The organism is Rhodanobacter sp. B05, assembly GCF_002001085.1.
Lineage (GTDB): Bacteria > Pseudomonadota > Gammaproteobacteria > Xanthomonadales > Rhodanobacteraceae > Rhodanobacter.
Map to the genome: position 1 here is coordinate 171,542 of NZ_MUNU01000017.1, position 56,440 is coordinate 227,981.

The 56,440-nt window shown below is 66.7% G+C and carries 52 protein-coding genes (2 of these 52 cut by a window edge); 38 read left to right on the forward strand and 14 right to left on the reverse strand.

The window, feature by feature from the left end; genetic code table 11:
- Positions 1 to 47, reverse strand: partial view of a TIGR02449 family protein gene (locus B0E47_RS12125; RefSeq protein WP_077514518.1) — the 5' portion only. 187 nt of this gene lie to the left of the window's left edge; the window shows 47 of its 234 coding nt (coding positions 1-47); its start codon is at positions 45 to 47; its stop codon lies off the left edge, out of view.
- Positions 48 to 152: 105 nt separating this feature from the next.
- Here B0E47_RS12125 and B0E47_RS12130 point away from each other — a divergent pair, with 105 nt between their 5' ends.
- From B0E47_RS12130 to cydB, 4 genes are all read left to right on the forward strand, one after another.
- On the forward strand, positions 153 to 716 hold the full coding sequence (locus B0E47_RS12130) for a UPF0149 family protein (RefSeq protein ID WP_077514519.1): 564 nt from the start codon (positions 153 to 155) through the stop codon (positions 714 to 716).
- Positions 713 to 2,053 (forward strand): aminopeptidase P N-terminal domain-containing protein, encoded by a 1,341-nt coding sequence (locus tag B0E47_RS12135; RefSeq protein WP_077514520.1) that lies wholly within the window; start codon positions 713 to 715, stop codon positions 2,051 to 2,053. Before B0E47_RS12130 ends, B0E47_RS12135 begins: the two co-directional genes overlap by 4 nt.
- Positions 2,054 to 2,155: 102 nt before the next feature.
- On the forward strand, positions 2,156 to 3,532 hold the full coding sequence (locus B0E47_RS12140) for a cytochrome ubiquinol oxidase subunit I (protein ID WP_077514521.1): 1,377 nt from the start codon (positions 2,156 to 2,158) through the stop codon (positions 3,530 to 3,532).
- A gap of 2 nt (positions 3,533 to 3,534) precedes the next feature.
- Positions 3,535 to 4,545, forward strand: a complete 1,011-nt coding sequence (gene cydB / locus B0E47_RS12145) for a cytochrome d ubiquinol oxidase subunit II (protein ID WP_077514522.1) — start codon at positions 3,535 to 3,537, stop codon at positions 4,543 to 4,545.
- A gap of 110 nt (positions 4,546 to 4,655) precedes the next feature.
- Here the strand turns inward: cydB and pepQ are convergent, their stop codons facing one another.
- The 6 genes from pepQ to rph all read right to left on the reverse strand — a co-directional run bounded on the left by pepQ (position 4,656) and on the right by rph (position 11,452).
- Positions 4,656 to 5,975, reverse strand: a complete 1,320-nt coding sequence (gene pepQ, locus B0E47_RS12150; protein ID WP_077514523.1) for a Xaa-Pro dipeptidase — start codon at positions 5,973 to 5,975, stop codon at positions 4,656 to 4,658.
- A 171-nt stretch (positions 5,976 to 6,146) separates the two neighbouring features.
- Positions 6,147 to 6,506: a pilus assembly protein PilZ gene (locus B0E47_RS12155; protein WP_077514524.1), complete on the reverse strand. Its 360-nt coding sequence runs from the start codon at positions 6,504 to 6,506 to the stop codon at positions 6,147 to 6,149.
- Positions 6,503 to 8,860, reverse strand: coding sequence for a DUF1631 family protein (locus B0E47_RS12160; RefSeq protein WP_077514525.1), 2,358 nt, complete (start codon positions 8,858 to 8,860; stop codon positions 6,503 to 6,505). The genes B0E47_RS12155 and B0E47_RS12160 overlap by 4 nt, the downstream gene beginning before the upstream one ends.
- Positions 8,861 to 8,942: 82 nt before the next feature.
- Entirely contained in the window at positions 8,943 to 10,109 is a 1,167-nt protein-coding gene (gene hemW, locus B0E47_RS12165) for a radical SAM family heme chaperone HemW (protein ID WP_077514526.1), read from the reverse strand.
- Entirely contained in the window at positions 10,106 to 10,708 is a 603-nt protein-coding gene (gene rdgB / locus B0E47_RS12170) for an RdgB/HAM1 family non-canonical purine NTP pyrophosphatase (RefSeq protein ID WP_077514527.1), read from the reverse strand. The genes hemW and rdgB overlap by 4 nt, the downstream gene beginning before the upstream one ends.
- 15 nt (positions 10,709 to 10,723) lie before the next feature.
- Complete coding sequence (gene rph, locus B0E47_RS12175) at positions 10,724 to 11,452, reverse strand: ribonuclease PH (RefSeq protein ID WP_077514528.1); 729 nt, start codon at positions 11,450 to 11,452, stop codon at positions 10,724 to 10,726.
- Between the two features lie 93 nt (positions 11,453 to 11,545).
- Between rph and B0E47_RS12180 the strand changes: the two genes are divergently transcribed.
- The 8 genes from B0E47_RS12180 to B0E47_RS12215 all read left to right on the forward strand — a co-directional run bounded on the left by B0E47_RS12180 (position 11,546) and on the right by B0E47_RS12215 (position 17,762).
- Positions 11,546 to 12,403: a YicC/YloC family endoribonuclease gene (locus B0E47_RS12180; RefSeq protein ID WP_077514529.1), complete on the forward strand. Its 858-nt coding sequence runs from the start codon at positions 11,546 to 11,548 to the stop codon at positions 12,401 to 12,403.
- Positions 12,404 to 12,749: 346 nt separating this feature from the next.
- Positions 12,750 to 12,986: a hypothetical protein gene (locus B0E47_RS12185; RefSeq protein ID WP_139351450.1), complete on the forward strand. Its 237-nt coding sequence runs from the start codon at positions 12,750 to 12,752 to the stop codon at positions 12,984 to 12,986.
- A gap of 528 nt (positions 12,987 to 13,514) precedes the next feature.
- Positions 13,515 to 14,147, forward strand: coding sequence for a guanylate kinase (gene gmk, locus B0E47_RS12190; RefSeq protein ID WP_077514531.1), 633 nt, complete (start codon positions 13,515 to 13,517; stop codon positions 14,145 to 14,147).
- Positions 14,148 to 14,227: 80 nt separating this feature from the next.
- Positions 14,228 to 15,064 (forward strand): ATP-binding cassette domain-containing protein, encoded by an 837-nt coding sequence (locus B0E47_RS12195; RefSeq protein ID WP_077514532.1) that lies wholly within the window; start codon positions 14,228 to 14,230, stop codon positions 15,062 to 15,064.
- On the forward strand, positions 15,061 to 15,837 hold the full coding sequence (gene mlaE / locus B0E47_RS12200; RefSeq protein ID WP_077514533.1) for a lipid asymmetry maintenance ABC transporter permease subunit MlaE: 777 nt from the start codon (positions 15,061 to 15,063) through the stop codon (positions 15,835 to 15,837). The genes B0E47_RS12195 and mlaE overlap by 4 nt, the downstream gene beginning before the upstream one ends.
- Positions 15,838 to 15,871: 34 nt before the next feature.
- Positions 15,872 to 16,723: an outer membrane lipid asymmetry maintenance protein MlaD gene (gene mlaD / locus B0E47_RS12205; RefSeq protein WP_077514777.1), complete on the forward strand. Its 852-nt coding sequence runs from the start codon at positions 15,872 to 15,874 to the stop codon at positions 16,721 to 16,723.
- Between the two features lie 62 nt (positions 16,724 to 16,785).
- Positions 16,786 to 17,463, forward strand: coding sequence for an ABC transporter substrate-binding protein (locus B0E47_RS12210; protein ID WP_077514534.1), 678 nt, complete (start codon positions 16,786 to 16,788; stop codon positions 17,461 to 17,463).
- The gene (locus tag B0E47_RS12215; RefSeq protein WP_077514535.1) at positions 17,460 to 17,762 is read left to right on the forward strand and encodes an STAS domain-containing protein; all 303 of its coding nucleotides are present in this window, start codon (positions 17,460 to 17,462) and stop codon (positions 17,760 to 17,762) included. The genes B0E47_RS12210 and B0E47_RS12215 overlap by 4 nt, the downstream gene beginning before the upstream one ends.
- Before the next feature lie 50 nt (positions 17,763 to 17,812).
- On the opposite strand, the gene B0E47_RS12220 is transcribed toward B0E47_RS12215, so the two are convergent.
- Positions 17,813 to 18,652 carry a VacJ family lipoprotein gene (locus B0E47_RS12220; RefSeq protein ID WP_077514536.1) on the reverse strand — a complete coding sequence of 280 codons (840 nt, stop codon included), beginning with the start codon at positions 18,650 to 18,652 and terminating at the stop codon, positions 17,813 to 17,815.
- Between the two features lie 203 nt (positions 18,653 to 18,855).
- On the opposite strand from B0E47_RS12220, the gene rpoZ reads away from it, so the two are divergent.
- The 7 genes from rpoZ (at position 18,856) to B0E47_RS12255 (ending at position 27,130) form a co-directional block, all read left to right on the forward strand.
- Positions 18,856 to 19,146, forward strand: coding sequence for a DNA-directed RNA polymerase subunit omega (gene rpoZ, locus B0E47_RS12225; RefSeq protein WP_007509529.1), 291 nt, complete (start codon positions 18,856 to 18,858; stop codon positions 19,144 to 19,146).
- A 130-nt stretch (positions 19,147 to 19,276) separates the two neighbouring features.
- Positions 19,277 to 21,445, forward strand: a complete 2,169-nt coding sequence (locus tag B0E47_RS12230) for a bifunctional (p)ppGpp synthetase/guanosine-3',5'-bis(diphosphate) 3'-pyrophosphohydrolase (RefSeq protein WP_077514537.1) — start codon at positions 19,277 to 19,279, stop codon at positions 21,443 to 21,445.
- Between the two features lie 177 nt (positions 21,446 to 21,622).
- Positions 21,623 to 22,006 carry a RidA family protein gene (locus B0E47_RS12235; protein ID WP_077514538.1) on the forward strand — a complete coding sequence of 128 codons (384 nt, stop codon included), beginning with the start codon at positions 21,623 to 21,625 and terminating at the stop codon, positions 22,004 to 22,006.
- Between the two features lie 81 nt (positions 22,007 to 22,087).
- Entirely contained in the window at positions 22,088 to 24,202 is a 2,115-nt protein-coding gene (gene recG, locus B0E47_RS12240) for an ATP-dependent DNA helicase RecG (RefSeq protein ID WP_077514539.1), read from the forward strand.
- A gap of 78 nt (positions 24,203 to 24,280) precedes the next feature.
- A complete protein-coding gene (locus B0E47_RS12245; RefSeq protein ID WP_077514540.1) occupies positions 24,281 to 25,216 on the forward strand; it encodes a nucleoside hydrolase in 936 nt (311 codons plus the stop codon).
- Between the two features lie 89 nt (positions 25,217 to 25,305).
- Positions 25,306 to 25,560: a type B 50S ribosomal protein L31 gene (locus B0E47_RS12250; protein WP_077514541.1), complete on the forward strand. Its 255-nt coding sequence runs from the start codon at positions 25,306 to 25,308 to the stop codon at positions 25,558 to 25,560.
- Positions 25,561 to 25,834: 274 nt separating this feature from the next.
- On the forward strand, positions 25,835 to 27,130 hold the full coding sequence (locus B0E47_RS12255) for a citrate synthase (RefSeq protein WP_077514542.1): 1,296 nt from the start codon (positions 25,835 to 25,837) through the stop codon (positions 27,128 to 27,130).
- A 105-nt stretch (positions 27,131 to 27,235) separates the two neighbouring features.
- Here B0E47_RS12255 and B0E47_RS12260 read toward each other — a convergent pair whose 3' ends face one another.
- Positions 27,236 to 27,907 carry a hypothetical protein gene (locus tag B0E47_RS12260; protein WP_077514543.1) on the reverse strand — a complete coding sequence of 224 codons (672 nt, stop codon included), beginning with the start codon at positions 27,905 to 27,907 and terminating at the stop codon, positions 27,236 to 27,238.
- A gap of 88 nt (positions 27,908 to 27,995) precedes the next feature.
- Positions 27,996 to 30,527: a penicillin-binding protein 1A gene (locus B0E47_RS12265; RefSeq protein ID WP_077514544.1), complete on the reverse strand. Its 2,532-nt coding sequence runs from the start codon at positions 30,525 to 30,527 to the stop codon at positions 27,996 to 27,998.
- 248 nt (positions 30,528 to 30,775) lie between these two features.
- Between B0E47_RS12265 and B0E47_RS12270 the strand changes: the two genes are divergently transcribed.
- From B0E47_RS12270 to B0E47_RS12320, 11 genes are all read left to right on the forward strand, one after another.
- Positions 30,776 to 31,834 (forward strand): pilus assembly protein PilM, encoded by a 1,059-nt coding sequence (locus B0E47_RS12270; RefSeq protein ID WP_077514545.1) that lies wholly within the window; start codon positions 30,776 to 30,778, stop codon positions 31,832 to 31,834.
- Positions 31,834 to 32,580, forward strand: coding sequence for a PilN domain-containing protein (locus B0E47_RS12275; protein ID WP_077514546.1), 747 nt, complete (start codon positions 31,834 to 31,836; stop codon positions 32,578 to 32,580). Before B0E47_RS12270 ends, B0E47_RS12275 begins: the two co-directional genes overlap by 1 nt.
- On the forward strand, positions 32,577 to 33,230 hold the full coding sequence (gene pilO, locus B0E47_RS12280; RefSeq protein ID WP_077514547.1) for a type 4a pilus biogenesis protein PilO: 654 nt from the start codon (positions 32,577 to 32,579) through the stop codon (positions 33,228 to 33,230). Before B0E47_RS12275 ends, pilO begins: the two co-directional genes overlap by 4 nt.
- Positions 33,227 to 33,772 (forward strand): pilus assembly protein PilP, encoded by a 546-nt coding sequence (locus B0E47_RS12285; protein ID WP_077514548.1) that lies wholly within the window; start codon positions 33,227 to 33,229, stop codon positions 33,770 to 33,772. Before pilO ends, B0E47_RS12285 begins: the two co-directional genes overlap by 4 nt.
- A 55-nt stretch (positions 33,773 to 33,827) precedes the next feature.
- The gene (locus B0E47_RS12290; RefSeq protein WP_077514549.1) at positions 33,828 to 36,050 is read left to right on the forward strand and encodes a type IV pilus secretin PilQ; all 2,223 of its coding nucleotides are present in this window, start codon (positions 33,828 to 33,830) and stop codon (positions 36,048 to 36,050) included.
- A gap of 169 nt (positions 36,051 to 36,219) precedes the next feature.
- A complete protein-coding gene (locus B0E47_RS12295) occupies positions 36,220 to 37,215 on the forward strand; it encodes a MoxR family ATPase (protein ID WP_077514550.1) in 996 nt (331 codons plus the stop codon).
- A complete protein-coding gene (locus B0E47_RS12300) occupies positions 37,212 to 38,147 on the forward strand; it encodes a DUF58 domain-containing protein (protein ID WP_077514551.1) in 936 nt (311 codons plus the stop codon). The genes B0E47_RS12295 and B0E47_RS12300 overlap by 4 nt, the downstream gene beginning before the upstream one ends.
- Positions 38,144 to 38,686, forward strand: coding sequence for a DUF4381 domain-containing protein (locus B0E47_RS12305; RefSeq protein WP_077514552.1), 543 nt, complete (start codon positions 38,144 to 38,146; stop codon positions 38,684 to 38,686). The genes B0E47_RS12300 and B0E47_RS12305 overlap by 4 nt, the downstream gene beginning before the upstream one ends.
- Positions 38,679 to 39,665, forward strand: a complete 987-nt coding sequence (locus B0E47_RS12310; RefSeq protein ID WP_077514553.1) for a VWA domain-containing protein — start codon at positions 38,679 to 38,681, stop codon at positions 39,663 to 39,665. Before B0E47_RS12305 ends, B0E47_RS12310 begins: the two co-directional genes overlap by 8 nt.
- Complete coding sequence (locus B0E47_RS12315) at positions 39,662 to 41,554, forward strand: VWA domain-containing protein (protein WP_077514554.1); 1,893 nt, start codon at positions 39,662 to 39,664, stop codon at positions 41,552 to 41,554. Before B0E47_RS12310 ends, B0E47_RS12315 begins: the two co-directional genes overlap by 4 nt.
- Positions 41,551 to 43,248: a BatD family protein gene (locus B0E47_RS12320; RefSeq protein WP_077514555.1), complete on the forward strand. Its 1,698-nt coding sequence runs from the start codon at positions 41,551 to 41,553 to the stop codon at positions 43,246 to 43,248. Before B0E47_RS12315 ends, B0E47_RS12320 begins: the two co-directional genes overlap by 4 nt.
- Here B0E47_RS12320 and B0E47_RS12325 read toward each other — a convergent pair.
- On the reverse strand, positions 43,235 to 43,786 hold the full coding sequence (locus tag B0E47_RS12325; RefSeq protein WP_077514556.1) for an O-acetyl-ADP-ribose deacetylase: 552 nt from the start codon (positions 43,784 to 43,786) through the stop codon (positions 43,235 to 43,237). The two genes, B0E47_RS12320 and B0E47_RS12325, sit on opposite strands and share 14 nt — an antisense overlap.
- A gap of 66 nt (positions 43,787 to 43,852) precedes the next feature.
- Here B0E47_RS12325 and B0E47_RS12330 point away from each other — a divergent pair, with 66 nt between their 5' ends.
- From B0E47_RS12330 to B0E47_RS12340, 3 genes are all read left to right on the forward strand, one after another.
- On the forward strand, positions 43,853 to 44,317 hold the full coding sequence (locus B0E47_RS12330) for a MarR family winged helix-turn-helix transcriptional regulator (RefSeq protein ID WP_077514778.1): 465 nt from the start codon (positions 43,853 to 43,855) through the stop codon (positions 44,315 to 44,317).
- Positions 44,318 to 44,532: 215 nt separating this feature from the next.
- Positions 44,533 to 45,660 (forward strand): efflux RND transporter periplasmic adaptor subunit, encoded by a 1,128-nt coding sequence (locus tag B0E47_RS12335; RefSeq protein WP_077514779.1) that lies wholly within the window; start codon positions 44,533 to 44,535, stop codon positions 45,658 to 45,660.
- A gap of 8 nt (positions 45,661 to 45,668) precedes the next feature.
- Positions 45,669 to 48,767 (forward strand): efflux RND transporter permease subunit, encoded by a 3,099-nt coding sequence (locus B0E47_RS12340; protein WP_077514557.1) that lies wholly within the window; start codon positions 45,669 to 45,671, stop codon positions 48,765 to 48,767.
- Positions 48,768 to 48,803: 36 nt separating this feature from the next.
- Here B0E47_RS12340 and B0E47_RS12345 read toward each other — a convergent pair whose 3' ends face one another.
- The 3 genes from B0E47_RS12345 to B0E47_RS12355 form a co-directional block, all read right to left on the reverse strand.
- A complete protein-coding gene (locus B0E47_RS12345; protein ID WP_077514558.1) occupies positions 48,804 to 50,237 on the reverse strand; it encodes a M20/M25/M40 family metallo-hydrolase in 1,434 nt (477 codons plus the stop codon).
- Between the two features lie 114 nt (positions 50,238 to 50,351).
- Positions 50,352 to 50,762, reverse strand: a complete 411-nt coding sequence (gene mscL, locus B0E47_RS12350) for a large-conductance mechanosensitive channel protein MscL (RefSeq protein ID WP_077514559.1) — start codon at positions 50,760 to 50,762, stop codon at positions 50,352 to 50,354.
- Between the two features lie 85 nt (positions 50,763 to 50,847).
- The gene (locus B0E47_RS12355; protein ID WP_174566984.1) at positions 50,848 to 51,534 is read right to left on the reverse strand and encodes a fumarylacetoacetate hydrolase family protein; all 687 of its coding nucleotides are present in this window, start codon (positions 51,532 to 51,534) and stop codon (positions 50,848 to 50,850) included.
- A 166-nt stretch (positions 51,535 to 51,700) separates the two neighbouring features.
- On the opposite strand from B0E47_RS12355, the gene B0E47_RS12360 reads away from it, so the two are divergent.
- The 5 genes from B0E47_RS12360 to B0E47_RS12380 form a co-directional block, all read left to right on the forward strand.
- Positions 51,701 to 52,948, forward strand: coding sequence for an efflux RND transporter periplasmic adaptor subunit (locus tag B0E47_RS12360; protein ID WP_077514560.1), 1,248 nt, complete (start codon positions 51,701 to 51,703; stop codon positions 52,946 to 52,948).
- A 77-nt stretch (positions 52,949 to 53,025) separates the two neighbouring features.
- Entirely contained in the window at positions 53,026 to 53,712 is a 687-nt protein-coding gene (locus tag B0E47_RS12365; RefSeq protein WP_077514561.1) for an ABC transporter ATP-binding protein, read from the forward strand.
- 10 nt (positions 53,713 to 53,722) lie between these two features.
- Positions 53,723 to 54,886 carry an ABC transporter permease gene (locus tag B0E47_RS12370; RefSeq protein WP_077514562.1) on the forward strand — a complete coding sequence of 388 codons (1,164 nt, stop codon included), beginning with the start codon at positions 53,723 to 53,725 and terminating at the stop codon, positions 54,884 to 54,886.
- A 10-nt stretch (positions 54,887 to 54,896) separates the two neighbouring features.
- The gene (locus B0E47_RS12375) at positions 54,897 to 56,210 is read left to right on the forward strand and encodes an ABC transporter permease (protein WP_077514563.1); all 1,314 of its coding nucleotides are present in this window, start codon (positions 54,897 to 54,899) and stop codon (positions 56,208 to 56,210) included.
- A gap of 184 nt (positions 56,211 to 56,394) precedes the next feature.
- On the forward strand, positions 56,395 to 56,440 hold the 5' portion of the coding sequence (locus B0E47_RS12380; RefSeq protein ID WP_168171065.1) for an alpha/beta fold hydrolase. It continues 890 nt past the right edge of the window; only the first 46 of its 936 coding nucleotides appear in the window; the start codon lies at positions 56,395 to 56,397; its stop codon lies beyond the right edge, outside the window.

Below are 56,440 nucleotides of genomic sequence, written 5' to 3' on the forward strand. Positions count from 1 at the left end.
GCCGCCAACTCTTGCTGGACAGGGTCAACATGGTCTGGCGTACTCATGCGCGAAACTATAGCAGGACGCCAGCGGAAATCCGCGCGGTGGTCGGCAGTGCGAAGGAAGCCTCGCCACTGCATTAAACTGGGGCATTTGAGCAGGAGCCGCACGTGACGGATATCGATGGGGTCAGCCATGACGAGCTCGCGGCACTGGGCGTGCGCCTGCGCCTGGGCAGCGGGGCCAGCGAGCTGCATGGCTCGCTGACCGGTTACCTGGCCGGCGGCGGTTCCCTGCGCGGAAGACCGGTGCTGGCTGCCCTCGAGCTCGATGGCGAGGCGGTCGATGCCAGCGCGCCGGACCAGGCGCAGCTGGACCGGCTGGCGCAGCAGACCCGGGCCGGGTTGGCCGACACGGAGCTCGGCTTCGAGCCGTTGCTGCCGGACGACGACCGGCCGCTGGCCGAGCGCGCCGAAGCGATGGTCGACTGGTGCCGCGGCTTCCTCGGCGGCTTCGGCCTGGGCGGTGCCGCCGCGCATGCGCCGCTGTCGGACGAGGCGCAGGAGATCCTGCGCGACCTGGGCACGGTAGCCGGCTCGTCGTTCGATTTCGGCAACGAGAGCGAGGACGAGGACGCCTTGATCGAGGTGCACGAGTTCGTGCGCATGGCCGCCATGCTGTTGTTCACCGAGTGCAACACAGGCGACCCGTCGCGCGGCGGAACCCTGCATTGATTCCCGCCGCGGCAGACCTGGCGGGCCTGGCGATCACGACCGACGAATTTGCGCGTCGTCGCCGCCAGCTGATGCGGATGGCGGGCACCGATGCGGTGGTGCTGGTGGCGGCCGCGCCCGAGCGCATGCGCAACGCGGATGCGGCGTGGCCGTACCGACAGGATTCGGATTTCCACTACCTGGCGGGCTTTCCCGAATCCGATGCGGTGCTGGCGCTGTTGCCGGGGCGACAGCACGGCGAGGCGGTGCTGTTTTGCCGCGAGCGCGATCCCGAACACGAGCGCTGGCACGGCCGCGGCATCGGCACCGAGCAGGCCGTATCGGCCTACGGCATGGACGACGCGTTCCCGATCGAGGACATCGACGACATCCTGCCCGGCATGATCGAGGGTCGTGCCCGGATGTATTGCCATTTCGGCCACGAGCCGGGGTTCGACGCGCAACTGTTGGGCTGGATGCGCCGCCTGCGCCAGCTGCGCGGTGGCGGCGTGGTGCCGAAGGAATTCGTGGCGCTGGGCCACCTGCTGCACGATCTGCGGCTGTTCAAGTCGCGCGCCGAACTGAAGCTGATGCGCGCCTCGGCGGCGATTGCGGTGGAGGCGCAGCTGGCCGCGCTGCGACTGGCGCGGCCAGGCCGGCACGAATACGAGATTGAGGCCGAACTGCTCGGTGTGATCCGCCGCCACGGCGCGGTGCCCGCGTTCGCGCCCACCGTCGCCGGTGGTGCGAATGCCTGCGTGATGCACTACCAGAGCAATCGCGCATCGTTGCGCGAGGGCGAGTTGCTGCTGATCGATGCCGGCGCGGAACTGGATTGCTACGCCTCCGACATCAGCCGCACGTTTCCGCTCAGTGGTCGCTACAGCCGCGAGCAGCGGGCGCTGTACGAGGTGGTGCTGGCCGCGCAGCTGGCGGCGATCGACGAGGTACGGCCCGGCCGGCCGTTCGACGCTTCGCACAACGCGGCGGTGCGCGTGCTGGCCGAAGGCCTGTGCGAACTGGGCCTGCTCGGTGGCGACGCCGATGCGGCGATTGCCGCGGGCAGCTACCGGCGCTTCTTCGCCGCCAAGACCGGCCACTGGCTGGGCCTGGACGTGCACGACGTGGGCGACTACCGCATCGACGGCGAATCGCGCCTGCTCGAACCGGGCATGGTGCTGACGGTGGAACCGGGCCTGTATATCGCGGCGGACGATCGGTCGGTGCAGGAGCGCTGGCGCGGCATCGGCATCCGCATCGAGGACGATGTGGTGGTGACCCGCGAGGGCCATGAGGTGCTTACCGCAGCGATGCCGAAGGAAGCCGGCCAGATCGAGGCGTTGCTGGCCGCGCGTTGATTGCCGATGAGGCGAAACGCCGCATGACGCGATGTCGCGCACCACACCTCGTGCACGTTTGCACGCCTATAGTCGAACGATCACTCTCGGGAGGCGCTGGCGATGACGGCCGAGTTCCTGTCGCGAATCCAGTTCGGCTTCGTGATGTCGTTCCACATCCTATTTCCGGCCTTCACCATCGGCCTGGCCAGCTGGCTGGTGTTTCTGGAGGCGCTGTGGCTGCGCCGACGCAGCGAGATGCTGCGTGACCTCTATTTCTTCTGGCTGAAGGTGTTCGCCGGTTCGTTCGGGCTGGGCGTGGTCTCGGGCATCGTGATGAGCTTCCAGTTCGGCACCAACTGGGCCGGCCTGTCGACGGTGGCGGGCAACGTGCTGGGGCCGCTGCTCAACTACGAGGTGATGACGGCGTTCTTCCTCGAGGCCACCTTCCTTGGCGTGATGCTGTTCGGCTGGAACCGGGTGAGTCACCGCACGCATTTCATCGCCACCTGCATGGTGGCCTTGGGTACCTTGATCTCCAGCTTCTGGATTCTCTCGGCCAACAGCTGGATGCAGACGCCACAGGGCTACACGGTCGTCAACGGCGTGATCCAGGCCAGCGACTGGTGGGCGGCGATCTTCAATCCGTCCTTCCCGACCCGGCTGGTGCACATGGTGCTGGCCTGCTTCCTGAGCACCGCCCTGGTGATCGGTGGCGTGTCGGCGTGGTACCTGCTGCGCGGCGTCTGGCAGGACAAGGCGCGGCTGATGTTGCGTTGTGCGCTGGTGTTCGTGGCGATCGTGATCCCGCTGCAGATCATCGTGGGCGACATCTCCGGCCAGGTGGTGCGCGAGTACCAGCCGGCCAAACTGGCGGCGATCGAAGCGCGCTGGACCACCGAGCGCAATGTGCCCCTGACCTTGTTTGCGTGGCCGGACGACAAGGCCGAAAAAAACGATTACGCCGTCGATGTGCCGCACCTGGGCAGCCTGATCCTCACCCACAGCTGGAGCGGCGAGGTGAAGGGGCTGAAGGATTTTCCGGCGCAGGACCGACCGCCGGTGGCGGCACCGTTTTTCAGCTTTCGCATCATGGTCGGGCTGGGCCTGTTGATGCTCGCCCTGTCGGCGCTCGGCCTCCTGCTGTGGTGGCGCCGACGCCTGTTCGACAGCCGCTGGTATCTGCGTTGCTGGATGGCGATGATGCCGGCCGGCTTCATCGCCCTGTTGACCGGCTGGTACACCGCCGAGATCGGGCGCCAGCCCTGGGTGGTTTATGGCGTGCTGCACACCGTCGATGCGGCCAGCGCGGTGTCGGCCTCCAGCGTGCTGACCTCGCTGATCGTGTACTTCGTGACTTACATGACCCTGTTCGGCTTCGGCAGCTGGTATCTGCTCAAGGTGCTGCGCGCCGGGCCGGACACGGCACCCGTGCGGGTCGGCTTCGGCGCCACCGCGGCGCGGCCGCTGGCGGTGGTCGATGACGGCGGGGAGGAGTGAGCATGGAACTCTCCACGATGCTGCCGGTGGTCTGGTTCTTCATCATCGGCTTCGCGATCATGATGTACGTGCTGCTGGACGGCTTCGTGCTCGGCATCGGCATCCTCACGCCGTTCGCCGACGACGAGGCGCAGCAGGAACTGATGATGAACACCGCCGCGCCGATCTGGGACGGCAACGAGACGTGGCTGGTGATGGGCGGCGCCGGGTTGATGGCGGCGTTTCCCAGGGCCTACGCCACCATCCTGTCGAGCCTGTACCTGCCGATCCTGGCCATGCTGATCGCGCTGATCTTCCGCGGCGTGGCGTTCGAGTTCCGCTTTCGTGCGCATACGTCGCGGCGGATCTGGGGCGTCGCGTTCCACCTGGGTTCGGTCGTTGCCGCGTTTGCACAGGGATTGATGCTGGGCGCCATCGTCGAGGGCATGCCGCTGGAAGGCGGCAAGTACCTGCATGGCACGTTCGCCTGGTTCAGTCCGTTCTCGGTGCTTACCGGCATGGCGCTGGTGTTCGGTTACGGCCTGCTCGGCGCGACCTGGCTGGTGCTGAAGACCGAAGGCCGCCCGCAGCGCATCGCACGCGACCTGACCCGCCCGCTGATGCTGGCGGTGATCGCGTTCATGCTGATGGTCAGCGCGTGGCTGCCGTTCCTGGATTCACGACTGATGGATCGCTGGCTTGCATGGCCGAACTTCCTTTACCTGTCGCCGCTGCCGATCCTGACCATCGTGGTCGCCGCATGGCTGTGGCGCGCGGTGCTGGCCAATCGCGAGGTCGCGCCGTTCGTGCTGGCGCTGGGTTTCTTCGCGCTGGGCTTCCTCGGCCTGGTAGCGGGCATGTGGCCGAACATCGTGCCGCCCACGATGAGCATCTGGGATGCCGCCTCGCCGCCGTCCAGCCAGGGCTTCGTGCTGGTCGGCGCGGTCATCATGATCCCGGTGGTGCTGTTCTACACCGCGTACTCGTACCGCGTGTTCCGCGGCAAGGTGCGTGCGGGCGAGGGCTATCACTGATTGGGGCGGGGAATAGGGAATAGGGAATAGGGATTGGGAAGAGCTTGGCACTTGGCTCCTCTCTCCCCCGGCGATAGAGCTGCCGGCGGAGAGGGAGCTGGCGCATGACTCTAACCGGCTGCGGCGAATGCATCGCGGGTGAGGTTTTCGGGTGCGTCGTCGGTGCACACCACGTCGTCCTCGATGCGGATGCCGCCGTATTGCCTGAATGCCTCGACCCTGTCCCAGGCGATCTCCTTCGACACCGGCTTGTCACGCAGTTCGGCCAGCAGCATCTCGATGAAATACAGGCCGGGCTCGATCGTCACCACCATGCCCGGCTCCAGCGCGCGGGTCATGCGCAGGTATGGATGGCCGTCCGGACGGGCGATGCTGCCGCCGCGTTCGCTTTGCTGGAAGCCGGCGACGTCGTGCACCTCCAGGCCGATCGGGTGGCCGAGGCCGTGCGGGAAGAACGCGCTGCTGACGCCGGATTCGACTGCGCTCTCGGCGCTCATGCGGAAGAAGCCGTGCTCGCGCAACACGCCGGCCAGCACGTGATGGGCGTGGATGTGCAGGTCGGGATAGCTCTGCCCGGCGCGCACCCTGGTGACGAAACCTTGCTGCGCGGCGTCGACACTGTCGATCAAGGCCTGGAATTCGGCTGCCTGCGATGACGCGTAGGTGCGCGTGATGTCGCTGGCGTAGCCCGCGGCGCTGGCGCCGGCGTCGATCAGGAACGAGCGGCTGTGCGCGGGCGGCGTGCGGTCGAAGTTCGTGTAGTGCAATACCGCGCCGTGTTCGTTGAGGGCGACGATGCTGGCGTAGGGCAGCTCGGCATCGTTCTGCTTCGCCGCCGAGAGGTAGGCCATGTGGATGCCGAATTCGCTTTCGCCGGCGCGGAACGCGGCTTCGGCTGCGCGGTGCGCACGCGCGCCGACGCGGCTGGCTTCGCGCATCAGCGCCAGTTCGTACGGTGTCTTGTAGCTGCGGTGCCAGTGCAGGGAGTCGAGCACGGCCGGCGGGTTGTTCGCCTCGACGCCATCGGTGGCGGGGCAGGCGGCGGCGATCACCGCGCGCTTGCCGCTGGGCAATTCGGCCAGCGCGTCGGCGGCGGTGTGCACGATGGTGATGTCGAAGTGCTCGACCCAGTAGCCATGCGGTGCTTGCGGCACCACGTGCCAATAGTCGCGCGGCTGCACGAAGATCAGCTTCGGCTTGCGGCCCGGCGTGTAGACGATCCAGCTGCCCGGCACGTCGGTCAGCGGCAGCCAGTGCTTGAAATGCGGATTGGCGACGAACGGGTAATCCTGATCGTCGAGAAACTTGCGCAGCGGCGTGCCGGCGGCGATCAGCAGGTGGTCGAAGCCGCCCAGCGCGAGTGCCCGGCCGGCGCGCTCGCGCACGATGGCCAGATGGTGCGGATACAGCGGGGCAAGTTGATCGTGCATGGAGCCTCCTGCAACGGCGGGCTGCCTTGCTGCCGGATCGTCTGCGCGGATCATGACGACGACGGCCATGCGGGCCGTCTGCGCGCAGGGCCGGAACAGCCCGTGGTGAGATGGGGAAGGGGAAAGCAGACGCCCATGATGCCGTGCGGGCCGCACGACTGCCAGCGGAGCTCAGCCCTGCGCCAACCAGCTTTCGAGCCGGGCGGCGTCGACGTCGGTGATCGCGATGATCCGGTAGCCAGCCCAGATCTGCCCGGAGCTGGCGGCATGCTCGTGCCATTGCTCCTGGATGCCCACCTCGATCGGTTGCGACTGCACCAGCGCGCGGCCAGTCGCCGGCAAGGCGATGCTGACCTGGTAGAGCGCCTCGCTGCGTGGTGTCTGCGAGGTGATCAGCAGCATGCCGGTGCTGGAGATGTTGCCCAGATGGCCGATCGGCTCACCGCGGATCACGTCGGTGACGACGGCGTTGCCGGGCGCGCGTTTGCGCGGCGCGCGGCGCTGATTGACGGGAACGTTGGGCGGGCTCATCGGCGCCTGGACTCCGCGGGCTTGGCATTGCGGGCAAGTGCTGCCGACTGGCGCAGGTTGCCGGTGAGGCTGTGCCAGGCACGATCGAGCAGACTCTCGGGCTCGGCCGGCACTTCGCAGGCGCGGCCGCTGGCGACCTCGTGGGCCAGCTGCGCCATGCTCATTTCCTCGCCGCGCTGGCCACGCCGGCTGACCAGCAGGCAGCGCCCCGACATCGGCGAGTACCAGGCGAGCTTGCGTCGTGCAATCTGCCCGTTGGAAGGATCGACGAATTCGAACCAGCTGCCGAACGGCAATTTGCGCAGATGCTGTTCGATATGCGTTTCGCGCGGCTCGACGGCGGGCAATCTCGCTTCCGGTGGAGCTGGCGGCGCCGCCTTCGGCGTCGAAGCCGGTGCCGGTCTGGCGACAGCCGGGCGGCTGGCAGGAGCCGCAGGAGCCGGCTCGTGGTCGGCCTGCTGTTCGCCCAGGCGCTGGTGCTGTTTCAGGCGCAAGGCGAGGTCGGTGGCGCTGGGCAGATCGACGGCGGGATCCGGCGTGCCGGCTCCAAGCAGACGCTGCGCCACCTGCACCGCTTCCTCGGCGTGCATGCCGATCTGCTGCAGGCCGCTTTCCACGTCCCGCTGCAATTGCCGGCGGTCGGACGTGGGCAGGCGGCCGAGCAACTGATCGGTGATCGCCAGTTGCGCCTTGAACGCCGCGCTGTCCTCGCCATGGCGCAGCAGCGTCAGGGCCAGCACGTCGGACCAGGCCCGATCGAGCAGCGCGCGCAACAGGCCGCGCGGCGGCGACTGGGCGAAGCGTTCGGCCATCAGTTCGCTGGCGCGGTGGCGGGCCTGGTCCAGCCGTTCGCGCCCTTGCGCTGCCTCGACGTGGCGCCGCTCGGAGGCCTGCGCCTTGCGGGTCAGCAGCGCCAGATGGTGTTCGATGTCCGCCAGCAGGGTGGTGTAGAGCCCCGCGCTGGGCGGCTCCTGGTTGGCGCGGCTGACCAGCTGTTCGAGCTTGCTGGCCAGCGGACGGTTGCTTTCGTCGTCGCTGCCGTCCAGCCAGTCGTTGGCTGCGGCGGCGACGGTGTCGAGCAGTTGTCGCGCAGGATGTTCGCGTTTCTCGAAGAAGCTGTGGTCGGCGACCGCCACGCGCAGCACCGGCAGTTGCAGGTTGCTGAGCAGGCTGCGTGCGTTGCCGCCCTGCTGCAATTGCTGCCCCAGCTGTTCGAACAGTCCGGCGACGAGTTCCACCGTATCGCCCTGTTCGCTGGTGAGCTGGGTGCGCGGCGCGTCGGCCGGTTTGCCGAGATTGAGCTGGGCCAGCAACTCCTCGCGCAAGCGGGCGGCGCTGCGCAGCTCGCGGCTGGCGTGGTCGGTGACCTGGGCCAGGTGCTGTTGCAGCGCGCCCAGCGCCAGTTGCAGCTCGTCCTCGCTGGCGACCGGGCCGGCGGCATCGCCGCTTGCCATGCCCTGGCCGCCACGCCGTTGCGACAGCAGATCGCGCAGCGATTCGAGCACGTGGATGGAGTCCTCGCCGGCACCGCCGCCCTGCGGCTTGCCTGTGCTCTCCGCTGCCGGTGCGGCCGCCGCTGCGGGTTCACTGGCTGGCGCGGCTTCCGACATCCCCGGACGTGCTCGCTTGTTGATCTGGCGCGGCACCGGGATGCTGCGCAGCTGCGGCAGGATGCCGGCGGACTGCCAGTGCAGGTTGATGGTGTCGTACAACGGGGCAAGTGCGGGGAGCACCCACTGATCGAAGTGCTGCAGCAGCAGCAGCTGATGCTTGTGCGGGAGATCCAGTTCGGCGCTGGCCAGATGGAACGCCTTGGCCAGGGCATGCGGCCCGAGCGGCAACGACTGACCTTCCAGCGGTGGCGAACCTATCAGTACCGCCAGCCGATAACCGAGTTCATACAGGGCGCGGCCATGGCGCACTTCGCCACGGGCGCCAAGTTGATCCAGCGTCATCGACATTTCCTGCACGCCGGGGTCGAGCAGTTCCAGCGATAACCAGGGACTGGATTCGGTGGCCGGGGTGGATTTGCCCGCCCCCCGGTCAAGCTCGTTCAGGGCGTTGCCCACTTGCTCCATGAGGGATTGCAGGACGTTGTTGCGCCCTTGCAGCACTCGCTGTCGGCTGGCGAAGCACTCGTGCTGTTCATCGGAGCGCTGGGCGTGATCGGCCAGCGCGAAAAGCTGTCTCTCGAACTCGCCCAGGCAGTGGCGAACCGGCGCATGCAAACCCTCCACGCACAAGGTGTAGCTGGTCTCGATCAGCTTCTGCGCGCGCGCGGGCCAGCGCCCCTGGCTCAGGCGTGCGGGCGAATGCGACCCGGGCGGGTGCCGCAGATCCTGTCCGGCATTCATGAATGCAACCTGTCCAATTCCCCTGGGTGAGCCCAGTCTATGCCGGTTGCTGCGGCTATGCCATTGTCGAGACGGGACCTGATCATCCCAGGAAACCGGCGATCACATCGTTCAGGAACCGCTGGCCCAGAGCGGTGGTGTGCAGCCGCCCGGGATCGTCGCGCAGCCAGCCGCGCCGGCGCGCTTCGGCCAGCGGGGCGGCGATGTTTTCCAGCGGCAAACCGGTGCGCAGGGCGAAGTCGGCCAGCGGCACGCCGTCGATCAGGCGCAAGGCGTTCAGCATGTATTCGAACGGCAGTTCCGCCGAACCGACCACGTCGTCGCCGCCGATGCGGGAGGCTCCGCCGTTCGACTCCATGTAGGCGCTTGGGCCGCGGGTTTTCCAGCGCCGGCGCACCTGGCCGTCGGTGGCGTCGCTGAGCTTGGCGTGGGCGCCGGCGCCGATGCCGAGGTAATCACCGAACTGCCAGTAGTTGAGATTGTGTGTGCAACGTCGGCCGGGCTGCGCGTAGGCAGAAATCTCGTACTGGCCGTAACCGGCGTCGGCGAGCCTCGCCTCGCAGGCTTCCTGCATCGCCCAGGCGTGGTCGTCGTCGGGTAGCGGCGGCGGGTTGGCGGCGAAGGCGGTGTTCGGCTCCAGCGTGAGCTGGTAGTGCGAGATGTGCGTGGGTGCCAGCGCGACCGCGCGTTCCACATCGGCCAATGCGCCATCCAGGGTCTGCTGCGGTAGCGCATACATCAGGTCGAGATTGATGTTGGTGTAGCCGGCATCTTGCGCTGACTTCACCGCGGCTTCCGCTTCCGCGGCGAAATGGATGCGGCCGAGACGTCGCAATTTGTCGTCGTCGAAACTCTGCACGCCGAACGAGATACGGTTGACCCCGGCGGCTAGGTAGCCGTCGAAACGGCCGTGCTCGATCGTGCCGGGATTGGTCTCCAGGGTGATCTCGGCGTCGGCCCGCAGCGGCAGGCGCTGGCGCACGCCATCGAGCAGGCGCGCGATCAGTTCCGGCGAAAACAGGCTGGGCGTGCCGCCGCCGAAGAAGATGCTGATCACCGGACGATCCTGCAGCGCGGCGCCGAAGTCGGCGCGGTCGGCATCCAGGTCGGCCAGCAGATGGTCGATGTAGTCGGCATACGGCGGTGGCGCGCTGCGCAGTCCGTGCGAATTGAAATCGCAGTACGGGCACTTCTTCACGCACCAAGGCATGTGGATGTACAGCGACAGCGGTGGCGCGATCAGGCTCACCCGCGCAGCTCGGCCAGCCGTGCGTGCAGCTTTGCCAAAGCCTGGCCGCGGTGGCTGAGGCGGTTCTTCAGTGCTGGATCGAGTTCGGCGGCGCTGACCTGCTGGCCGTGCGGCAGGAACAGCGGGTCGTAGCCGAAACCCTGCGTGCCACGCGGCGCGTCGAGTATGCGGCCGTGCCAGCGGCCCTCGACGATCAGCGGCGTGGGGTCGTCGGCGCGGTGCAGCAGCACCAGCGCGCAGATGAAGAACGCATCGCGCCGCTCGGCGGCGACGCCATCCAGCTCGCACAACAGTCTTGCGTTGTTTGCCGCGCTGTCGCCGTGGCCGCCGGCGTAGCGCGCCGAATACAGGCCGGGTGCGCCGCGCAACTGATCCACGCACAGGCCCGAGTCGTCGGCGAGCGCGGGCAGGCCACTGACCAGCGCGGCGTGGCGCGCTTTCAGCAGGGCGTTTTCGACGAAACTGAGCCCGGTTTCCTCGACATCGTCGATGCCGAGGCTGGCTTGCGCGAGCACCTCGAAGCCGCTGTCGGCGAGCAGCGCGTTGAACTCCGCCAGCTTGCCGCGGTTGCTGCTGGCCAGGACGATGCGTTGTGCCATCTTCCGATCCCCGGCTTACCGACCCAGGGCGGCACGCTGCGCCGACACCAGTTCGCCGATGCCCTTCTCAGCCAGCGCCAGCAGCGCATCCATCTCGTCGCGGCGAAACGCGTGGCCTTCGGCGGTGCCCTGCACTTCGATGAAACCGCCGCCGTCGTTCATCACCACGTTCATGTCGGTGTCGCAGTCGGAGTCCTCGGCGTAGTCGAGGTCGAGTACGGGCATGCCCTTGTAGATGCCCACCGAGATCGCGGCGACCGCGCCGACGATCGGATTGCGCTTGAGGCCTTCGCGCTGCATCAGGCCATTCACGGCGTCGACCAGGGCCACGTAGGCACCGGTGATCGCCGCGGTGCGGGTGCCGCCGTCGGCCTGCAGCACGTCGCAGTCCAGCGTGATCACGCGTTCGCCCAGCGCCTGGCGGTTGACGCAGGCACGCAGGCTGCGGCCTATCAGGCGCTGGATCTCCATGGTGCGGCCACCCTGGCCGCCGCGCGCGGCTTCGCGCTGCATGCGGGTGTGGGTGGCGCGTGGCAGCATGCCGTATTCGGCGGTGATCCAGCCCTCGCCCTTGCCGCGCAACCAGGCTGGCGTGCGGTCTTCGATGCTGGCGGTGCACAGCACCCGGGTGTCGCCGAAGCTCACCAGCACCGAACCTTCGGCATGGCGGGTGTAGTGGCGTTCGATGCTGACGGTGCGCAGCTGGTCGCTGGCGCGGCCGCTGGGGCGGATAACGGAATTCATCGGGTGGTTCCTGCGCGTTGCTTGGCCGGATTGGGCAAGCCGGGACGGGAGAGTTTACCATTGCGCACCTCCCCACCTCCGGACGGCGCGACGATGATCCGCAGCATGACCGCCTACGCCAGCGCCGAAACCACCGGCCCCGCCGGCACGCTCAGCTGCGAGCTGCGCACGGTCAATCACCGCTACCTGGAGTTGAGCCCGCGCCTGCCGGACGACCTGCGCGCGTTCGAATCGCAGTTGCGCGAGCGGGTGGCGGCGAAGCTTTCGCGCGGCAAGCTCGATCTCACCGTGCGCCGCAGCGATTCGCGCAGCGAATCGCTGCAAATCAATCATGCGCTGCTTGCCCGGCTGTCGGAAATATCGCTGGATATCGATGCGCGCTTTCCAAAAATGCGGATTGAGTTCACCGAACTGCTGCGCTTCCCCGGCGTAATGCAGCAGGCCGAGATGGATCCGGAAGCGCAGCAGGCCACCTTGTTCGACGTGCTCGATCGTGCACTGGATGCCTTGACCGCCACCCGCGAGCGTGAAGGCGAAAAACTCGCGGCGATCCTGCGTGAGCGCCTCGATGCCATCGAAAACGTGGTGTCCGACGTGCGCCGCTGGATGCCGGAAATCCGCACCGCGCTGCGCACCCGGCTGGAAACCCGCCTGGCCGACCTCAAACAGCCGGTCGAACCGGGGCGGCTGGAGCAGGAGCTGGTGCTGCAGATCACCCGCACCGACGTCGACGAGGAACTGGACCGGCTCAGCACCCACATCGGCGAAACCCGCCGCGTGCTTGGCCTGAAGGAGCCGGTTGGGCGCCGTCTCGATTTCCTGATGCAGGAGTTCAACCGCGAGGCAAACACGCTGGGCTCCAAGTCGGTCGACGCCCGCAGCACCAATGCCGCGGTCGAGCTCAAGGTGCTGATCGAGCAGATGCGCGAACAGGTGCAGAACATCGAGTGAGGTTTCACGCCATTCCATAGCATCCCGTCGAACCCCTGAAATCTCCACAAGCCCGCATCTGTCGGGCTTTTTATTGCGTCACGTCTGCCCATAGCGCCCCGCAGCATCCCGTACTACTCCTGGAGCCGATCATCACGCTCCCTGGCCGAGCCGAAACGGATGACCCAATTGCCGCGCTGCAGATCGAGGACACGCACGCAGAGCTGGTGCGTTGGTCGCCAAACGCGAACCCCGTCACAGAAGGTGTGAGCAGCGGGTCTCATCCTTATCCCTGCGATAGAAGGATTTCCTCGCATGTGATCACTGGGCAGATCGACACGGCGCTGCCCTGGTTATGGAGAACGTCATGCGTCGGTTGATCATCATCCTGATGGTTGCAGCATGGTGCGTGGCGGGACACGCGACCAGCAATCTGAGCAGTAGTTTCGGCGTCAGTGTGACTATCGTTCGTCGCATCGTTACGCCAACGCCTGCGGGTGCCGTCAGCGCGATCTGCTATGGAACGCCTTGCATTCAACCCCGCGTCACCGTTGAACCGGCAGACCCCGAAACCGGAATAAGCATCGTGAAAATCATCTACTAGCCGAGCGTCGGCCCACGCTCGCGGTATCGCCGCTGTTGAAAACAGGAAGGCGCGGGCGAGCTGTTGCGGGAGCTGGAAAGGGCTCCGGAAAGCAGGGGCGGCGACGTCAATTCGGCGCCCGAGCACGCGACGCCGATCCAGTCCCAATACATCGACCCTTGACCCCTCGAGCTTGAACCGGCCGACGGCAAACCGTTCCGAAAGGAGCGGTAGCGAGGGTTATTTCACCCCCAAAAGAGGGGGCGGCGGCTATGGGCGCCGAAACGTCCGGCATCGCGCGCGTACACGCGAGGGGCTTACGCCATGAATGCACACATCGCGCCCGCGCACGAAGGATGCGCGTTGCTGCTGCCTGCCAGCTGTGGGGGTGGCGGTTGCCGCCGCTATACTTCCCGCCAACGTCCACTCATGCCGCGCCGATGCCTATCGCCCCACCAGGTTGTACCCACGGTTGTACCCACGCGCAAAGGCGAGGTGGTGAGACCTTGATATGGCGCGCTTTGTCCGCGTCACTTCGGGTTTAGGTGCATGAACACTTCGCTCGAAGGCACCTTGTTCGTGGTCGCCGCGCCTTCGGGTGCCGGCAAATCCACCCTGGTCAATGCGCTGCTGGAGCGCGATCTCGCGATCTCGCTGTCGGTGTCGCACACCACGCGTCCGCCGCGCGCTGACGAGCAATACGGGAGGCATTACTACTTTGTCGATCGCCCCGAGTTCGAGTGCGAGATCGCCGAAGGCATCTTTCTGGAACATGCCGAAGTGCATGGCAACCTTTACGGCACCTCGCGCACCACGGTGCAGGGCCTGCTGGGGCAGGGACGCGACGTGCTGCTGGAGATCGACTGGCAGGGCGCCGGGCAGATCCGTCGCAGCAAGCCCGATTGCGTCAGCGTGTTCATCCTGCCGCCGTCGCGGGCCGAGCTGGAGCGCCGTCTGCGCGGGCGGGGTTCCGATGCGCCCGACGTGATCGAACGCCGCCTGCACAATTCGCGTGGCGAGATCGCGCACGCCCACGAGTTCGACTACATCGTGGTCAACGACGTGTTCGAGCAGGCGCTGGCCGACCTGCAGGCGATCGTGCAAGCAGTACGCCTGCGCAGCAGCCTGCAGTGGCAGCGTCACGAAGGGCTGATCGCCGACCTGCTGGCGGCTGAAGCCTGAGCTGTCGCCAGCCGCCTGCACATGGCGATCCCCCCGCGCTTCGGCTACCTTGTGCGCTTTCCCTGTTGCACTTGTCGCCCATGATCGATCCCGTTGACACCGCGCCTGCCGACAGCACCCTGGTGCGGATCCGTGGGCTGACCACCGTGCTCAGCGGCAAGACGATCTTCGACGCGCTGGAGATGGACATCCCGCGCGGCAAGGTCACCGCGATCATGGGGCCCAGCGGCACCGGCAAGACCACCCTGCTCAAGCACATCACCGGGCAGATGCGCGCGGATGCCGGCAGCATCGAGGTCGACGGCCGCCGCGTGGCGGATCTGTCGCGCCAGCAGTTGTACAAGTTGCGCGAGGGGATCGGCTACCTGTTCCAGAACTCGGCCCTGCTGACCGACTTCAGCGTGTTCGAGAATGTGGCCTTCCCGCTGCGCCAGCACACGAAATTGCCGGAGGTGCTGATCCGCAACCTAGTGCTGCTGAAGCTGCAGGCGGTCGGTCTGCGTGGTGCCGCCGGGCTGATGCCGAGCGAATTGTCCGGCGGCATGGCACGACGCGTGGCACTGGCCCGGGCGATCGTGTTCGACCCGATGCTGATCCTGTACGACGAGCCGTTCGTGGGGCTCGATCCGGTGGCGCTGAACCAGGTGCTCAAGCTGATCCGCACGCTGAACCAGACGCTGGGCATCACCAGCGTGCTGGTGGCGCACGAACTGGAGGCGATCAAGCAGGTGGCCGATCACATCTTCCTGATCGCCAACGGCAAGGTGGTCGCGCAGGGCGACCCGAAAACCATCGCCAACGACGGCTCGCCGTGGACGCGGCAGTTCTTCGGTGGCGAGGCGGACGGCCCGGTGCCGTTCCAGTATCCGGCCGGCGACTATGCGCAGGCACTGGGCTTTGCCGGGGCGGCGAAATGAGCGCGCGGATGCCGCCACAACGCAACGTGGTCACCCAGTCGCTGGCCCAGATCGGCGCCTGCGGCCTGTTTTTGCTGACCCTGCTGGCGGCGATTCCGCGCAGCTTCCGCTACCTGCGCGAGACGATCCGCCAGCTGTGGTTCGTCGGCGCGATGAGCCTGACCATCATCATGGTCTGCGGCCTGTTCGTCGGCATGGTGCTGATGCTGCAGCTGTACCACGTGTTGTCGATCTTCGGCGGCACTTCGGCCAGCGGCATGGTGGTGGCGTTGTCGGTGTATCGCGAGTTGGGGCCGGTAGTCACCGCGCTGCTGTTCGCCGGGCGTGCCGGCACCTCGATCACCGCCGAGATCGGCCTGATGCGCGCCACCGACCAGATCGACGCGATGGAGATGATGGCGGTCGACCCGATCGCCTACGTGGCCACGCCGCGCTTCCTGGCCGGGCTGATCGCGATGCCGCTGCTGTGCTGTGTGTTCTGCGCGATGGCGATCTTCGGCGGCCACCTGGTCGGCGTGACCTGGTTGGGCATCGACAACGGCACGTTCTGGGCCAACATGACCGCCGTGGTCGACGTGCATACCGACATCGTCAACGGCGTGCTGTTCAAGAGCCTGGCATTCGGAGCGGTGGTGTCTTTGATCGCGGTGTTCCAGGGCTTCACCACGCCGCCTACCAGCGAGGGCGTGGCCTATGCCACCACCCGCACCGTGGTTGCCTCGTCGATCGCCATCCTGGCGCTGGACTTCGTGCTGACCGCTTTCCTGATGTGACTCTCATGACTTGTCGTTTTCCGAGGATTCTGCCGTGAGCCAACCGAGAAGTTCGTATGCCGTCGGCACCGGCCTGTTCATCGTGCTGGGTTTTGCCGCGCTGGCCTATCTGGCGACGCAGACCAGTTCGGTGGCCAACGTCCACCAGGGCGACAGCTACACGGTCGAGGCCAAGTTCACCAATATCGGCCAGTTGAAGGAGCGCGCGCCGGTGAAGATCGCCGGGGTACGCGTGGGCCAGGTGCAGTCGATCGCGCTGGCGCCGGGTAGCGACGTGGCGGATGTGAAGCTGTCGATCGACAAGCACTACGACCACATTCCGCAGGATTCGGTGGCGACGATCTTCACCAGCGGCCTGCTCGGCGACCAGTATGTGGGTATCGACTACGGCACGGCGAAGCAGGTGGTGGCCGCCGGCGGCACGCTGTCGCGCACCAAGTCCTCCGAACCGCTGGAGGAGATGCTGGGCAAGTTCTTCGGTGCCGGCGGCGTGGTCGACAATGTCGGCGGCAGCTATACGGTAAAGGCCGATTTCACCAATGTCGGCACGCTCTCGGTCGGCGCGCCGGTGAAGATGGCGGGTGTGGTGATCGGCCGGGTGCAGTCGGTACGCGCCGATCCGGTCAAGCTCAACGCCCAGGTCGTGCTGGCGATCGACGAGCGCTACAACCGGATTCCCGACGATTCCGCCGCCGCGGTGTTCACCAGCGGTTTGATCGGCAGCCAGTATGTTGCGATCCAGCCGGGTGGCTCGCCCGATGTTCTGAAGAACGGCGACGAGATGATCCTGACCCAGTCCGCGATGCAGCTGGAGGACCTTATCGGCAAGTTCCTGGTCAATGGCTCACCCGGCGACAAAAAGGATGCCGGCGACAGCAAGAAGTAGCCGATCTCTGACTCGAATTCACCCGGTCGCCGATGCGCCGGTCATCCCCAAGGAGTTTCCCCATGCTGCGCAGACTGGCTCTTGCCACCGCACTCGCCCTTGCCGCCGTGGTTGCCGCGCCGGCTTTCGCCCAGGATTCCGCCGCCGCTGCACCGGCGGCGAATCAGCAGACGCCGGTGCAGATCGTGCAGGGCATTGCCGATCAGCTGGGTACCGCGATCGAGGGCCATCGCGCCGAGCTGAAGCAAAACAAGGAAAAGCTGATCAGCATCATCGACGAGGTGTTCCTGCCGCACTTCGACATCGACTACGCATCCATCCTGGTGCTCGGCCGGCACGCCCGCGAGGCGACGCCGGACCAGCGCGAGCGTTTCGCCAAGGCGTTCTACAACTCGATCACCCATCGCTATGCCGAGGGCCTGCTCAACTACAGCCGTGGCCGGGTCAAGGTGTTGCCGTTCAACGGCGACCTCAACGACAAGCGCACCGTGGTGCGCACCCAGGTGGTGCTGGATGACGGCAAGCTGGTGTCGATCGACTACGCGTTCCGCAAGAGCCGCAGCGGCGACTGGAAGGCCTACGACGTGGTCATCGAGGGCATCTCCTACGTCACCAATTATCGCAACCAGGTCGATGCCGAGATCCAGAAGGTGGGTATCGACCAGTTGATCAAGAACCTCGAGACCCAGGGCGAGCAGGCGCTGGAGACGATGGACAAGGACAACAAGGGCGGCAAGTGAGCACGGCGCCAGACTTTCGGCTGGACACCGGCACGTCAGCCACGCTGGGCGTGAGCGGCGCGCTGGGTTTCGACAACGCCGCGGCGGCATGGCAGGCGATCCGGTCGGCGCTGCTTGCCGGCAGCGCGACCCGGCTCGACCTGTCCGGGGTCAGTCACTGCGACAGTGCGGGCCTGGCCTGCGTGCTGGCGGCGACGGCCGAGGCGGGCCAGCGCGGGCGGGTGGTGCGGGTGACCGGCATGCCCGCGGGTATGCGCGCACTGGCCACGGTGTGCGAGGTCGATCGCCTGCTGAGCTGACCCGTGGGGACGCGAACGCGCGTCGCGGCCAACCAAGGCCTGACAGGCTCCTAGGGTTTGCCGGCCGGTTTGCCGGTCTGCTTGGGGTGGTTCTTCTCCCAGTCATGTTGCTGCTGCAGCAACTGGTCCGGATCGAAATCAGGCGTGTCCAGACCTTGCATGCGCTCGATGATCGCCGCGGGCGGGTTGCCGTCGTAGATCTCGTACAGGCGCTGCTGCCGATAGGCATCACGGATGAACACGTAGGGGTCGTACGCCGATGCCAGGAAGCCTTCCGCATCGATGGCACGCGAGCGCAAGGTCACCAGATACATCGCCTGCGGAAGGTACTGCAGCCCGTTGTAGTGATGGTTCGCGGCGAACAGGCTCAGCGGATCGAAGAAATAGCTGTCCACCGGTATGCGCCAGATGTCGCGCGCCGTGCTCGGGCCGAGCAGGGGCACCATCAGGAAATCACCTTCCGGTGCGCCCCAGCGTGCCAGCGTGATGCCGAAGTCGTTGTCTTCAAGTGGCAGGCCGAGCTGGCTGGCCGGGTCGAAGAAGCCGCCGATGCCCAGGGTCAGGTTGACCAGGAACCGGCCGGTGCTCTGCAGCGCCTGCTTGGGGCGCGCCTGCAGCAGGTCGTTGGCCACCGTGATCGGCATGCGGATATTGGTGAAGAAATCGCTGAACGAGCGCCGCACCGGCGGGTTGGTGACCTTGCGATAACCCAGTGCCACCGGACGGATGACCGCCTTGTCCACCGCATTGTTGAATTCGTAGGCCTTGCGGTTGTACTTCTCCAGCGGGTCGTCAGTGCGGGGCTTGGCGATCGTGCAGCCGGCCAGGATCGCGACCGCGAGCATGGGCAACCAGCGGCGCAACAGGAAGTGGCGGGGCGAAGAGGACATCGAGGCTGGATTTCGCGTCGGGGGAGCAGTAAGTGTACTGTCTGGTTTTATATCTTGCACGGCTTTCGACGTGCTTTCATCGGCCTGGACGCGCACCGATCCGTGGCCAGCCCGCCATGATACGCGCTGAGCGCATTGCCAGCAAAGCGCCTGCTCAACTACACTAACCGATCACATAAGTCACTATTCCCCAAGGATTTCGCATGGCCCGTATTACCGTGGAGGACTGCCTCGAGGTAGTCGACAACCGTTTCGAGCTCGTCCTGATGGCGACCAAGCGTGCACGCCAGCTGGAAAAGGGTGCCGAGCCGGCGGTCAATCCTGACCACGACAAGCCCACCGTGCTGGCCTTGCGCGAGATCGCCGCACGCCGCATCGACCAGGCCACGATCGACCAGATCGACAAGGCCGAGCGCGAACGGGCCGAGCGCGAGGCTCTCGAGTGGGCTGCGGCCGAGGTCGACGACGACCTCTCCAAGGGCGGCGACGACTGATGGACGACGACTGCCGGCGCAACGACAACGGTCGCACCGGCAGGTCGGGTGTGACGATGCACATGCGCGCGGCAGTTTCAGCCCATCATTGCCCCACCGGGGTCGGCGCCTGAGTCGGCGCCAGTCACCGATGACTGCGACCGCGCCCCCCGCCACGGTCGATCCGTCCGCATTGCCGCCCTATGTGCTGGCGCTGAAAGAGCGCATCGCCTATCTGCCCGAAGCGCAGGTGACCCTGGTGCTGCGCGCATTCGAAGTGGGCGCCAGGGCGCATGCCGGACAGGAGCGCAAGAGCGGCGAGCCGTACATCACCCATCCGGTGGCGGTGGCCGGCATCCTGGCCGAGCTCGGGCTGGATGCCGAGACGCTCATCGCGGCGATCCTGCACGATACGCTGGAGGATACCGAGCTCAGCCGCGAGGCGCTGGCCGCGGAGTTCGGCGAGGTCGTGGCCGAACTGGTCGATGGCGTCACCAAGCTGGACAAGATGCGTTTCGGCAGCCGCCAGGAGGCCGATGCGGAAAGCTTCCGCAAGATGCTGCTTGCGATGGCGCGCGACCTGCGCGTGATTCTGATCAAGCTGGCCGACCGGCTGCACAACATGCGCACGCTCGGCGCCAAGGATCCTGTCTCGCGCCGGCGCATCGCGCGCGAAACGCTGGAGATCTTCGCGCCCATCGCGCAGCGCCTCGGCATGAACAAGTTCAAGGCGGAGCTGCAGGACATGGGCTTTCGCACGCTGTATCCCGATCGCTACCGGGTCATCAGCGAGCGTATCCGCGCCGCCCTGGGCAACCGCCGCGAGGCGATGGGCAAGATCGAGGCGGCGCTGACCACGCGGCTTTCCGCCGAGCACCTGCCGGCCCACGTGGTGGGTCGGATCAAGTCGCCGTGGAGCATCTATTCGAAGATGCGCAACGAGCACAAGACGTTTGCGCAGCTGATGGACGTCTACGGCTTCCGCGTGGTGGTCGACAGCGCAACCAGCTGCTACATGGCGCTCGGCGTGGTGCATGCCCTGTACAAGCCGGTCGATCGCCGCTTCAAGGATTTCATCGCCATTCCCAAGGCCAACGGCTACCAGTCGCTGCATACGGTGCTGCTGGGACCGTTCGGAGCGCCGATCGAGGTGCAGATCCGCACCGCCGAAATGGACTCGGTAGCCGAGCGTGGCGTCGCGGCGCACTGGGCTTACAAGACCGACAGCGGACCGGCCAACAGCGCGCAGGCGCGGGCGCGCGAGTGGCTGTCCTCGATGGTCGACAGTTCGGCGAACACGGTGTCCTCCTCGGAGTTCATCGAGAACGTCAAGATCGACCTGTTCCCCGACGAGGTCTACCTGTTCACCCCGCGCGGCGACATCCTCTCGTTGCCGCGCCATGCGACGGCGCTGGACTTCGCCTACGCCGTCCACACCGATGTGGGCGACCATGCGGTGGCCGCGCGGGTCGACAAGAAGCTGACGCCGTTGCGCAGCCAGCTGGAGTCGGGCCAGCTGGTGGAGATCATCACCGCACCGTCGGCGGTGCCAAACCCGGCCTGGCTGGAGGTGGTCGTCACCGGCAAGGCGCGCACCGCGATCCGGCAATACCTGAAGCATCTGCAGCACGAGGATGCGGTCGACTTCGGCCATCGCATGCTGGACCGTGCGCTGGACGCGCAGGGCAGCAGCCTGGACGCGATCTCCGCGACGGTGCTGGATCATTTTCTGGCGACCTCGAACCTCAAGCGGCTGGAAGAATTGCTGTCCGATATCGCCCTGGGCAATCGCATGCCCGATGTGGTCGCCCGCCAGTTGCTGGGCTCCCGCCGAAAGAAGGCCGGCGGCGCGAAGCCGGGCGCGTCGATGGCCCAGGAGAAGATCCGCATCACCGGCGCCGAACGCGGCGTGCTCAGCTTCGCCAATTGCTGCCATCCGCTGCCGGGCGACGACATCGTCGGCTACCTGTCCTCGGGCAAGGGCATCGTGGTGCATCGCGAGGAATGCCCGAACGTGGTCGAGTTGCGCAAGTCGCCCGAGCGCTGCGTGGCGATCGAGTGGGATCGGGACGTGCAGGGCGACTATCGCGCGCAGTTGCGCATCGAGGTGATCAACCGCCCCGGCGTGCTGGCCACCGTGGCGGCCGCGATCGCCGCGGCCGATTCGAACATCGAGAACGTGGAGTACGTCGAACGCGATGCCTCGGCCGCGACCCTGCTGTTCTCGATGGAAGTGAAGAGCCGCAAGCACCTGGCCGACGTGATCCGCCGCGTGCGCCGCACCGGCGTGGCCAGCGGGCTGCATCGCTACCCCCTGTGATCAGGGATTTGAGATTTGGGATTCGTTTGGAGCGTCAACGCATCGGAACGTGTGCGCGGGGCTGTGACACGATAATCTTCCCGAATCCCGAATCCCGAATCCCGAATCCCGAATCCCGAATCCCGAATCCCGAATCCCGAATCCCGAATCCCGAATCCCGAATCCCGAGGCAAGCCCATGTCCCGCAGCATCATCGCCACCGACCAGGCACCTGCCGCCATCGGCCCTTATTCGCAGGCCGTGCGCGCCGGCAACACGGTGTATTTCTCGGGCCAGATTCCGCTCGATCCGGCCACCGGCGGCCTGGTCGATGGCGACATCAGCGTGCAGACGCGGCGCGTGTTCGACAATCTCGCGGCAGTGGCGCAGGCCGCCGGTGGTTCGCTGGCGCAGATCGTGCGCGTGGGCATCTACGTCACCGACCTGGCGAATTTCGCCGCGGTCAATGCGGTCATGGCCGAGTACTTCCAGCAGCCGTACCCGGCCCGTTCCACCATCGAAGTGTCAGGCTTGCCCAAGGCGGCGCAGGTCGAGGTCGACGCGATCATGGCGCTGGACTGATGCAGGGCGAGGCATGCGCCCACCGTGCCAGCGGGCAACATCCTTACGAATGACGGTGATGCTCGGGTAGGCTTGCAGGTCATGGCCGCCCGCACCACCCGTCCTGCTTCCGTCAACGCCACCGACTCCGGCAGCGAGTCGGTCGGCACGCTGGCCGGGGTCGGCCCGGCGCTGGTCACGACCTTGTCCAGGCTCGGGCTGGAGCGGATCCAGGATCTGTGGTTCCACCTGCCGTTGCGCTACGAGGATCGGACGCGGGTCACCGCGATCGCGGATCTGCGCGCCGGCGAGCGGGCCCAGGTCGAGGGTGTGGTCGAGGCGGTCGAACGCGGTTTTCGCTACCGCCCGCAACTGAAGGTGGCGATCGGCGACGACAGCAGGCAGACCCTGCTGCTGCGCTTCTTCCATTTCAACCGCGCACAGGCCGAGCAATTGCAGCCGGGCACGCGCCTGCTCTGCTACGGCGAGGTGCGGCATGCGGCGCAAGGCCTGGAGATGGTGCACCCGAACTACCAGCGCCTGAGCGGCGACGCGGCGGCCAGCGTCGACGACTTGCTCACGCCGGTCTACCCGACCACCGAGGGCTTGGGTCCGAAACGACTTGCCGGAGTGATTGGCAAGGCGCTGGAACGATTGCCGCCGGATGCACAACTGGAATTGATCCCGCCCGCGCTCTGCGCCGCGCACGGACTGACCTCGTTGCGCGATGCGCTGCTCTACGTGCATCGGCCGCCGCCCGATGCACCCATCGGCCAGCTGATGCTGGGCCGGCATCCGGCGCAGCAGCGCCTGGCCTTCGAGGAATTGTTGACCCAGCACCTGAGCCTCAAGCGCATGCGTGCGGCGGTCAGACGCCGGCGTGCACCGGTGCTGGGCGGCACGGGCGAACTGCGCCGACAGTTGCTCGTCGGCTTGCCGTTCCGGCTGACCGCCGCCCAGCAGCGCGTCGGTGACGAAGTGGCGCGCGACCTGGCCCAACCACGACCGATGCTGCGGCTGGTGCAGGGCGATGTCGGCAGCGGCAAGACCGTGGTGGCGGCGCTGGCTGCGCTGGCGGCGGTGGAAGCCGGATATCAGGTCGCCTTGATGGCACCGACCGAACTGCTCGCCGAGCAGCACCTCGCGAATTTCCGTCAATGGCTGGAGCCGCTCGGCATCGCGGTGGAGTGGCTGGCCGGCAAGGTCACCGGCAAGGCGCGCAAGCTGGCACTGGCACGGGTGGCCGAGGGTGCTGCCGTGGTGATTGGCACGCATGCCCTGATGCAGGAAGGCGTCGCCTTCGCGCGCCTGGGCCTGGTGATCGTCGACGAGCAGCACCGCTTCGGCGTGCAGCAGCGCCTGGCCCTGCACGAGAAGGGCCGGCACGGCGGGCTGGTGCCGCACCAGCTGGTACTTACCGCCACGCCGATCCCGCGCACGCTGGCGATGAGTGCCTATGCCGACCTCGACGTATCGTCGATCGACGAGCTGCCGCCCGGGCGCACGCCGGTGCAGACCATCGCGATCTCCAATGCGCGCCGCGCCGAAGTGATCGAGCGCATCCATGCCGCCTGCCGGGAGGGGCGGCAGGTGTACTGGGTATGCACGCTGATCGAGGAATCCGAGCAGCTGCGCGCGCAGGCCGCCGAGGTTGCCCATGCCGAGCTGTCCGCCGCATTGATCGGCTTCGAGGTTGGCCTGATCCATGGCCGCATGAAGGCGAAGGAGAAGCAGGCCGCGATGGACGCCTTCAAGGCGGGTGAGCTGGCCGTGCTGGTGGCGACCACCGTGATCGAAGTCGGCGTGGACGTGCCGAACGCCAGCCTGATGGTGATCGAGAACAGCGAACGACTCGGTCTGGCGCAGTTGCACCAGTTGCGCGGCCGCGTCGGACGTGGCGCGGTGGCGTCCAACTGCGTGCTGCTGTACCAGCCGCCGCTGGGCCAGCTGGCGCGGGAACGGCTGCAGGTGATGCGCGAGACCAGCGACGGCTTCCGCATTGCCGAAAAAGACCTGGAGTTGCGCGGCCCCGGCGAGGTGCTTGGCACCCGCCAGACGGGTCAGCTTGCCTTTCGCATCGCCGACCTGGCCCGCGATGCGCACCTGCTGCCGGCGGTGCAGGCGGTGGGCGAACATATGCTGGCCGAACATCCGCAGGAAGCCAGTCAGCTGATCGAGCGCTGGGTTGGCGGTGCGGCGCGATATGCCGGCGCGTGATCGAGGGACACAGAGTCGAAGCCGCTCGCATCCATTCCCCGTTAAGCTACTCGATCCACCGCAACCGCTACCGTCGCAATGACCAGACCGCAACTCCTGATCGATACCGACCCCGGTGTTGATGACGCGCTCGCCATCCTGATGGCCGCCGCGCATGCCGACATCGCTGGCCTCAGCATTGCCGCGGGCAACGTCGGGTTGGGCCACACCGTGCGCAACGCGCGCAACCTGGTCGACCTGATCGGCATGTCGACGCCGGTATTCGCCGGCTGCGCCACGCCGCTGGTGCGCGCGCCGGACGAGGATGCCGCCTTTGTGCATGGCCAGGATGGTTTTGGTGACGTCGGCTTTCCGGAGCCGAAAGCGCTGCTGTCCGGCGAGCCCGCCGCGCTGGCGCTGCTGCGTCTGACCCGCGAGCGACCTGGCGAACTGACCCTGGTGGCGCTGGCCCCGCTGACGAATCTGGCGCTGGCACTGCGGCTCGATCCGACGTTGCCGCAGCGGGTGGCGCGGCTGGTGGTGATGGGCGGCGCCGTTACCGGGCATGGCAATACCGGCAGGATACCGGCCGAGTTCAACATCGGCTTCGACCCCGAGGCGGCGCATGTCGTGTTCGAGGCGTTCCCGAGGTTCGATCTGGTGGACTGGGAAGCGACGCTGCGGCATGCCTTCGACGATGCCGAATTCGACCGCTGGCTGGCGCGCGGCGACCAGCGGGCGGAGTTCTTCGGCCGGATCGTGGCCACGGCCCGCGCCTACAACGCGGCAAACGACCGCGCCGGCCTGATCGCCGCGGACGCGCTGGCGATGGCGGTGGCGCTCGATCCGTCCATCGTCACCCGCCGCGAGACGCGGGCGGTGGCGGTGGAACTGGACGGTCGCCTGACCCGGGGCGCCACCGTGGTCGACTGGGCGGCGCGGCTGGGCCGGCCGGCGCAGGCGAACATCGTGCTGGAGGTCGACCATGCCCGTTTTGCCGCGATGGTGCAGCGTGCACTGGGCGTGCCGGAGTGATGCAGGGTCCGCGCCGGTCAGCAGGCTTGCAGCGACTGCCGGTTTCTCGTTACAATGCCGCTCTTTTCACCACCGATTTAGAGTCTGTCATGAAAGCTGATATCCATCCGAACTACGCCCCGGTGGTGTTCCAGGATCTGTCGTCCGACTTCGCGTTCCTGACCAAGTCGACCATGTCCGGCAAGGAAACCATCAAGTGGGAAGACGGCAATGAGTACCCGCTGATCAAGGTGGATATCTCCAGCCATTCGCACCCATTCTACACCGGCAAGCAGAAGACGCTGGATGTGGGCGGCCGCGTCGACAAGTTCCGTCGCCGCTACGCGGGTTCCGTCAAGGAATAAGCGTTGGCGTGGCCCGCGCCTGGCGCCGGCCACCGAGTGGGTTCGATTCGCGACGCGGGGCAGGCGCAGGCTTGCCCCGCGTCTTTTCGTGTCCGCGATTCGACCATGCGCCATCGAATGTGAATGCCCCCTTGTGTGATAATGGGGAGTGAATTGATGCCACGGCATCGGTTGCGTCGCATGCACTCCCCGGTGTGCGGCACCCACACTCCCCTGCTGGACGGCTCGCCCTGGCGGCTGCCGACGGCAACGACCCATCTGCAAGGAGGTTTCCGTGTCCGACCCCAAGACCGTCAAGCTCGTCGATGAATCGAGCCATCGCGGCAGCGAGCTGCCCTTGGTCAGCGGCACCCTCGGCCCGGCCTGCATCGACATTGGCACGCTGTACAAGGATACCGGCCACTTCACCTACGACCCCGGCTACGGCAGCACCGCCAGCACCAAGAGTGCAATCACCTACATTGACGGCGACCAGGGCGTGCTGCTGTATCGCGGCTATCCGATCGAGCAGCTGGCGGAAAAGTCCAGCTTTCTCGAGGTGGCCTACCTGCTGCTCAACGGCGAGTTGCCGAAGCAGGACGAGTTCAGCGCGTTCGAGCACGACATCACCCACCACACGATGATGCACGAGGCGCAGAAGAATTTTTTCCAGGGCTTCCACCACGACGCGCATCCGATGGCGATGCTGGCCGCCGCGGTTGCCTCGTTATCGGCGTTCTATCATGAGAACCTGGACGTGGACGATCCGGCGGATCGCAAGATGGCGGCAATCCGCCTGATCGCGAAGATGCCGACCATCGCGGCGGCCTGCTACCGCTACACGATCGGCTGGCCGGTGCGCTACCCGCGCAACAATCTCGACTACGTGACGCGTTTCCTGCACATGATGTTCGAGGTGCCGAGCGAACCGTTGCAGATGAACCCGGTGGCGGCCAAGGCGCTGGACCTGCTGTTCATCCTGCATGCGGACCACGAGCAGAACGCGTCGACCTCGACCGTGCGCCTGGTCGGCTCGACCGGTGCGAATCCGTATGCATCGATCGCCGCCGGCATCACCGCGTTGTGGGGTCCGGCGCATGGCGGCGCCAACGAAGCGGTGCTCAAGCAGCTTGAGGAGATCGGCACGCCGGACAATGTCGAGAAGGCCGTGTTGCGCGCGAAGGACAAGAACGACAGCTTCCGCCTGATGGGTTTCGGCCATCGCGTGTACAAGAACTTCGACCCGCGCGCCAAGATAATCCGCGAGATGTGCCACAAGGTGCTGGACGAGCTTGGCGTCAACGATCCGCTGCTGGACGTGGCGATGAAACTGGAAGAGGCGGCGCTGAAGGACGACTACTTCGTCGAGCGCAAGTTGTACCCGAACGTGGATTTCTACTCGGGCATCATCTACAAGGCGCTGGGCATCCCGGCCGAGATGTTCACCGTGATGTTCGCCATTGCACGCACCGCCGGCTGGATCGCGCACTGGATCGAACAGCACGAAACGCCGGGATCGCGCATCGGCCGGCCGCGGCAGGTCTACACCGGCGCGGACGTACGCGATTATCTGCCGACCGGGAAGCGTTGATACGCCACCAGCCGGAGATTTTCCGCCTGCATGAAACGCCCCGGCCTGGTCCGGGGCGTTTTTCGCGGGCTGCGTGGGGCGGCTTTCAGCGCAGGGGGGCGGCTTTCAGCGCAGGGCGGCGTGCAGACGCTGTTCGAACGCTTCGCCGGTATCCTCTGCCAGCAGCACTTCCACCTGCGCCAGCGAGGCTCGCCGCATCGGCCGCAGTTCGGTACGATCCAGCGGAGCCTGGCGCAGCGCGTCGCGCGGCAGCACGGTGAGATCGAACGGCAGGTCGTCGGCGCTGAACAGCAGCACGGGATATTCGGGCTGTTCGTCGCGGCTGTAACGCAAGCGGCGTACCTGCATCTCGATCGGCACGCCGTGCTCGCGCAGGTATTGCACCACGGCGTCGGGGTCGTCGCTGTACACGTGCAGGCATACCGCCGAATGCGCGTCGGCGGTGCCCTCGAGCACGGCACCGACCAGGCGCGGTTCGAACGCGGCGAGGAAGGCCATCGCCTCGATCGCTGCCTCGCGTCGCTGCTGCAGCAATTGCGGCTGGCGATCGGCGAGGAACAATCGCTGGTGTTCGCGCAAGGCCTGCTCGATCTCCAGGTTGCGCGGCAACGCCTGCGTATCGAGGATGCCCAGCCGCTCGGCGGCCTTGAGCTTCGCGTGGTGGAAGTCGCGAATGCCGTGCTCGCTCATCAGGCGGGCGGCTTCCTGGGCCACGCGCAGGCGGTTGCGTTGCAACCGGTCATGCGCATGGATGCGGTGGTGTTCGCCTCGGGACATGACGCACTCCTCAACGATGGATGGCGCCTGGGTGGATGGCGCCGACCGCGGCCCTCTCGCACAAGGTCCGGGTCGACGACCCGCGGGTTCAGAAGATCTCGTAGGCGTGCTGCTGATCCTGCTCCTTCTGCTGGGCGGCCTGGCTGCGCAGGCGATCGACGTCTTCGACCTTGAACATCTCGTTCATGCCGTCCGGGTCGTCCGCTCCCGTCGGCAGGCCACTGTTGCGGTTGATCCATACCGTACTGATTCCGGGCGGCATCGGCAACGTGTTGGGCGGCAACCCCTTGAGCGCCGCGCTCATGTACTGCATCCAGATCGGCAGCGCGGCCTTGGCGCCGAACTCGCCATGGCCCAGCGAGCTGTAGTCGTCGAAACCTACCCAGACCGAGGTCGACAGGTCGCCGTTGAAACCGACGAACCAGGCATCGCGATGGTCGTTGGTGCTGCCGGTCTTGCCGGCCAGATCGGACCGGTCGAGCGTGCGCGCGGCGGCGCCGGTGCCGCGCAGGATCACGTCTTTCATCAGCGAGGTGATCATGTAGTCGTTGCGCGGCCCGATCACCCGCGGGGCGAGCACCGGCGGATGATTGCCGGCTTCGTGCACGTCCGCCGGCAACACGGCGTCGCCGACGCCGTCGACGCTGCTGGATCCCGCCGGTGCGGCGGCGCTGCCAGCCGCCGCCAGTCGATTGGCAGGGGTCTTGATCATCTCGGCCGGTGGCGGCCCGGGCGGTCGGGTGTCGAGCAGGCGCTCCTGGCAGTTGCGGCAGGCGCGCGCCGGATTGGCCAGATAGACCGGCTTGCCGCTGCGGTCATCGATCTCGTGGATGAAGTAAGGCGTGATCAGATAGCCGCCATTGGCGAAGACCGCGTAGCCGCGGGCCATGCCCATCGGCGAAACCGAGGCCGTGCCCAGGGCCATCGACAGGTTGGCCGGAATCGCATCCAGCGCAAAACCGAAGCGGGTCGCGTACTCGCGCACGAAATTCACGCCGACGGCGTCGAGCAGGCGCACCGAGACCAGGTTCTTGGATTGCACCAGCGCCTCGCGCAGGCGCATCGGGCCGGCGAACTTGCCGTCGTCGTTGGAAGGCGTCCAGAGGCCGTTCGGTCGCGACGGGTCGGGGAGTGCCAACGGCGCATCGTTGATGATCGAGGCGGGCGTGAAACCGCGTTCGAAGGCCGCCGAGTAGAGGTACGGCTTGAAGCTGGACCCGGGCTGGCGTGCCGCCATCACCGCGCGGTTGAACTTGCTGCGGTTGAAGTTGAAACCGCCCACCAGGGCCTCGATCGCGCCATCCTCGGGGTTCAGCGAAACCAGTCCCGATTGGGCGGCGGGTATCTGGGCCAACTGCCAGTTGCCCTTGTCGTCGCGGGCGAGCCGGATGATATCGCCGCGCTTGAGCACCGCATCGACCCGGCTGGGTGCGGCGCCCACCCGATCTTCGCTGAGGCGCGGGCGCGCCCAGCTTATCGCGGCCAGGTCGAGCACGACGCTCTCATGGGTGGACAGATAAACGGTGGCCCGTTTTGCATCGCTGGCCGTGACCAGGCCCGGCTGCATGCCCGAGACGCTGCCGTAGCCGGACAGCAACTGGTCGAAATCCGCCTCGCCGGCGCCGGCGGGCAGATCCTGATGGGCTTCCGGACCACGCCAGCCATGCCGTTGGTCGTAGGCGATCAGGCCGTCGCGCAGGGCGTCCACGGCCTCCTGCTGGCGGGTGCTCTGCACGGTCGTCTTGACCACGTACCCCTCGGTAAGTGCCTCGTTGCCGAGGCGATCGAGCACCTGCCGACGCACCATTTCGGCCAGGTACGGCGCCTCCACCTCGATCGGCTGCTCATGGGGAAAGGCGTGGTTGGGCTCGGCAATCGCCTGCTCGTAGATCGCCTTGGTGATGTAGTTGTGCCGCAACATTTCGCTCAACACCCAGTTGCGTCGGGCCAGCAGGCGCTTGGGACTGTTGATCGGGTTGACCGCCGAAGGCAACTGGAAGGTCGAGGCGATCGCCGCGCATTCGGCCACGCTCAGCTGATCGAGCGTCTTGCCGTAGTAGTACTCCGCCGCCGCCGCCACGCCATAGGAGCGATGGCCCAGGAACATCTTGTTGAGATACAGCTCGAGGATCTGGTCCTTGGTGAGCTCATGCTCGATGCGCAGCGCGATGAAGATCTCGGTGAGCTTGCGCGAGTAGAGTTTCTCGGGACTGAGGAAGAAGTTGCGCGCCACCTGCTGGGTGATGGTGGAGCCACCCGGTCCCTTGTCGCCGCCGGTGATGATCACGTGCCAGCCGGCGCGCACAATGCCGTGCCAGTCGACGCCCGGGTGGTGGTAGAAATCGGCATCTTCGGCGGACAGCACGGCATGTTTGAGCCGGTCCGGCACCTGGCCGATGTCCACCGGAATACGCCGGGTCTCGCCGAACGTCGCGATCAGCTTGCCGTCGGCGCTCAATACGCGCAGCGGGACCTGCATGTGATAGTCCTTCAGCACGGCAACCGAAGGGAGTCGGGGGGCTATCAACCAGTACGCCACGCCTGTCGCGAGCACGGCCAGAAGCAAACCGGAAAACGCCAGGATCAGTGCCCAGCGCAACAAACGCTTGAAAATTCGCATGGTGTGGAGATAGCGAGACCTGAGTCAAAACATGGCAGAGTATAGATGTTGCAGTATGGGGGCCATGCGGGGGTGGCCGAAGCAAGAGCCGAGCCAGCATGGCAAGAGCTGCAAATGTGGTGGACATCACGCCATTTACTTGAGAAAGTTTCCGTAGGCCGTTGCCTTTACGTTAATTTTTCGATTTAATGCCACTGCGCACCCCGCCAGAAATCTGGCCAGGGCGTCAGCGGCAAGGGGGAAACACCGTGGGGCTCTTTACACCGAAGAAGCCGGCGCTGATTGGCGTCGACATCAGTTCGACCGCCGTCAAGCTGCTGCAGCTGAGTCAGGCGGGCGGGCGCTATCGCGTGGAGCATTACGCGGTCGAGCCCCTGCCGCCCAATGCGGTGGTCGAGAAGAACATCGTCGAGGTCGAGGCGGTGGGCGACGCGATCCGTCGGGCGCTGGCGCGGTCGGGTTCCAAGCTCAAGCATGCCTCGGCAGCGGTCGCCGGGTCGGCGGTGATCACCCGCATCATCCCGATGACCAGCGAGCTGTCCGACGATGACCTCGAAGGACAGATCCAGGTCGAGGCGAATCAGTACATCCCCTATCCGATCGACGAAGTCAGCCTCGACTACGAGGTGATCGGCCCGGTACGCGACAACCCGGACATGAACAACGTGCTGCTGGCGGCCTCGCGTACCGAGAACGTGGACATGCGCGTGGCGGCGCTCGACCTGGGCGGGCTTACCGCCGCTGTGATCGACGTCGAGGCGTTCGCGATGGAGAACGCGTTCGCGATGGTGGCCGACCAGCTCAATGTCGGCCGCGACGCCCTGGTGGCGGTGGTCGACATCGGCGCCACCATGACCACGCTCTCCGTGCTGCGCAACCAGCGGACCATCTATTCACGCGAGCAGGTGTTCGGCGGCAAGCAGTTGACCGACGAAATCATGCGACGCTTCGGGCTCTCCTACGAGGAGGCCGGTCGCGCCAAGCGCAAGGGCGGCCTGCCCGAGTCCTACGAGACCGAGGCGCTGGAACCGTTCAAGGAATCGCTGATCCAGCAGATCAGCCGCCTGCTGCAATTCTTCTTCGCCGGCAGCGAATACAGCAAGGTCGATCAGGTGGTGCTGGCCGGAGGTTGCGCCTCGATTGAGGGGCTGGGCTCGATGCTGGAAGAACAGCTCGGGGTGCCTTGCGTGGTCGCCAACCCGCTGGCCCGCATGTCGCTGTCGCCCCGGGTGCAGGCCCAGGCGCTGGCGCAGGACGCGCCGGCCCTGATGATCGCGGTCGGCCTCGCCTTGAGGAGCTTCGACTGATGGCACACGTCAACCTACTTCCGTGGCGCGCGGAACGGCGCAAGCAGCGTGAACGCGAGTTCTACATGCAGCTGGCAGCCGCCTTCGTGGTGGCGCTCGGCCTGCTGCTGATCTGGTACATCTGGATGAACATGCGCATCGACAACCAGAACGAGCGCAACGCGTACCTGCAGACCGAAATCAAGCAACTGGACGTGCGCATCGCCAAGATCAAGGACCTGGAAACGGTGCGCGCGCACCTGCTGGCGCGCAAGCAGATCATCGAACAGCTGCAGGCCGATCGCTCGCAGATGGTGCATCTGTTCGACGAACTGGTGAAGACGATCCCGTCCAGCGCACGCCTGACCGCGCTCAAGCAAAGCGGCCAGTCGATGTCGCTCGATGGCGTGGCGCAGTCCAATGCCAGCGTCGCCGAGTACATGCGCAACATCGAGGCTTCGCCGTGGATGGGTCATGCGGATCTGCGCAAGACCGAAAACACCCATGACGCCACCCGCATGCCCTATACGTTCGGCCTGAACGTATCGCTGAGCCGCCCCAAGACCGACGAGACCGATGCCGGCAAGACTGCGGTGGAGCCGGCCGATGCCGCCTCCAGTGCCAATCCGGCCGTACCCGCGACGCCTGGCACGGCCGCCAAGGCCATGACGCCGCCGCCGGCGGCAGTCCCCACGACCGTCGCCAAGCCGTCGCCGGAAGCCACGCCGGCGAGTGCCGCCGCTGCCAAGGGAGGCGCCGGATCATGAGTTTCCTGACTGATATCCAGAACCTCGATCGAAACAACGTTGGTGGCTGGCCGCAGTCGGTCAAGATCTTCTTCACCGCGCTGCTGTGTGCCGTGGTGTTGCTGGTGGGCTGGTATTTCTTCGTCAGCGACCAGCAGGACAGCCTGAATACGCTTGCCGGCAAGGAGAACCAGCTCAAGCAGGAGTTCGCCACCAAGCAGGCCAAGTCGGTCAACCTCGAGGCGCTGCAGCAGCAGCTCGACGAGATGCAGGACATGCTGCGCCAGTTGCTGCGCCAGTTGCCCAGCAAGACCGAGATGCCGGAGCTGCTGACCGACATCTCGCAGACCGCCCAGGCGGCCGGCCTCGACACCGAACTGTTTCAGCCCGGCCCGGAGACGCCGAAGGACTTCTACGCGGAAAAGCCGATTTCGTTGCGCTTCGTCGGCACCTACCACCAGTTCGGCACCTTCATCAGTGGCGTGGCCTCGTTGCCACGGGTGGTGATCCTCACCCTCCACGATGTCTCGCTGACCCCGAAGGCGCCAGCCAAGGCGGGGGCGGCAGGCGGCGGCCAGCTGGTGCTGCAGGGCACGGTCAAGACCTACCGCTATCTGGATGACGAGGAAAGCGCCGCCGCGAGCAAAAACAAGGCGGGGGCGAAGAAATGATGAACACGTCGATTTCCCGCAGATCCGCCCAGCTGGCGCGCCTGGCCTTGATGCTGGCGGTAGCGCTGGTGCTGGCAGGATGCACCCGCGGCATGTCGGACCTGCGCGCCTGGGTAGCCCAGGAGAAGGCCAGGAAAGGCTCGCCGATTCCGCCGCTGCCCGTGATCAAGACCTTCGAGACGTTCAAGTACGACGATCAGGACAGGCGTGACCCGTTCAGCCCGAGTACGACCGAACTGCAGAACAGCAGCGCCAACAGCGGTCCGCGACCGGACGCCAACCGGGCCAGGGAGCCGCTGGAGATGTTCGCGCTGGACAGCCTCAAGATGGTCGGTTCGGTCGGTGTGGGCCCGCAGATGGAGGTCCTGATCAAGGATCCGGGTGGCGTCATCCATCGCGTCCATGTGGGGGAATACATGGGCCAGAACTACGGGCATATCACCGCCATCAGCGAAGACCATGTGGATCTGGTCGAGCTGGTATCCAACGGCAATGGTGGCTGGATGGAACGTCCCGCCAGCATCGCGCTCGGCGAGCAATAGGAATACAGGGGCAGATGCAATGAGCAACCAAATCCAATCCGTGCGGGGCCGAGTCATGCGCCATGCGAGCCGTTACATCCTGATGGGTCTGCTGATCATCGGTGCCACCTGGGCCAGCGCCGCGATGGCGGCAGCGGCCACGCTGAAGAACATCAGCTACGACGCCCTGCCTGGCGGCGGCGTCGAACTGCACATGGACTTTGGCGACGGTCCGGTGCCGGAGCCGAGGATCTTCACGACCGAAAACCCGCCGCGCATTGCGGTCGACCTGCCTGATACCGACAACGCCGCCGCGCGCCACCTGGACATCGGCAAGGGCTCGACCTCGGGCGTATCGGCGGTTTCGGCCGGGGGCCGCACCCGCGTCGTGGTCGAACTGATGCGCGCGTCCAGCTATCGCAGCCGCGTCGACGGCCACAGCCTGGTGCTCACCGTCAACAACGGCAGCGCGAATCAGGCGGTCACCACCGCAGCCACCATCGATCCGACCAAGGCGCTGCCTTCATCCTCGGAAGGCCCCGCCATTTCCAACATCGATTTCCGCCGCGGTCCGAACGGTGAAGGCCGCGTGCTGGTCAGCTTCAGCGGCAGCGGCGCGAATGCCGAAATGACCCATCAAGGCGACAAGGTGCTGGTCACCATCGACCATGCGAACCTGCCGGCCAACCTGGCCCAGCGCCTGGATACGCTGGACTTCGCCACCCCGGTTCAGTCCATCGTCACCCGCGCCGGCAGCGGTGGTGGTGCGCGCATCGAGATCAGCACCAAGGGCAGCGTCGACGCCTCCGCCTACCAGACGCCTGATCAGTACGTGGTCGAAGTGGCGCCGAAAAAGGCCGACGCCAAGACAGACAAGCTGGCCCAACTGGACAAGGAGCCGAGTTACAACGGCAAGCGCGTCACCTTCAACTTCCAGGACATCCCGGTGCGCTCGGCGCTGCAGTTGATCGCCGACATCTCCGGCCTCAATCTGGTGGCGTCCGACAGCGTCGGCGGCAGCGTCACCCTGCGCCTGGTCAACGTGCCCTGGGATCAGGCGCTGGACGTGATCCTGCGTGCCAAGAGCCTGGACAAGCGCCGCAACGGCAACGTCATCTGGGTGGCCCCGCAGGCCGAGCTGGCCAAGTACGAGCAGGATCTCGCCGACGCCAAGCTGAAGGCGCAGGATACCGCCGAGCTGGTCACCGACTACGTGCCGATCAGCTACGGCAAGGCCTCGGACATCGCCAAGTTGCTGACCACTGGCAGCATGCAGGGCGGTGGCGGTGGCGGCAGTTCCAACACCCAGCGTGGCTTCCTCTCGCCGCGCGGCAGCGTCTCGTTCGACCAGCGCACCAACACCCTGCTGATCAACGACACGCCGGAAAAGATCAAGCAGTTGCGTGATCTGATCGCCGTGCTCGACAAGCCGGTGCAGCAGGTGCTGATCGAGTCGCGCATCGTGGTGGCCACCGACGACTTCACCCGCGAACTGGGCGTGAAGTGGGGCGTGTCCGGCGCCCAGGTCAACAAGAACAACATCATCACCACGGCGCCGACGGGCGATGGCGCGTTGACCTACGGTACTGGTGTCCACAACAACATCGTCAACTACAACAATGCCTACAGCGACTGGGTGGCCAACGGCAGCAATGGCGCCGCGCCGCATCCTGGCGCGGTGACCCTGCCGGGTGGCTTCAACGTGAACCTGCCGGCACAGGGCGGCAGCACGCTGGGCTTCGCCATCCTGGGTGCCAACTACGCGCTCGATCTCGAGCTCTCCGCGGCGCAGACCGAGGGTCGTGGCGAGGTGATCTCCAGCCCGCGCGTGATCACCGCCAACCAGCAGGAAGCGGTGATCCGCCAGGGCCAGGAAATCGGCTACGTCACCTATCAGAACCAGGGTGCTGGTGCCGGTGGCGCGCCGACCGCTTCGGTGCAGTTCAAGGACGCTGTGCTGGAACTGAAGGTGACGCCGACGATCACCGCCGACAATCGGGTCTACCTCGCGATCAACGTCAAGAAGGATGCACTGGCCGCGTTCGTCAACACCCCGAACGGCCAGGTGCCGCAGATCGACACGCGCGAGGTGAATACCTCGGCCCTGGTCGACAACGGACAGACCGTCGTGCTCGGTGGCATCTACGAGGTCAACAAGAACAACACGGTATCCAAGGTGCCCGGGCTGGGCGACATCCCCGGCATCGGCGCGCTGTTCCGTGATACCAAGCGCACAACCTCCAAGGCCGAGTTGCTGATCTTCGTGACCCCGCGGATCCTCAGCGACACCTTGCAGTAAGTTGCCTTGCGGCAGCGGAGAAGGGCGGCCCAGGCCGCCCTTTTTCGTGCTTTCCCGCCGGTGCGACCGACAGAATTAAACTTCCGACGCAGATGATGGTCAGAGGGACGCCGACGAGCCGCCCTCATGGAGCGGGCGCGCAGGTGCCAAGCCGAACCGGAAGCCGATCATGGACATGCCCGAAACCTCGCCCCTCAGCCCACTGCAACAGTCCTTCGCACGCCTGCGTGACGAGTTGAGGCTCTGCATCATCGGTCAGCCCCGCTTGGTCGACTGTCTGCTGGTCGCCCTGCTGGCCGATGGCCATCTGCTGGTCGAAGGCGCGCCCGGCCTGGCCAAGACCACGGCGGTGAAAGCGCTGGCGGCGCGGATCGAGGCGGACTTCCACCGCGTCCAGTTCACGCCCGACCTGCTGCCCGCCGACCTCACCGGCACCGACGTGTTTCGCCCGCAATCGGGCAGCTTCGAGTTCGAGCGCGGCCCGCTGTTCCACAACATCATCCTGGCCGACGAGATCAATCGCGCGCCGGCCAAGGTGCAGTCCGCGCTGCTGGAGGCGATGGCCGAGCAGCAGATCACGGTGGGCCGCAGCACCTGGCAGCTGCCGGATCTTTTCATGGTGATGGCCACCCAGAATCCGATCGAGCAGGAAGGCACCTTCAACCTGCCGGAGGCCCAGCTCGATCGTTTCCTGATGCATGTGACGATCGGCTATCCCGATGCCGCCTCCGAGCTGGCGATCCTCAAGCTGGCACGCGAACAGGCCAGCCGGCGCGCCCATCCCGTGCCGCCACCGCAGGCACTGCTCAGCCAGCCCGATGTGTTTGCCGCACGCGATGCTGCAATGGCCGTGCACATGGCGCCGGCGCTGGAGGAGTATCTGGCGCAGCTTGTGCTCGCTACGCGTGATGCCGGCCGCTACGGTGCGGAACTCAAGCGCTGGATCGCCTGGGGCGGCAGTCCGCGCGCCACCATCGCGCTGGATCGCTGCGCGCGCGCGCAGGCATGGCTTGCCGGTCGCGCCTATGTGTTGCCCGAGGACGTGCATGCGATTGCCCACGAAGTGCTGCGACACCGCGTGCTGCTCAGCTACGAGGCGCAGGCCGAGGGCGTGCGACCGGATCAGGTGATCGCGCGCCTGCTGGATCTCGTGCCGCTGCCGTGAGTGCGGTGTCGTCAACCCCTGCCGAGGGCGATGGTCGCAGCGCGGTCTCGTTGGCCGAACTGATCGCGCTGCGCAGCCGCGTCGGCCATGTGCACATGGCACCGTTGTCGACCCGTGCGGCCCGCCATGGGCAGCAGTCCAGCCGTCTATACGGCCGTGGCATGGACTATGCCGAATCGCGGGTCTACCAGGCAGGCGATGACGTGCGCCGGCTGGACTGGCGGCTCACCGCGCGCAGCGGCCGGCTGCATACCAAGTTGTTCCAGGAGGATCGCGAAGGCTGTCTGCTGATCCTGCTCGACACTCACGCCAGCATGGTTTTCGGCACGCGGCAGCGCTTCAAGTCGGTGCAGGCGGCGCGTTCGGCGGCGCTGGCGGCATGGTACGCCACGCACGCCGGCGAACGGGTCGGTGTGCTCGCGTTCGGCGGAGTCGATCACCTGCTGCGGCCCCAGGCGGGTCCGCGCGGCGCGCTTGCCGTGTGCGGCGCGCTGGCGCAATGGGATGCCGGTCCGCGCTTGGAACGATCGCAGGCGTTGTCCGATGTCTTGATGCGTGCCGCCCAGGTGTCGCATGGCGCCAGTCGGGTGCTGCTGATCAGTGACGGATTCAGCTGCGATCCCGCGGCGCGCCAACGGCTGCTGGACCTGACCCGGCGCGCTGCGGTCAGCGTGCTGGTGGTGGCCGATCCGCTGGAGCTGGCGCTGGCGCCGCCGGGGCGCTACCCGCTCGAGCATGCCGGCGAGCGTCGCGAGGTACTGCTGCAATCGGCGCGCCAACGCAGCGACTTCCAGCGCACGCTGGGTACCGGAGTCAGGCGGCTGGCTGGTCTGGCCAGTTCGCTGGGCTTGCGCAGCGCAAGTATCGACACCACCGCGGATCCGTTCGACGCCGTGTCCGGGCTGATCGGTCGCCCGGGGATTCCGCGATGAATGCCGGGACCGGATCACACGCGGCCGCGGCTGGCGCCTCCGGGCCCAGCCTGCGTGACATCCATCTTCCCGCTGCGCCATCGTGGTGGCCACCGGCACCAGGCTGGTGGCTGCTCGCCGCCATCGTGTTGTTGCTTGGCGTGATGGCGGCCTGGGCCTGGCGTCGCCATCGTCGCGCACAGCGCCGGCGCAAGCAGGTCCTGGATGAACTGGAGCAGCTGGTGTGCCGGCACCATGGTGACGGCAGTCCGGCTACTTTGCTGCAGGGCCTCCATCAACTGTTGCGACGGGTGGCGCGTCAACACGATGCCGATGCCATCCGGCAGCGAGGCGGCGCGTGGCGCGAGACGCTGGCGCGGGTGCCGGTCGACGCCGCAACCCTGGATCAACTGGTTGCACTCGATCGGCTGATCTACCAGCCCCCGGGCGAAGGCGACCGGGAAGCCATCGTCGCAGCAACCAGACAATGGCTGCGTCTGGCCGTAAAGCCGTCCAACTGGGAGAAGATGGCGCCGGAGCGGGAGGCCGCCGATGCCTGAGTTCGCCTGGCCCTGGATCATCCTGCTGCTGCCGTGGCCGTGGCTGCTGCGGCGATGGTGGCACCCGGCGGCGCCGGGGCAAGCCTTGCACCTGCCGCAGCCCGGCGTGCCGCTGAGCACCGTGGCGGACAAGCGCGCGCACGGTGCAACACCATGGTTGCTGGCGCTGGCCTGGCTGTGCCTGCTGCTCGCGGCGGCGCGACCGCAGTGGCTGGGGCCGCCGCAGGCGCAGCAGCGCAGCGGGCGTGCCTTGATGCTGGCCGTGGATCTGTCCGGCAGCATGCGCACGCCGGACATGCAGCTGGCCGGCCAGTCGGTCAGTCGCTTCGGCGCGGTGGAGGCGATCGCCGGTGACTTCATCAGCCGGCGCAGCGGCGACGAAATGGGGCTGATCCTGTTCGGCAGCCAGGCCTTCCTGGTCACCCCGCTGACCTACGACCTGTCGGCGGTACGTGCGCAATTGCAGGGTGCCGCGGTGGGGCTGGCCGGCAGTCAGACCGCGATCGGCGACGCGATCGCAGTGGCGGTGAAACGCTTGTCGGCGTTGCCCGAACAGGCACGCGTGCTGGTGCTGCTCACCGACGGCGTGAACAACGCCGGCAACATCGCGCCACGCGAAGCGGCGCGGGCAGCCAAGGCGGCCGGCGTGCGCATTTACACGATCGGCATCGGCGCCACGCAAATGCAGATTCCCGGCTTCTTCGGCATGCAGCTGGTGAATCCTTCGGCGGATCTCGATGCGGACATGCTCACCGCGATCGCCAGGGAAACCGGTGGCCGATTCTTCCGCGCCACCGACAGCAGCGAACTTGCGGACGCCTATCGCACGATCGATGCGCTGGAGCCGATGCCGCAACACGGGCCGAGCCTGCGTCCGCGACACGAGTTGTTCCGCTGGCCGTTGCTGGGCTCGATCGTCCTGCTGCTGTTTGCAATCATGCCGCGCCGGTGGCGAAATCCGTCGGAGCAGCGCACATGAGCGAGCTGCTGCAGCAGTTTCATTTTCTGCGCCCATGGTGGCTGCTGGCGCTGGCCATGTTGCCGCTGCTGGCGCTGCCGCGCTGGCGGCGTGACGGTGGCCAGTTGGAACTGTCACGGCTGGTCGACGCCGATCTGCTGCCGTATCTGCTGCGCGGGCAGGCGCGCCATCGATACCTGCCGTTGTGGCTGTGCGCACTGGGCTGGTTGCTGGCCACGCTGGCCCTGGCCGGCCCGACCTGGAGCCGTGTCGAGCAACCGCTGTATGCGAGTCGTCCGGCACAGGTGGTGGCGATCTCGCTGTCCCGGCACATGCTGGCGCGCGACGTGGCGCCGAGCCGGCTCGATCGGGCGCGTTACAAGGCGCACGATCTGCTTGCCAGCAACCACGATGGACTCAACGCCTTGATCGGCTATGCCGGCGAGGCGTTCGTGGTGGCGCCGCTGACCTCGGATGCGAATAGCCTGGGCGACCTGCTCGACGCGATGGCCCCGGACACGATGCCGGTGGACGGCAACAACGCGGCGGCGGCGATCGCCCTGGGTGCGAAGCTGATGCATGACGCCAAGGCCGGTGGCGGCTCGCTGGTGCTGATCACCGACCAGGCCGATGCGGCAGCGGATGCCGCGGCGCGCAAGGCGCTTGCCGCCGGCGTGCATGTCTCCGTGCTCGGCGTGGGCACCGCGCAGGGCGGCCCGGTGCCGCTGTCCGACGGCGGCTTCCTGCACGATGCGAAGGGCGACATGGTGCTCGCCGGTCGCGCCGACGCGGCGCTCGCCGCGCTGGCCCGCGCCGGCGGCGGCCGTTACGTGGCGATGAGCGCCGACCCGCATGACATCGACGCCTTGCATGCCGAGTTGCGCAAGGCGCCGACGGCCACGGCGACCGGACAGCTCGGCGATCAATGGCAGGATCGCGGCCCCTGGCTGCTGCTGCCGTTGCTGTTGATCGTGGCCACGGTGTTCCGTCGCGGCTGGCTATTGTTGCTGCTGCTGGCCTGCCTGCCGCTGTTGTCGACCCGTGCCGAAGCTGGTGCCTGGAAAAATCTCTGGCAACGGCCGGACCAGCAGGCTGCGCAGGCGTTGCGCAAGGGTCGTCCGCAGGAAGCGCAGCGGCTCGCCCGCGATCCCGCATGGCGCGGCGTGGCGGCGTATCGCGCCGGCGACTATGCGGCAGCGGCGGCGGAGCTGCAGCACGCGCGCGGTGGCGATGCGGCGTACAACCGCGGCAATGCGCTGGCCAGGGCTCAGCGCTACGAGGAGGCGATCAAGGCCTATGACGAGGCGCTGAAACTCGACCCGGCCAATGCCGACGCCAAGGCCAACCGCAAGGCGGTCGAGGATTGGTTGCAGCAGCAGAAAAAACAACAGCAGCAACAGCAACAACAGAAGTCGGGTCAGAAAAAGCAATCCGGCCAGGGCGACGGCAAGCAGCAGTCGACGCAAGGTGATCAGGGCAAGGATGGCAAGCCGGACTCGACCCAGCAAAAGTCGGCGCAGGACGGCAGCAAGCCTTCGGATCGGCAGAACCAGAGTCGGCAATCGCAATCGCCGAATGAGTCTGGCCAGAATCACTCCGGCGACCAGCCCAAGCCACAGAGCGCGCAGGAACGGGCCGAACAAGCGGCCGAGGCCGAGCAGGCTCGGCACGCGCTGAAGCAGCAGATGGACCAGGCGTTGGCCGCGCAGCCGGCCAAGCCCACGGACAAGGCCCCGTCGCACCAACTCGGCGCGTTGGGGAAGGACGATCCGCAATCGAAGTTGCCCGCGGATCTCCGCAACGCCCTGCAACGGGTCCAGGACGATCCCGGCGCGCTGCTGCGGCGCAAGTTCGAACTGGAATACCAGGAGCGCCATGGCGGTGCTCCGGACGAGGATGGACAGCCATGAGTTTTGCACGGGTCATCGCGGGCTGCCTGCTCGCCCTGCTGCTCGTTCCTGCGCCGGCGCGGGCCAGCCAGGTCACCGCCACGCTGGATCGCAGCCAGGTGCAACTGGGCGATACCGTCACGTTGAACCTGCGCGTCGATGATGCGGGCGGCAACGTCGCCATGCCCGACCTGAGTGCGCTCTATCAGGACTTCGACATCCTTGGTTCGTCACAGAACAGCAGCCTCAGCATACTCAACGGCAAGGCCACCTCCAGCCTCACCTTCGGCGTGGCGTTGCGACCGAAGCACGTCGGCACGTTGCAGGTCCCTTCGCTGAAGGTGGCGGGCGCGCAGACCGCGCCGCTGCAGCTTGAAGTCAGTGCGCCGAGTGCGGCGGCGGCCGTAGCGCCAAACCGGGACGTCTTCATGGAGGCGCGGGTCGAACCGCAGCAGGGTTATGTCGGCGAGCAGTTCAGCTACGTAGTGAAGCTGTTCTACGCGAATGATCTGAGCGGCGGGCCGATCAATGTGCCCAACGTCAGCGGCGTCGAATTGAATCCGCTCGGCAAGGGTTTGCAGTACGACAGCGTGCGCGGTGGCCGCACGTATCATGTCTTCGAGCAACGCTACGCGCTGACCCCGCAGCGGGCCGGTCGCGTGGATGTTCCGGCGGCGAGTTTCCAGGGTGCGGCGATGGATCCGGGCGATCCCAACAGCTTTTTCGGCGCCACCGACAACGTGTCGGTCAGTGCGCCGGCCGTCTCGATCGAGGTGCAGGCCGCACCGTCCGACTGGGGCAATCACGCCTGGTTGCCGGCGCGCGACCTGAGCCTGAGCCTGGATGGCTGGCCGGCACCGCAGCAAGTACGGGTCGGGCAGCCGCTCAACCTCACCATGACGCTGCAGGCGACCGGACTCTCCGACGACACCTTGCCGGCGCTCAGCCTGCCACCCCTGGATGGCGCGACGGTCTACCCGGACAAGCCGGTGACACACAATCACGTCGATGGTCAGTGGATCATCGGCCAGCGCCAGCAGGCGTTTGCGATCGTGCCCGAGCGCCCGGGCACGTTGAGCATACCGGCGACCACCTTGAAGTGGTGGAACGTGCTCACCGACAAGATGGAGGTGGCGCAGATACCCGCGCGCAGCGTCACCGTGCTGCCGGCGATCGGTGGCGGCACGACGCAGCCTGCGGTCCCGGCGTCGACTTCGTCAGCTGCCGCGACGGCCAGTCCAGCGGCATCCGCGCCTGCGCCGACGCCCTGGCGCTGGATCGCGCTAGGCAGCATCGCGCTGTGGGTGGGCAGTCTGCTGGCCTGGTGGCTGTGGGGTCGGCGTAGGCGCCGGGCGCCCGGAGCCGAGCCGACGCCGGCACCCGCCAGCAGCGCGCATCAGGCCAGGATTGCCTTCCTCGCCGCGGCGCGCGACAGCGACGTGGCGGCCCAGGCTCGTTGCCTGCTGGCCTGGGCGCGCACGGAACGCCCGGGTATCCAGCATCTGAGCGAGCTGTCCGCGGCGCTTGACGATGCCGCACAACACGCGGCGATTGAAGCCCTGCAACAACGCCATTACGCGGGTACGTCGACGGACAGCGGCGATTCCGGCGTGGAACTGGTCGACGCATTCAGCCGGGGCTTCGCGTGGCGCAGCGCAACGGCGGATCGGGACGGCGCGGCGCTGCCGCCGCTATACCCCTTCAAGTTGCACTGAACGGCTCCCCGCCACGCAGTGCCATGTCCAGCGCGCGCTGGAAAACGCTGCGGACGGTTTCGCTGAAACAGCACAAGGTGATCCCGATCGCCTCTTCGTGGTCGAGTTCATCGCGCAGCGTGGCCACCGCCACCGTGGCGGCCAGCGCGACCGGATAGCCATAGATCCCGCAGCTGATCGCGGGAAACGCGATCGTGCGCAAGCCGTGTTCGCGCAGCAGTCGCAACGCACTGCGATGGCAGCGCGCCAGCAGCATGGGTTCACCGTGCGTGCCGCCATGCCAGACCGGCCCCACGGTGTGGATCACGTGGCGCGCCGGCAGATCGAACCCCGGCGTGATGCGCGCCTCGCCGGTGGGGCAGCGCACGCCGGGCGAAGATTCGGGCAGTCGGCGGCAGGCCTCCAGCAGCGCCGGCCCGGCCGCGCGATGGATCGCGCCATCCACGCCGCCGCCGCCGAGCAGGCCCGGATTGGCCGCGTTGACGATGGCATCGACCTCAAGCGTGGTGATGTCGGCGCTGACGATATTCAGAGGCATGGCTTCATGGCGAGGGGCAGCTTATGCTTCGACCAGGCTTTGAGCATGGCGGGTGGCGACAGGATCATGGCGAAAACGGAAGACCTTTCCTTCGGGTATCTGCTCAACGACGTGACCTTGCTGTTCCGCAAGCACTTCGACCGGCGCGCGGTGAAATTCGGTCTGACCCGGGCGCAGTGGCGCGCCACCAAGATGTTGTACCACCGCGAAGGCCTGCGCCAGACCGAGCTGGCCGAACTGCTGGAGATGGAGCCGATCGCGGTGGGCCGGGTCATCGACCGCTTGCAGGCGGCCGGCTTCGTCGAGCGTCGGCCCGATCCGCGCGACCGGCGCGCCTGGCGACTCTACGTCACCGAGCAGGCGCGGGTGATCGTCGGCGACATGGAGCTGATCGCACGCGACCTGCGCAAGGATGCCAGCCGTGGCATCGGGTACGACGAACTGCGCCAGGCGCTGGGCGTGCTCAACCGGATCAAGGAAAACCTGCAGGCGCTGGATGGCGCCGAGGCGGCGCCGGATCGCGACGGATAGCGGGTTTCTGGCGGGTTCGGCACCGCTGTCATGTGCCACAGGTCCCGGTCGCCGCACCTGCAGGAAGGCGCAGAATGTGTCATGACAGTCAACGGACCATGCGGACGCGCGTTACGTCTGGGTTGGACCGCCTGATGCCATCCTGACATTACATGGCAGCGCTGCATCGAGGCGATGCGGTCGCCGCGCCAACGCCCCTCGTGGCCAGAGAAGTCATGCAGCACAAACCCTGGAAGAAACTCGTGCTGGTCGTCGTGGTGCTGGTCGTCATCGGCCTGGTGTTGCACGGCTGGCTTGGCGGCAGCGGCACTTCGGCCACGCCGAAAACACCCGCCGCGATTCCGGTGCAGGTTGCGCTGGCGCAGCGCGGCAACCTCGATCTCTCGCTGCAGGTGATCGGCCGCGCCGAGGCGTATTCCACCGTCACCGTGCAGTCGCGGGTCAGCGGCCAGCTGCAGTCGATCGCATTCACGCCGGGCGGCCGCGTGCATGCGGGGCAGGTGATCGCGAAGATCGATCCGAGCCTGTTGCAGGCGCAGCTGGATCAATCGCGCGGCAACCTCGCCAGGGATCAGGCGCAGCTGGCGAACGCGCAGGCGGTGTTGCGCCGCTACACACCGATGCTGGCCAAGGGCTACGTGTCGAAGACCGACTACGACAACTTCCAGGCAAACGTGGGCGTGTTCGCTGCCACAGTGAAGGCCGACCAGGCCGCGGTGGAGATGGCACAGACCCAGCTTGGCTATGCGCAGATCGTCGCACCGGTGGACAGCATCGCCGGTGCGCCGCTGGTCTATCCCGGCGCGCAGGTGAGCGCGAACAGCACCGACCTGGTGGTGCTGAACCAGGTGCGGCCGATCCATCTCACGTTCGCCGTGCCGGAGTCGGCGCTGGCCGGCGTCAAGACCGCCGCCGCGCGCGGCCCGGTCGCGGTGAGCGCCACGATTCCCGGCACGCAGGGCGCACCGCTGGCGGCCACGCTCGACTTCGTCAACAACGCGGTGGATACCAGTACCGGCACGATCCAGCTCAAGGCCAGCTATCCGAATGCAGATGATCGCCTCACGCCTGGCCAGTTCGTGCAGGTGACCCTGCCCACCACGCGGCTCAGCGACGTGGTGACGGTGCCGGCGGTGGCGCTGCAGAACTCGCCGAACGGCAACTTCGTGTTCGTGCTCGACGCCAACGACACCGTGCAGCAGCGCATGGTCACGCTGGGACCGGGCAGCGGCGATCGCGTGGTGATCGCCAAGGGCCTGGCCGGCGGCGAGCGCGTGGTCACCGACGGCCAGATGCTGCTGACCGACGGCACGCATGTGCGTGTCGCCACCGGCAACGGTTGAGCGGCGTCATGAATCTTCCCGCCCTGTGCATCCGCCGGCCGGTGATGACGGCGCTGCTGATGATCGCGCTGGTGGTGTTCGGCGTGGCCGCGTACCCGAAGCTGCCGGTGAACGAGCTGCCGAACGTGGACTTTCCCACCATCTCGGTGAGCGCGAGTCTGCCGGGCGCTTCGCCGGAAACGATGGCAAGCGCGGTGGCCACGCCGCTGGAGAACCAGTTCTCCACCATCGCCGGCATCTCGTCGATGACCTCGACCAGTGCGCTGGGCTCGACCTCGATCACGCTGACCTTCGAGCTGGACCGCAGCATCGACGCGGCCGCGCAGGACGTGCAGTCGGCGATCTCGGCGGCGCAGCGCCAGCTGCCCACCACGATGCCGACGCCGCCCACCTTCCGCAAGGTGAACCCGGCGGACAAGGCGATCCTGTACCTGACCCTGAGTTCGGACACGCTGCCGCTGTCCACCGTTGACGAGTACGGCGAGACCCAGCTGGCGCAGCGGCTGTCGATGATCGACGGCGTGGCGCAGGTGAGCGTGTTCGGCTCGCAGAAATACGCGGTGCGCATCAGCGTCGATCCGAACAAGCTCGCCGCCAACGGCATCGGCATCGACACGCTGCAGCAGGCGATTTCCGACGCCAACGTGAATCTTGCCACCGGCTCGCTCAACGGCAGTCGCCAGTTGCTGCAGGTGAGTTCGGACGGCCAATTGCAGAAGGCAGCACCGTACAACGACCTGATCGTGGCGTACCGCAACGGCGCGCCGATCCGGCTGTCCCAGCTCGGTCACGCCAGCGACGGCGTGCAGAACGACCAGGTGGCGAGCTGGTTCAACGGCAAGCGTGCGGTGATCCTGGCGATCGATCGCCAGCCCGGCTCCAACACGGTGGCCACGGTCGACCGCATCCGCGCAGTGCTGCCGCAGTTCGAGGCCACGCTGCCGCCGGGGGTGAAGTTCGGCGTGCTGTACGACCGCTCCGCCTCGATCCGCGCCTCGGTGGACGACGTGCAGTACACCTTGCTGCTGGCCGGCGTGCTGGTGATCCTGGTGATCTATCTGTTCCTCGGCAACCTGTCGGCCACGCTGATTCCCGCGCTGGCACTGCCGGTGTCGGTGATCGGCACCTTCGGCGTGATGTACGCGCTCGGCTACAGCCTGGACAATCTCTCGTTGCTGGCGCTGACCCTGGTGGTCGGCTTCGTGGTGGACGACGCGATCGTGATGCTGGAGAACATCGTGCGCCATGTCGAGGCCGGCATGGACCCGTACGAGGCGTCGCTGAAGGGCGCCAGCGAGATCGGCTTCACGATCTTCTCGATGACGCTGTCGCTGGTGGCGGTGTTCCTGCCGGTGATGTTCATGGGCGGCATCGTGGGCCGGCTGTTCCACGAGTTCGCGGTGACGATCAGCACCGCGATCCTGATCTCCGGCTTCGTCTCGATCACGTTGACGCCGATGCTGTGCAGCCGTTACGTGAAGCATGCGGAACACGAGCACAAGTCGCGCGTGGTGCTGTGGTTCGACCAGGGCTTCAACCATGTGCGCGACGGCTACAACCGCTCGCTGGCATGGGCGGTGGCGCATCCTCGGGTGACGCTCGGCGTGTTCTTCGCCAGCCTCGTCGTCACCGCGCTGCTGTTCGTGGTCGTCAACAAGGACTTCATCCCGGCCGGCGACACCGGCCAGCTGGTCGTCAACACGGAAGGGCCGGACGACATCTCGATCGCCGGCATGAAGCAGCGCCAGCAGCAGCTCGCCGCGATCGTGGCGGACGACCCGAACGTCGGCGCGTTCATGTCCTCGGTGGGTAGCGGCGGCTCGCGTACCACCACCAACAACGGCTCGATCTTCATGACGCTGAAGCCGGCCAGCGAGCGCAAGCTCGATCCGGACCAGATCATCCAGGAGCTGCGGGCGAAGTTCGCGAAGGTGGAAGGCATCCGTGCTTATATCCAGAACCCGCCGGCGATCCAGATCGGCGGTCGGCAATCCAAGGCGGAGTACCAGTACACGCTGCAATCGATCGACCTGCAGGCGCTGTACGGGGAATCGGGCAAGGTGCTCGATGCATTCGCGAAGCTGCCCGGCTTCCAGGACGTCACCAGCGACCTCGACCTCAACGGCCCGGCGATCGCGGTGCACGTCGACCGCGACAAGCTGGCGCCGCTGGGCCTCAGCATGCGCCAGGTGCAGACTGCGCTGGGCAGCGCGTTCGGCGAGAACCAGGTGTCCACGATCTACGGCTCGGCCACGCAGTACTGGGTGATCCTGCAGGTGGACTACGCGCAGCAGGACGATCCGGCGATCCTGTCGCAGCTGTACGTCACCTCCGACACCGGCTCGCTGGTGCCGCTGAGCGCGGTGGCGAGTTTCCAGCGCAAGGCGCAGCCGCTCACGGTGAACCACCAGGGCCAGCTGCCCGCGGTGACGGTGTCGTTCAACCTCGCGCCCGGCGTGAGCCTGAGCCAGGCGGTGAGCGAGATCGGCGGCGCGATGAAGCAGCTGAACCTGCCCGCCTCGATCACCGGCAGCGTGCAGGGCACCGCGCAGGCATTCCAGGATTCAATGCAGGGCATGGGCCTGCTGCTGGTGCTGGCGCTGTTCGTGATCTATCTGGTGCTGGGTATCTTGTACGAGAGTTTCATCCATCCGCTGACGATCCTGTCCGGCCTGCCGGCCGCAGGCGTGGGCGCGCTGCTCACGCTGATGATCTTCCGCGCGCCGCTGGACCTGTTCTCGTTCGTCGGCATCGTGATGCTGATTGGCATCGTCAAGAAGAACGCGATCATGCTGATCGACTTCGCGCTGGAGCGGCAGCGCGTGGAAGGCATGGCGCCGGCCGAGGCCATCGTCGAGGCCTGCCACGTGCGCTTCCGCCCGATCATGATGACCACCATGGCCGCGTTCGCCGGTACGTTGCCGATCGCGCTGGGCATTGGTGCCGGCGCTTCCTCGCGCCGCCCGCTGGGCCTGGCGGTCGTCGGCGGCCTGCTGGTGTCGCAGGTGCTCACGCTGTACCTGACGCCGGTGATCTATCTGTACATGGATCGGCTGCAGCAGCGGTTCGGGCGCAAGGACAACGCGAAGCTGCTCGCTGCCGACTGAACCGCGATCATCCTCGCGGTTCAGTCCGGTCGTCGTTCACTCGCCTGCACCGTCGTCGGCGAAGGCGCCTGCGGCGGAACCGAAATCGCCGTCGGCCTGGGCCGCCATGTAAGAGAACGCGGCGTACACCGCCACGTTCTGCGCCAGTTCCTGCGGGTCGATCTTGTCCAGCGTGTCGTTGGGCGTGTGGTGCCAGTCGAAGTAGTGGGTGCCGTCCTGGGTCAGCGTCAGTGCCGCCATGCCCTTGGCGTGCATCTGCGAAAGATCGGAACCGCCGCCGCCGGGGCGCTTGGCGTCGTAGGCCACGCCGATCGGCGCCAGCACCTTCGCGATCTGTTCGATCGCGCCACGCGCCGACGGCTTCACGCTGGCGCTCATGCGCCAGATCGGGCCGGCACCGAAATCCGATTCGGTGCCGAGCTGGAACTTCGCCACCTCGCCGGCGTGCCGGTCGGCGTACGCGCGCCCGCCCCACAGGCCCATCTCCTCGTTGGCGAAGGCGATCACCCGGATGGTGCGGTCGGGTCGCTGCGGCAGGTCATGGATCAATTTGGCGGCGGCCATCGCGATCGCGACGCCGGCGGCATCATCGATCGCGCCGGTGCCCGGATCCCATGAATCGAGGTGGCCGCCGATCGCCACGATCTGGTCAGGGTGCTTGCGACCGGTGATCTCGCCGATCACGTTGGCGCCGGTGTATTCGCCGACGATGCCGCAGTCGAGGTCGAGCTTGACCGTCACCGGCTTGCCGTAGGCGAGCACGCGGTCGAGCTGGTCGGCGTCGGGGTTGGACAGCGCGGCCGCGGGAATCGCCTTGGCCTGGTCGCGGAAACCGGTCACGCCGGTGTGCGCGATGCGCTGGTGCGCATCGGTGCCGGCCGAGCGCAGCAGGTAGCCGACAGCGCTCTTCGCCGCGGCGATCGGCGGACCGTCCACGCGTACGGCCGAACCCATGCCGTAGTCATGGCCGTCTTTCTGGCGGTGCATCCGGTAATCGACGTAGACGATCTTGCCCTTCACGTCGGCCGGCGCCGCGGCCTTCAGTGCGTCGAGGCTGTCGAATTTCACCACCTGGGCGGTCAGGCCGCCCTTTGGCGTGCCCGGCGAATAACCCAGTGCGGTGAGTACCAGCGGCTGCGGAAACGGCGCCACGATGGCCCCACTCTCGCTGCGACGCTGCCATAGCGGGAAGGTCACCGGCTCGGTGTAGACCTTGTCGAAGCCAAGCGCCTTGAATTTCGCCACGGCCCATTCGCGCGCGCGCAGGTCGGCGTCGCTGCCGGCAAGGCGCGGGCCCACTTCGGTAGTGAGCGAGCTGACGATCCGGTAGGCGGTGTCGTCATGCATCGCGCGGTCGCGCAGCTGTTCGGCCGTGCTGACCGCGGCGGCGGAGATCGTGGTGGCGGCGCTGGCGATGCTGCAGGCCAGCAGCAGGCTCGCGGTCAGTGCGGTGAGGGGAATGCGTCGCATCGGGGAACTCCGCAGGGAAAACCCGATTATGGCGTGCGCGCCGTCGCCTGCTTGGGCCAGAAGTCACGGCCGTCGACCGCGGGAACGATCCAGGTCGTTCCCGCGGTCCGGGCGTTACTGCTTGTTCTTCAGCAAATCACGGATTTCGGTGAGCAGGGCGACATCGGCCGGCGGCGCGGCAGGCGCCTCCTCCTGCTTCTTCTGCATCCGGTTCATGCCCTTGATCACCATGAAGATCGAGAAGGCGATGATGATGAAGGTGATGATGGTATTGACGAAGCTGCCGTAGCTGATCGCCACCTCGGCGATCTTGTGCGCCGGATTGCTGTCGTCGGCAGGCTTGAGCACCCATTTCAACGAGGAGAAATCGATGCCGCCGGTGAGCCAGCCGATCGGCGGCATGATCACGTCGCTGACCAGCGAGCTGACGATCTTGCCGAATGCCCCGCCGATGACGATACCGACCGCCATGTCCATCACGTTGCCGCGCATCGCGAACGCCTTGAATTCCTGCAGCATGCTCATGCACTTCTCCCCGAAGTTGCGCCAAATGGCGCCCCCGAACTCTAGCGCACCGCTGCGGCCGTGCACAGGAGCGCGTGAACGGAGGTCAGACGATACGTGCAGCGAGTTCGGCCACGCCGACCAGCTCGGCATGGCAGCGGTCGCCGCGCTGCAGCGCAGCCACCCCGGCCGGCGTGCCGGTAAAAACCAGGTCGCCGGCCTTCAGCTCGAACAGGCGCGACAGCGCCGCGATGATCTGCGGCACGCCATGCACCATCTCGCCCAGGCTGGCCTGCTGGCGCAGCTCGCCGTTGACGCTAAGGCGCAAGACGGTGTCCGCGTCGATGCCTGCCGCCGCGGCCGGGCGCAGCGCCGAGACCGGTGCCGAATGATCGAACGCCTTGGCCACGTCCCACGGATGGCCCTTGGCCTTGGCCTGCGCCTGCAGGTCGCGCCGGGTCAGGTCCAGCCCCACCCCGTAACCCCAGACCAGCGACAGCGCCTGCTCCGGGTCGACGTCCCGGCCGCCGGAACCCAGCGCCACCACCATCTCTACCTCGTGGTGCAGGTCGCTGGTGGCCGACGGGTAGGGTACGTCGGCCCCGTCGCCGACCACCGCGTCGGCCGGCTTGCAGAAGAACATCGGTGTTCCCTTGTCCACGCTGGCGCCCATCTCGCGCGCATGTTCGGCGTAGTTGCGACCGATGCAGAACACGCGGCGGATGGGAAAACGCTGCTCGCTGCCGATGATCGGCAGGCTGGGCGGGGCGGGTGGTGCGATGATATAAGTCACGCCGGCAAGCTTAGCAAACCCTTGTGGGTACGGTACTGCGCGGAGCTGGGCGCGCGGGGTGACAGCTGTCATCGAGAACGGCTGATGCTGCACCCTGAGCATGGCGTGGGTCGATCCCCCATGATGGCAACGTCGAGCAACCGGTGGCACCTGACGGGGATCACGAGTGGACAACGCCGAACTGTTGAAGGAACTGCGCATCGGGCGCCACCAGCGTGAGGATCACGACGGGGCCGGTGGGCGCTGGCCGTGGATCGTCGGTGCGCTGGTCGTCGTGCTGTTGCTGCTCGGCGCCGCCGGCTGGTTCTGGCTGGGTCAGCGGGCGCTCCCGGTGCAGGTGGCGCAGGCGGTGTCGCTCAGCGCGGACAGCGAAGCGGGCGCGGTGCTGCAGGCGACCGGCTATGTCACGGCGCGACGCCAGGCGACCGTGTCGGCGCAGATCACCGGCACGCTGACCGCGGTGCTGATCGAGGAAGGCGATCACGTCACGAAGGGCCAGGTGCTGGCGCGACTGGACGACAGTGCCTACAAGGCGGGGCTGCAAACGGCCCGGGCGCAGGCCGCCGCCGCCCAGGCGCTGGTGGCGCAGTATCGGGCGCAGCTGGCGCAGAACCTTCACGACTCGGCACGCCTGCAGTCGCTGGCGCAGCAGGGCCTGGTATCGAAACAGGCGGCCGAGCAGGCGCGTACCCTGGTCGACAGCACCCGGGCCCAGCTCGCCGCGCAGCAGAAGCAATCCGCCGCTGCCGCCGCGCAGGCGGTGCAGGCCGAGGTCAACTTCGACTACACCGTGGTGCGCGCGCCGTTCAGCGGCGTGGTCACCACCAAGGACGCGCAGGTCGGCGAGATCATTTCGCCGCTGTCCGCCGGCGGCGGCTTCACCCGTACTGGCGTGGGCACGATCGTCGACATGGATTCGCTGGAAGTCGATGTCGACGTCAACGAGGCCTATATCGGCCGGGTCAAGCCGGACATGCCGGCCGAGGCGGTGCTGGACGCGTATCCGGACTGGAAGATTCCCGCCCATGTCATCGCCATCGTACCGACCGCCGATCGCGGCAAGGCCACCATCAAGGTGCGCGTGGCGCTGGAGAAGAAGGACGCGCGGATCGTGCCGGAGATGGGCGTGCGCGTGTCGTTCCTCGAACAGCAGCAGAAACCGGCGTATGCGGAGCAGACGCCCAGGGGCGTGCTGGTCCCCGCCAAGGCCATCGTTCAGCGCGACGGCCACAACGTGGTGTTCGTGGTCGACGGCGACCGGGCGCGCCAGCGTCGGGTGGATCCCGCGGCGCAGTCCTACGGCGCGCTGCGCCTGCTGCCGGCCGCGGTAAACCCGGGCGACAGCGTGGTGGTGGCGCCGGCGACGTCGTTGCATGACGGCTCGAAGGTCAAAGTCGAACCCGGCAAGTCCTGAACCATGGGAATTTCTCGGCGGCGCATTCGCGCATACCAGACAAGTCAACCAAGCGGCATCTTCATCGGAGAAACATGATGGGCACCCTGATCGAGATCCAGAACCTGGCCAAGACCTACGAGCGCGGCAAGCAGAAGGTCGAGGTGTTGCATCACGTCAACCTCGATATTGCCGAAGGCGATTTCCTCGCGCTGATGGGGCCGTCCGGCTCGGGCAAGACCACCTTGCTGAACCTGATCGGCGGCCTCGACTCGCCCAGTGCCGGCAGCATCAGCGTGGGTGGCCAGCGCATCGACCAGATGGGCGGGGGAGCACTGGCGAAGTGGCGCGCGTCGAACGTCGGCTTCATCTTCCAGTTCTACAACCTGATGCCGATGCTGTCGGCGCAGCGCAATGTCGAATTGCCGCTGCTGCTCACCAGGCTCTCGGGCGCCCAGCGGAAGAAAAACGCGTCGATCGCGCTGCAACTGGTGGGCCTGGCCGACCGCGCCAGCCACAAGCCGGGCGAACTCTCCGGCGGTCAGCAGCAGCGCGTGGCGATCGCCCGTGCGATCGTTTCCGATCCCACCCTGCTGGTGTGCGACGAGCCGACCGGCGATCTGGACCGCCAATCGGCCGAGGATGTGCTGGGCCTGCTGCAGCAGCTCAATCGCGAGCACGGCAAGACCATCGTGATGGTCACCCATGATCCGAAGGCGGCCGAGCACGCGACGCATACGCTGCATCTGGACAAGGGCACCCTGGTGGAACAGACGGCGGCGTGAGGAGACCATCATGAAATATCTCCACCTGATCTGGGCGGCGCTGTTCCGGCGCAAGACCCGCACCTTCCTCACCCTGGTCTCGATCATCGCCGCGTTTCTGCTGTTCGGCCTGCTCAACTCCGTACGCGCCGCGTTCGACTCGGGGAGCCAGAGCATGACCGGCGTCGACCGGCTGGTGGTCAGCTCCCGCTACTCGATCATCCAGGGCTTGCCGCAGAGCCTGCAGGCACAGATCGGCAACATCCCCGGCGTCCAGGCGGTGGGTCATTCCAACTGGTTCGGCGGGATCTACCAGGATCCGCGCAACTTCGTGCTGAGCTTCGCGATCTCGGCGGAGTACCTGGACATGTTTCCGGAAATCCACCTGCCGGCGGATCAGCGCAAGGCGTTCGACGCGACGCGCGACGGCGCGGTGGTGGGCGAGGCGCTGGCGCAGCGTTACCACTGGAAGGTGGGCGACAAGATTCCGCTGCAATCGACGATTTTTCCGCAGAAGAACGGCAGCAAGACCTGGCCGTTCGAGATTGTCGGCATCTTCAAGGCCGGGCCGGGTGCGCCGAATGGCGTCGACCAGGTCTTCTACCTGCACTGGAAGTACTTCTACGAGGCCAACGCGTTCAGTGGCAGCGACGTCGGATGGTACGTGGTGAAGGTGGCCGATCCGTCGCAGTCCGATCGGGTGGCCAAGGCAATCGACGCGATCTCGGCCAATTCCGATCACGAGACCAAGACCCAGACCGAAAGCGCCTTCAATGCCTCGTTCGCCAAGCAACTGGGGAACATCGGGCTGATCGTGGGCGCCATCATGGTGGCCGTGTTCTTCACCCTGATCCTGCTGACCGGCAACACGATGGCGCAGGCCGTGCGCGAGCGCATCCCGGAACTGGCCGTGCTGAAGACCATTGGTTTTTCCAGTCGCAGCGTGCTGGGCCTGGTGCTGGGCGAATCGGTGCTGTTGCTGCTGATCGGGGGCGTGATCGGCATGGCGCTGGCGACGGTGATTGCTCCGGCGGTGAGCAAGGGCAGTGGCGGCATGGTGCAGTTGCCTTCCGTCGGCACCGGCAACTGGATCGAAGGGATCATCGCGATGGTCGTGATCGGTGCACTGGTGGGCGCATTCCCCGCATTGCGCGGCATGCGTCTGAAGATCGTCGACGCGCTGGCCGGCCGCTGAGGAGCATGTCATGAAGAAATTCCTGTTCGGTGTGGGTCTGTTCGCCATCGTCGTGGCCTGGCTGGTCGTGTGGACGATGCTGCCGTGGCCGGCGATCCTCGCGCTGGCGGTTGTGCTGGTGCTGTGGCTGCTGCTGACACGGCGCGGGCGGCAGACGCTGTCGGTGACCCGTGTCGGCTTGAGTACGGTGACCCAGCGCCTGGGTTCGTCGGCGGTGATCGTGATCGGCATTGCCGGTGTGGTCGGCGTGCTGGTGGCGATGCTCGCGATGGGCGACGGTTTTCAGGCGACCCTGCAGCAGACCGGCAGCGACGATACCGCCATCGTCCTGCGTGGCGGCTCGCAGGCGGAGCTGAATTCGGTGTTGTCGCGCGACAACATCAGCACCATCGAGGAGGCACCGGGCATCGCGAAGGATGCCAACGGCAGGCCGATTGCGTCGGCCGAACTGGTGGTGGTGGCCAACCTGCCGAAGAAGAGCGATGCCAGCGTGGATGCCAACGTGCCGATTCGCGGCATCGACGACGCGGCATGGGCGTTGCGACCCAAGGTGAAGATCATTGCCGGGCGTCGCTTCAAGCCGGGCCTGCGCGAACTCGATGTGGGCCAGGGCGCGCTGCGCCAGTTTGCCGGACTCGACGTGGGCAAGGAGCTGCGCCTGGCCGGACAGACATGGACGGTGGTCGGCGTGTTTGCCTCTGGCGATTCATACGACTCGGAGCTGTGGGGCGACGCGAAATCCGTCGCCTCGGCCTACCGTCGCGGCAGCAGTGCGGAGTCGGTCACCGTGCGTCTGGCCAGCCCGGCTGCGCTGGATGCCTTCAAGGCGGCACTGATGAGCAACCCGACTCTCAAGGTCGATGTCAGCACCACCAGCGAGTATTTCAGCAAGCAGTCCGAAGGCCTGACCAAGGTGATCCGCGCGGTAGGCATCACGGTGGGCGTGATCATGGCGATCGGCGCGATCTTCGGTGCACTGAACACGATGTTCGCAGCGGTCGCCGCGCGTTCGCGCGAGATCGCCACGCTGCGCGCGCTCGGCTTCCGTGGTGTTCCGGTGGTGGTGTCGGTGCTGCTGGAAACCATGCTGCTGGCCCTGCTCGGCGGCGTGCTGGGCGCGCTGATCGTGTGGCTGGTGTTCAACGGCTACACCGCCTCCACCCTGGGCGCGAACTTCAGCCAGGTGGTGTTCCAGTTCAAGGTGTCGCCGCAGCTGCTGTGGAGTGGCCTGAAATGGGCGCTGGCGATCGGCTTCATCGGCGGGCTGTTCCCCGCGGTGCGCGCAGCGCGCTTGCCGGTGACCACGGCGTTGCGCGAGCTATGATCGAATCGGGTTGACTGCGCGCGGAGACGGCATGCGTTACGGACGATGGCTGCCGGGATTGCTTCTGGGATTGGGCCTTGGCGGCTGCACCACCTTCGTGACACGGCAGATTGAACATCCGGGTCATGCCTCGTCGCGGTCGGCGGATGCGTTTCTGGCGCATGCAGGATTCCGGCGCGACGCAATGCGCACCCGGGAAGGTGTGCGCATCGCCTACTGGATCGCACCGC

What these genes read in the sequence shown, in the direction of transcription:
- B0E47_RS12140 (WP_077514521.1), top strand. Translation starts at nt 2,156, where the DNA reads ATGACGGCCGAGTTCCTGTCGCGAATCCAGTTCGGCTTCGTGATGTCG.
- cydB (WP_077514522.1), top strand. Translation starts at nt 3,535, where the DNA reads ATGGAACTCTCCACGATGCTGCCGGTGGTCTGGTTCTTCATCATCGGC.
- pepQ (WP_077514523.1), bottom strand. Translation starts at nt 5,975, where the DNA reads ATGCACGATCAACTTGCCCCGCTGTATCCGCACCATCTGGCCATCGTG.
- B0E47_RS12155 (WP_077514524.1), bottom strand. Translation starts at nt 6,506, where the DNA reads ATGAGCCCGCCCAACGTTCCCGTCAATCAGCGCCGCGCGCCGCGCAAA.
- B0E47_RS12160 (WP_077514525.1), bottom strand. Translation starts at nt 8,860, where the DNA reads ATGAATGCCGGACAGGATCTGCGGCACCCGCCCGGGTCGCATTCGCCC.
- rdgB (WP_077514527.1), bottom strand. Translation starts at nt 10,708, where the DNA reads ATGGCACAACGCATCGTCCTGGCCAGCAGCAACCGCGGCAAGCTGGCG.
- rph (WP_077514528.1), bottom strand. Translation starts at nt 11,452, where the DNA reads ATGAATTCCGTTATCCGCCCCAGCGGCCGCGCCAGCGACCAGCTGCGC.
- B0E47_RS12180 (WP_077514529.1), top strand. Translation starts at nt 11,546, where the DNA reads ATGATCCGCAGCATGACCGCCTACGCCAGCGCCGAAACCACCGGCCCC.
- B0E47_RS12185 (WP_139351450.1), top strand. Translation starts at nt 12,750, where the DNA reads ATGCGTCGGTTGATCATCATCCTGATGGTTGCAGCATGGTGCGTGGCG.
- gmk (WP_077514531.1), top strand. Translation starts at nt 13,515, where the DNA reads ATGAACACTTCGCTCGAAGGCACCTTGTTCGTGGTCGCCGCGCCTTCG.
- B0E47_RS12195 (WP_077514532.1), top strand. Translation starts at nt 14,228, where the DNA reads ATGATCGATCCCGTTGACACCGCGCCTGCCGACAGCACCCTGGTGCGG.
- mlaE (WP_077514533.1), top strand. Translation starts at nt 15,061, where the DNA reads ATGAGCGCGCGGATGCCGCCACAACGCAACGTGGTCACCCAGTCGCTG.
- B0E47_RS12210 (WP_077514534.1), top strand. Translation starts at nt 16,786, where the DNA reads ATGCTGCGCAGACTGGCTCTTGCCACCGCACTCGCCCTTGCCGCCGTG.
- B0E47_RS12220 (WP_077514536.1), bottom strand. Translation starts at nt 18,652, where the DNA reads ATGTCCTCTTCGCCCCGCCACTTCCTGTTGCGCCGCTGGTTGCCCATG.
- rpoZ (WP_007509529.1), top strand. Translation starts at nt 18,856, where the DNA reads ATGGCCCGTATTACCGTGGAGGACTGCCTCGAGGTAGTCGACAACCGT.
- B0E47_RS12230 (WP_077514537.1), top strand. Translation starts at nt 19,277, where the DNA reads ATGACTGCGACCGCGCCCCCCGCCACGGTCGATCCGTCCGCATTGCCG.
- B0E47_RS12235 (WP_077514538.1), top strand. Translation starts at nt 21,623, where the DNA reads ATGTCCCGCAGCATCATCGCCACCGACCAGGCACCTGCCGCCATCGGC.
- recG (WP_077514539.1), top strand. Translation starts at nt 22,088, where the DNA reads ATGGCCGCCCGCACCACCCGTCCTGCTTCCGTCAACGCCACCGACTCC.
- B0E47_RS12245 (WP_077514540.1), top strand. Translation starts at nt 24,281, where the DNA reads ATGACCAGACCGCAACTCCTGATCGATACCGACCCCGGTGTTGATGAC.
- B0E47_RS12250 (WP_077514541.1), top strand. Translation starts at nt 25,306, where the DNA reads ATGAAAGCTGATATCCATCCGAACTACGCCCCGGTGGTGTTCCAGGAT.
- B0E47_RS12260 (WP_077514543.1), bottom strand. Translation starts at nt 27,907, where the DNA reads ATGTCCCGAGGCGAACACCACCGCATCCATGCGCATGACCGGTTGCAA.
- B0E47_RS12265 (WP_077514544.1), bottom strand. Translation starts at nt 30,527, where the DNA reads ATGCGAATTTTCAAGCGTTTGTTGCGCTGGGCACTGATCCTGGCGTTT.
- B0E47_RS12275 (WP_077514546.1), top strand. Translation starts at nt 31,834, where the DNA reads ATGGCACACGTCAACCTACTTCCGTGGCGCGCGGAACGGCGCAAGCAG.
- pilO (WP_077514547.1), top strand. Translation starts at nt 32,577, where the DNA reads ATGAGTTTCCTGACTGATATCCAGAACCTCGATCGAAACAACGTTGGT.
- B0E47_RS12285 (WP_077514548.1), top strand. Translation starts at nt 33,227, where the DNA reads ATGATGAACACGTCGATTTCCCGCAGATCCGCCCAGCTGGCGCGCCTG.
- B0E47_RS12290 (WP_077514549.1), top strand. Translation starts at nt 33,828, where the DNA reads ATGCGCCATGCGAGCCGTTACATCCTGATGGGTCTGCTGATCATCGGT.
- B0E47_RS12295 (WP_077514550.1), top strand. Translation starts at nt 36,220, where the DNA reads ATGGACATGCCCGAAACCTCGCCCCTCAGCCCACTGCAACAGTCCTTC.
- B0E47_RS12305 (WP_077514552.1), top strand. Translation starts at nt 38,144, where the DNA reads ATGAATGCCGGGACCGGATCACACGCGGCCGCGGCTGGCGCCTCCGGG.
- B0E47_RS12310 (WP_077514553.1), top strand. Translation starts at nt 38,679, where the DNA reads ATGCCTGAGTTCGCCTGGCCCTGGATCATCCTGCTGCTGCCGTGGCCG.
- B0E47_RS12315 (WP_077514554.1), top strand. Translation starts at nt 39,662, where the DNA reads ATGAGCGAGCTGCTGCAGCAGTTTCATTTTCTGCGCCCATGGTGGCTG.
- B0E47_RS12320 (WP_077514555.1), top strand. Translation starts at nt 41,551, where the DNA reads ATGAGTTTTGCACGGGTCATCGCGGGCTGCCTGCTCGCCCTGCTGCTC.
- B0E47_RS12325 (WP_077514556.1), bottom strand. Translation starts at nt 43,786, where the DNA reads ATGCCTCTGAATATCGTCAGCGCCGACATCACCACGCTTGAGGTCGAT.
- B0E47_RS12330 (WP_077514778.1), top strand. Translation starts at nt 43,853, where the DNA reads ATGGCGAAAACGGAAGACCTTTCCTTCGGGTATCTGCTCAACGACGTG.
- B0E47_RS12335 (WP_077514779.1), top strand. Translation starts at nt 44,533, where the DNA reads ATGCAGCACAAACCCTGGAAGAAACTCGTGCTGGTCGTCGTGGTGCTG.
- B0E47_RS12340 (WP_077514557.1), top strand. Translation starts at nt 45,669, where the DNA reads ATGAATCTTCCCGCCCTGTGCATCCGCCGGCCGGTGATGACGGCGCTG.
- B0E47_RS12345 (WP_077514558.1), bottom strand. Translation starts at nt 50,237, where the DNA reads ATGCGACGCATTCCCCTCACCGCACTGACCGCGAGCCTGCTGCTGGCC.
- mscL (WP_077514559.1), bottom strand. Translation starts at nt 50,762, where the DNA reads ATGAGCATGCTGCAGGAATTCAAGGCGTTCGCGATGCGCGGCAACGTG.
- B0E47_RS12365 (WP_077514561.1), top strand. Translation starts at nt 53,026, where the DNA reads ATGGGCACCCTGATCGAGATCCAGAACCTGGCCAAGACCTACGAGCGC.
- B0E47_RS12370 (WP_077514562.1), top strand. Translation starts at nt 53,723, where the DNA reads ATGAAATATCTCCACCTGATCTGGGCGGCGCTGTTCCGGCGCAAGACC.
- B0E47_RS12375 (WP_077514563.1), top strand. Translation starts at nt 54,897, where the DNA reads ATGAAGAAATTCCTGTTCGGTGTGGGTCTGTTCGCCATCGTCGTGGCC.